Origin of the sequence: Curtobacterium ammoniigenes NBRC 101786 (genome assembly GCF_001571045.1) — a bacterium.
Classification (GTDB): domain Bacteria; phylum Actinomycetota; class Actinomycetes; order Actinomycetales; family Microbacteriaceae; genus Curtobacterium; species Curtobacterium ammoniigenes.
This window is the reverse complement of the sequence record NZ_BCSV01000005.1, coordinates 1-55286: the sequence shown is the minus strand read 5'-3', so window position 1 is coordinate 55286 and position 55286 is coordinate 1. Positions and strand designations below refer to the sequence as shown.

Here is a 55286-nt window from a genome sequence, read left to right as displayed (position 1 = left end):
CGAGGACGCGGTCATGGATCGACTTGCGGAGCGAGTGGATCGTGAAGTCCTTCACGTCGAATCGATCGTCGCGTTTGTAGATGGCCAGGCCGAGCCGATTCGCTTTGGTGGAGGCGGCGAGCGAGAGCGCACCGACGGTCTCGGCGAGGTCATCGCTATCGCACTCCTGGACGCAGAGCACGTCGGCGTCGGATTCCTCGGCGAGCGCGGCGAGTTCGCTGTTTGCCGTGTGCTCGCGCAGGTTGTAGCTGACGACGCGAATCCCAGGGCGATCCGAATCGTCGGTCTGCCGCTGCGCTTCCATTCCTCGTCCCCTCAGTTTCGGGCGTCTCGGCACCGCTTGTTCGCCACGCTACCCCCGAGCGCCGCAGGGTCAGCCGAGTAGCGTCCGCAGCATGACGTACAGCCAACCAGACCCCGCCGAGGAAGCCGCAACACCCGAGGCGCCCGAGCAGCCGGACACCGATGCCGATCTCGAGGAGGCCGGCTCGTCGGAGGCGGCCCTCGAAGTCCACCCTGAGGACGTCCCGACCGGCGACGACAAACCCGGCGCCTGACGATCGAGCGCGTTCGCGGAGTCGTTCGTCAGGCTGACTGGCGACGGCGCGGCCGAACGCGCTCTCCGGCTCCGCGGCTCATGAGGATTCCCTCGAGGCACGCGGCAGCGAGGAGCGCGGCGATGACCCAGAGCGCCGCGGCGTAGGCCGCCGGCGACGCCTGGCTGCCACCGGACAGCGTGGCCGCAGCACGGAGCACCACCGCCGCGACCGCGATGCCGAACCCGGACGCGACCTGCTGGAGCGTCGAGGACAGCGTGTTCGCCGGCGTCATCGACTCCTGCGGCACGTCCGCGAACGCGAGCGTGTTGTACGCGGTGAAGCCCGTGGATCGCGCCGCGCCGCTGATCACGAGCAGCGTCGCGAGCATCCAGAACGGCGTCGTGGGCGCGACCGCGACCATGGCCACGGTCGTGACGACCGCGACCGCCGTCGAGGCGATGACCACGGACCGGTATCCGAACATCCGCAGCAGTGGGGTGGTCGCAGGCTTGATGCCGAGGTTTCCGACGAACACCCAGAGCACCGCGGTTCCGGCGCGCAGCGCGCTCCAGCCCCAGGCGTCCTGAAAGAGGAGCGGCAGGACGAACGGGATCGCCGACACGGCGCCGCGGAACAGGCTTCCGCCCGCGTGCGAGACGCGGAACGTCTCCAGACGGAAGGCCTCGAGCCCGAGGATGGGGTGCTCGGCGCGCCGGAAGTGGCGGACAGCGAGCCAGCAGGCGACCGCGCCTCCGATCCCGAAGATGAGCGTGGCGGCGATCGGGATCTGGGCGAGCGCCAAGAGCGATGCGGCAACCACGAGCCCTCCGAGACCGGCGCATGCCAGAGCCGACCCGCGCCAATCGAAGGGAACGCGCTGAGCCGCGCGCTCCTGCGGCACGAGCACGAGCGCAGTCGCAATCGCAAGCACGCCCACGGGGACGTTCACCAGGAAGATCCAGTGCCATGACAGTGCGTCGACGAGGACACCGGCAAGGAACGGGGCCACGATCGGAGCCGCGAGTGCGGGCCATGTCAGGATCGCGATCGCGCGAACCAGGTCATCTTTTCCGGTGGTGCGCAGCACCACGAGGCGGCCGACGGGCACCATGAGCGCCCCCGCCGCCCCCTGCAGAATCCGCCACCCGACGAGTTCGGGCAGCGATCCGGACGCCGCACAGAGCGCCGACGCGACAGTGAAGGCGAGGATCGCGACGACGAACACGGTCTTCGTGCCGACGCGGTCGGTCAACCATCCGCTGATCGGGACGAGCACGGCGAGCGTGACCAGATAGGCGGTCACGGTGATGCCCACCGTCGCGGACGGCACGTGAAAGCTCCGCGCGATCGCCGGGGCGGCGGTGGAGACGATCGTGCCGTCGAGCAGTTCCATGAAGAACGTGCCAGCCACGAGCGCCGCGAGCGCGGTCGCTGCGTGCTGTCGAGGCTGATCCATTGCAGTCCGTAGCTTACGGTTATCGGCAAGCTGTGACCCGGCCCTCAGCGGCGGCAGGATATCGTCACCTCGTGATGCTCGCCCCTATCGACCGCCTCGCTGGAGCGCGGTGACCGACACGAACGGTATTCGGACCAGACCGGACCGAGGCGTCGCAGCTGACCTGGGCACGCTCGCCGGTCTCGGTCGCACGCTCGGCATCCGCCGTCTGGCCGAACTCGTGCAGAGCATGCCCGGATGGGCCGCCGTGCTGAGCATCTGGGGAGCCGGCCGGGCCGTGTCGACCCTGTGGCTCGCGGCGGTGTGGCCGCTCATCGGTCGTGACCAACCGGCCGGAGCGATTCGCGGCAACGACCACGGGTTCCTGAGCTTTCTCACGAGCTGGGACGGCCAGTACTACGAGCAGATCTCCGTGCACGGATATCCCACGGTGCTGCCGATCGACGGAGCCGGCCACGTGCTGCCGAACGCATGGGCGTTCCTCCCGGCGTTCCCGTTCGTCGTTCGCATGCTGACGGCGTCGACGGGTCTGCCGTTCCAGTTCGGCGCCCCACTGGTCGCGACGGTCGCCGGTCTGCTCGCGGCGGCGCTGCTCTACCTCGTGGTGCGGGAGCGGGGCGGCCGCTCGGCGGCGCTCTGGGCCACGCTGTTCTTCTGCATCGGGCCCATCTCATTTCTCCTCGAGGTCGGCTACGCGGAGAGCATGTTCCTCGCGCTCGTATTCGGGTCGCTCCTCGCGATCCAACGACGCCAGTACGGGGTGCTCGCGATACTCGGGATCGTCGCAGCGTTCACCAGACCGGGCGGTCTCGCGATCCCGCTCACGCTCGCTGTCGTGACCCTCGTCCGGCTCCGCGATGCTCGGCGCCTCCGTGCGTCCGGAGGCCGTGTCCTCGCGCTGATCCCACCCCGCGAATGGGTCGCGATCGTGACGTCCGGCGCAGCGATGACCCTCGCCGGATTCTCCTGGCCGCTGATCGCGGCCCGCGTGACGGGGGTGTCGAGCGCATATCTCCAGACGGAGATGTCGTGGTGGGTCGGGTTCGTCGGGCGCGTGCCATTCATCCCGATGGCGCCCTGGTTCTACAACGCCGGCCGATGGCTCGGCATCGGCGGCATCCTCCTGGTGCTCATGCTCATCGCGGCGTACGTGGTCTGGCTCAGCCGACGCTCCACCCGTGAGCTCGGCGTCGTCCCGGTCACCTTCTCGGCCGCCTACGCGCTGTACATCTTCGCGGTGTCGCTGCCGATGGCGTCCACGCCGCGACTGCTCATGCCACTCGCGCCGTTGTTCGGGTCCCGAGAACTCGTGAGCCGGCCCTGGGCGCGTTGGACCATGGTCATCGGCGCGCTCGTCGGTCAGCCCGTCTGCATCGCGGTGCTCTGGCTTCTCGGCCCGCCGTAGCCCGACGCTCGAACCCACCGATGGTGTCGGCGCGACCGCCGATGGTGTCAGAGTTCGACGGTGCCGTTCGACCCGAGATCAGGCTGCGAGTGGGTCAGCGCAGCCTTGACCGTCTGGACGAGGCTCCCGACCGGACCGGCGTTCTGCGTCCAGTACTCGACCGACCGGCCGGTGACCGTCAGGAGACGAATCGACGGATCCGTCCGGCCGCCGGGGAACCAGGCTTCCGCAAACGGCGACCAGAGCTCGTCGATGACCGACTCGTCACGGGTGACGGCTGCGTGCCCGGCGATCGAGAGGTAGCCACCCTGCGACTCGATCGCGACGTTCACATTCGGGTTGGCGGCGATGTCCTGGACCTTCTCGCTGTCCGCCTGCACGAGGAATCGCAGCGTGCCCGTGAACGTCTTGTCCTGCACGGCGAGCGGTCGCGCGTGCAACTCCCCCTTCTCACTGACCGTGGTCAGGAGCGCGGTGTGAGCCCCGTGCACAATGTCGGAGATGGCGGCTCGTTCGTCGTTCTGCGTGTCGGTCATGGTGCTCCCTCCGTCGTTGCCGCTCCGTTGCGGCTCCGCTTCGACCCCTCCGACCGCTCCACGATGGGATCGTCGATGCGGCCGCGTCGAGGTCCGATTGTGCACGCGGATGCTGGACGCGGACCGGGTCAGCCGGTCACCGCGGATCGGATGATCGTCTCGACCGTGACGACCTGCGGCGTGGGCGGAAGGGATGCGAAGCCGAACCGGACCGGCGGGTCGAGCGGTGCGAGCCTCCCGAGGTCGTCGCCGAGCCATGTGCCGCGGACATCGAGCACCGCGTGCGAGCGGGTCACCCCGTAGTACTCGCGCCGACCCCCGCCGGCGGTCCCCGCGGTGCCCGCGCCGGGAACGATCCGCCGTGCAACCGGATCGATCGCGGCGAGCCATGCCGGACTGGTCGCCACGCGCCGCGGGACGACGCGCAGCAGGCGCCCGAGCGGTGTGATCGGGCCGATGCGGAACGACGCGACGAGGGGGCCCGCGTCGAGCTCGAGCGTCGACGCGGTCCGGCGGGCGTGGACGTCGACGACGCGGACGGTATCGAACCGGTATGTGCCGGACACGTATGCCGCGACCACCTCGTCCGGGGCGAGCAGGAGGCTCGTGTCGTCGGGCTTCTCGATGAACACATCGGTGAACGCGCCGAACGGCGATGACTCCCAGAGGCCGACGACGATGCGCACGCCGCTCGTGGTCCCGGCACCGAGGATGCGCCCACGGAACCGCTGCTCTTCGCGCATGCTTCCGACCGTACCCGCTGGCGCTGCGGGTCCTTCGAACGGGGCCCGCAGCCCGGCGATCCGGCTGGCGCCGGCCTATGCGACCGGAGCGGCCTCCTGCGCGGCGAGCATCTCCTGCACGAGGGACTTGACCCGCGTTCCGAAGAGCTCGATCGAGCGCATCATGTGGTCGTGCGGGAGGCGCCCGGTCGCGTACCGCATGTCGAAGCGACTCACCCCGAGCACGCGCATGTTGCGCGCGATCTTCGCCGCGACCGTTTCCGGCGACCCCACGTACAACGAGCCACCGGCCGACAGCCCGGCCCGATACTGCGCTTCGGTGAAGGGCGGCCAGCCGCGCTCCCGGCCGAGCTGGTCCGTGACGGTGCGGTGATAGGGGAAGAACGTCTCCGCCGCTTCCTCGTCCGTGGCCGCGATGAACCCGGGCGAATGCATCGCGATCGGCTGCTGCGGGAGTTCGAACTGCTCGAGCGCCTGCCGATAGAGGCGGGAGAACGGGGCGAACTGCGCGGGCTGACCTCCGATGATGGCCAGGAAGAGCGGGAGACCGTACGAGGCGGCGCGGATGACGGACTGCGGCGAGCCTCCGACGCCGATCCAGGTGGGGATCGCGCCGTGCTCGGTCGTCGGGAAGACCCGTTGGTCGGTCAGCGGGGCACGCTTCGTGCCCGACCACGTGACGGGGCCGCCCTGTCGGAGCCGCGCGAACAGATCGAGCTTCTCTTCGAACAGCACCTCGTAGTCGCTGAGGTCGTAGCCGAACAACGGGAACGACTCGGTGAACGACCCGCGGCCGAGGACGACCTCGGCGCGGCCGTTCGAGAGCGCGTCGACCGTGGCGAACCGCTCGTAGACGCGGACCGGATCGTCCGAGGAGAGCACGGTGACCGCGCTGCCGAGGTGGATGCGGTCGGTGCGTGCCGCGATTGCCGCGAGGACGACCTCCGGAGCGCTGACTGCGAAATCTGCGCGGTGGTGCTCACCGACGCCGAAGAAGTCGAGACCGACCTCGTCGGCGAGGACCGCCTGGTCGACGATGTTCCGGATGCTCTGCGCCTGCGAGAGCGGCGTTCCTGCCGCATCGTCGGTGACGTCGCCGAAGGTGTCGAGCCCGAGTTCCACGTCGCCGATCCGTTCCGGGGCTGCAGGAGGAACGTCCGCGGGACGGGTGGCGCCGATGTTGCCGAATGCACTGCTCATGATCGCTCCATTATTCATACGTTTGCATGGAAATGGAACTCGGATCCCCCGTCGGGTATTCCCAGTCAGGTCAGCAGCGGCGGCTCAGGATCGGGTCCGTCCATTCGCGTACAGTCCGAGCCATGGCGACGATTCCGGACCAGCATGGCAGGCGCATCATCATCACCGGCTCGAACAGCGGGACCGGACGGGAGGCCGCGCGACGTCTCGCTGCCGCAGGAGCCGACGTCACGATGGCGGTCCGCTCGGTCGAGAAGGGCGAGGATGCTCGGTCCGCGATCCTCGCCGAGTCGCCGAGCGCGACGATCGCCGTTCGACAGCTCGACCTCGCCGACCTCGCAAGCGTTCGAGCGTTCGCGGACGCACTGCTGACGGACGGAACGCCCGTCGACGTGCTGGTCAACAACGCGGGAGTGATGTTCCCGCCGAAACGGATCCTGACGGCCGACGGGTTCGAGCTGCAGTTCGGGACGAACTTCCTCGGGCCGTTCGCGCTGACCAACCTGCTCATGCCGCTGCTCCTTCGCGGCGACAGCCCACGCGTGGCAACGATGTCGAGTCTCGCGGCCTCGTTCGGGTCGATCCGATTCCACGATCTGCAATGGGCCCAGAGCTGGTCATCGGCACGCGCCTACGCGCAGTCGAAGCTCGCCGACCTCCTCATGGGCCAGCATCTTGCCCGACTCGCGACAGAGCGCGGACTGCCCCTGATGAGCACGATCGCGCACCCCGGGTACACGCGAACGAACCTGCAGCAGGCGGGTCGGAGCCTCGGCCGGGAGAAGCCGGTCTCCGGGAGCGGAATCGACCGCCCGCGTCCCTGGAACCAGGCCGTGGAACAGGGCACCGAACCGCTCCTGTTCGCCGCCGTCGGCCGCGGCGCGCAGAACGGCGTCTACTACGGGCCGAACGGCTTCCTCGGCCTGACCGGCCCGACGACCGTCGCCTCGGTGCCCCGCGCCGCGCGCGGGACCGACCTCGCCGCCTCGCTCTGGAGCGTCGCGGAGCGCCTCACCGGCACGAGCTTTCACACCGACTGAGCCGGCAGTGCGCGCGGATCGCTGATCGACGGACGGTCGCTCAGCGGTTCGCGACCGTGAAGATGAACGTCAGCAGCGACACCCCGCCGACGACGATCGCGATGATGCTGAGGACGAACGCTACGGTCGTGAGCGTCCAGCCCGGTGCGCCTGGGCGAAGCATGCGGCGGAGCCCGAGCGAGCGTCGGAGCGCGATCACGCCGAAAACGAATCCGAGGGTGCCGACGACGTGCGCGCCGAGCAGCACGATGGGGAGCACGATTCCCGCGATGGCGAAGCCGAGCGCTGCTCCGGGCGAGCCGGCACCCCAGCCGCCGCGACCACCCCAGCCCGACCATCCGTACGGTCGCCGCCCGTTCGGTGACCCGTAGGGGCCCGGCGCGCCGTACTGATTGGGCAGGCCGTACGGATCGGGCTGGCCTTGCTGGCCGTAGGGGCCGGGCTGCCCGTACGGATCGGGCTGGCCTTGCTGGCCGAAGGGGCCGGGCTGTCCGTAGGAGCCGGGGCCGGGCTGGCCGTACTGGCCGGGCTGGCCGTACTGTCCCGGTTGCCCATATCCGGCGGGCTGGCCGGACTGCCCCGGGTACCCGTAGGGTGCCGCCGGCCCGCGCGACTGCTGCGCCTGCAGCCACCCGTCGTAGGTGGCGCCGAGCATGCGGTCGTCACCGACGACGGCCTCCGCCTGCGCGTCGTCCACGTGCGGATAGCCGAGCTCCGCGCGCCCCTGCGGCGAGCGGAAGCGGTCGCGGAACTCGTCCTTCGAGATGGTCACGCGCTAAGCATGCCCGAGGATGACATCGGCGTCGATCCTGCCCGGCTCCGCGAGTCGTGCGTGCTGAAGCACGACACGACCCGGTCGCACCGCCGCAGCGACGATCGAGAGCGTGGCGAACCGCCCCTCCGGCCCGTCGTTGTCCCGGAGCAGCGATGTCGCTGCGTGCGGCCCGTCCGCCGTCGACGCAACCAGGGTTCGGAACCACGGCGTCCACGGGTCTGGCTCGTCGTCGATGCGCGCGATCTCCTCGAGCGGACCGGAGACAGGCGGGGTGGTGGGTGGCGCCTCCCGGAATGCCGGGAGCCAGGCCGCGATCCGCGCGACCGCGGGATCGTCGGGCGCGCCGTGCGTCAGCATGTGCACACCAGGACCGAGCGCGGTGCGCCGGACCCGCTCGCCATCCCACGCGGTGACCGTGACGGCACCGTCGGGTGCGACACGCATGAGGTTGAACGCCCGCGTCGTGGGCTGCTCCCCTGCCGGGTTCGGCTCGACGCCGTCGATCACCGCATCGAGCGGAAGGACGCCGCGGGTCGTCCACCCCCCGGCGGCGGTCGGGTCGACCGGCTCCCATCGGTTGAGCACGACGGCGAGCCCGGCGGCATCGGAGGCGGCAAGCCACGCACCGCCGGCGGACCGGTCGCGCACGCCTCGCACCGTCGGGTCGCGGTCGGGCCACCAGGCGCCTGGCGGATCCCATGGCCGTGACGGCGACTCGTCGCGCATCGCGAGCATCGTCACCGGCCAGTCGGCTCCCGGATCGGTGCGGATGACGACAGTGCACATGCGTCGATCCTCCCACCCCCGTCGAACCGGAGGCGCGGGTAGCGTCCTCCATGCGCGCACCTGTTGCGCAGGTCAGACGAAGCGGAGGCGAGTCGGGATGGAACTGGGCGAACACGAGAGCGGAGCGATGCCGCTCCGGCGAACGATCGTCGTCGGCATCACGGGCGGCATCGCGGCATATAAAGCGGTGAGCGTCGTCCGCGGCCTCGTCAAACTCGGCCACAGCGTCCACGTGGTTCCAACCGCTGGGGCGCTCCGATTCGTCGGTCGTCCGACACTCGAGGCGATCAGCCGGAATCCAGTCACCTCCGACGTCTTCGACGACGTCGCCGAGGTCCGCCACGTGGCGCTCGGGCGGCACGCCGATCTCATCGTGATCGCGCCCGCGACCGCGGACGCGCTCGCCCGCATGGCGGCGGGACTGGCGCCGGACCTTCTCGGGACGACGTTGCTCGCGTCGACAGCGCCGGTCCTTGTCGCGCCGGCCATGCACCCGCAAATGTGGGAGCACCCGGCAACGCGCGCCAACGTCGCGACGCTCCTCGACCGTGGGGTCCGCTTCGTCGGGCCGGCCACCGGAGCGCTCACCGGTGACGACGTCGGAACCGGCCGGATGGCCGAACCGGACGACATTGTGACAGCCGCAACGCGCCTCCTGTCCGACCTGGGCACGGCTGCGGCCGACGCGCCCGCGGTGCGTCACGGGTTAGGCGATCTCGCCGGAACAACCGTGCTCGTCAGCGCGGGCGGCACCCGCGAGCCGCTTGACCCGGTGCGCTTCCTCGGGAACCGGTCGAGCGGACGCCAGGGCATCGCGATCGCTGCCGAAGCGGCCCGGCGCGGTGCCGCGACGACCGTCGTCGCCGCCAACATCGACCGCGACGTCCTCGCCCACCTGCCCGAGAACGCCACCGTCATTCGTGTCGGCAGCGCGCAGGAGCTCTCGGACGCGGTGCTGCAGCGTGCGGATGCGTCCGACGTCGTCGTCATGACGGCCGCGGTCGCCGACTTCCGGCCAGCAGCGCCACGCGACACCAAACTGAAGAAAGACGACACTCCGGATCGATTCGCGCTGGAGCTCGTCCGCAATCCAGACGTGCTCGCGACCCTTGTTGCGCGTCGGCGCACGGGCCAGCTCATCGTCGGTTTCGCGGCCGAGACCGAACCGGACCGAGCGGCCCGCATCGAGCTCGGCCGAGCCAAGCTGCTCCGGAAGCCCGCGGACATGCTGGTCGTGAATCACGTCGGGTGGGCGGCGGGGTTCGAGCGCGACGACAACGCCATCGAGGTGCTCGTTCCGGGGGGCCGGGTGGTCCGCGAGGCGAGCGGGTCGAAGGCTGACATCGCGCACGTGCTCCTCGACCTCGTCGCGACCGCGCTGACGTGAGCACGCCATGAGGACGCATGGTGACCAGCACGATCCGTGGGATCTCGACCGGTTCGTGCGCGCGCAGACGGACGTCTACGACACCGCGATCGAGGAACTCCGGAGCGGCCGGAAGCAGTCGCACTGGATGTGGTTCGTGTTTCCGCAGTTGCGCGGGCTCGGTCGGTCATCCACTGCGGAGTATTACGGCATCTCGGGCATCGCGGAGGCGACGGCCTACGCCCGGCATCCGGTGCTCGGCCCACGACTCGTCGAGGCGAGCACCGTGGTCACCGCCGCGCCTGCGCGCGATGTGGACATGCTCTTCGGCGCCGTCGACGCGATGAAGCTCCGCTCGTCGATGACGCTGTTTCTCAGTACCGACGCTGATCCGACGCCATTCCAGTCCGTGATCGACCGGTGGTTCGGTGGCGTCTTGGATTCGCATACGCAGCATCGACTCGACATGTGACCATCCGGCCGTGCCTTCGTTCGTATATCAGGTACGGTTACAACGAGAAGTCCCGCCGCTTCTCGGTAGGGCATGCGTGCGTCCCGACCCGCCGCGGTCCTCACCGTCCATTCCAGGAACGAGGCCTCATCATGCCGGTCCCCCGGAGCGAACCAACCGAGCACCAACTCCTTCGCGACACCGTTCGCGAGAAAATTCACGACGCCATCATGGATGGCACGCTCGAACCCGGTGAACGACTCAACGACGACGAATTGATCGCCTGGCTCGGTGTTTCCAGAACACCGATCCGCGAAGCGCTCAGTCAGCTCGCGCGCGCCGGACTCATCGAGATGGCACCGAATCGATATACCCGCGTCACCACGCCCAATCCGGCGGAGGTCATCGAGTCGCTCCAGACACTCGGCGTCCTCTTCGGAGGCGTCGTGCGACTCGCAGTCCCCCGCCTCGAGGGTCCAGCGAAGAAGGGTGTCCTCAGCGCCATCGACGCCCTCGTCCGCGACATGGAGGCCCACGATGTCGTCAGCGTCAATCGGGACTCCCTCGCGCTCTTCACACGGTATGTGGAGGAGTGCGGGAATCCGAGCCTCGTGCGGGTATGCAAGGACACGATGGACGGTCTCGTATACCGCCTTCGCCTGCCGCAGCTCGACACGCTGGTCGACTGGGATCGGATGATCGAGGACTTCCGAAGCCTTCGCACCGCAACGGAGGCTGGGGACGCGATCGAAGCGGAGCTCGCGACCGAGGCGATTCACCAGCTGCCGCATCGCTGAGGACCGGATCGCTCGACACAACGCAACACAACACATCACTGAGGAGACCGTTCGCCGCATGGCGGGCGGTCTCCTCACCGTTTCCGGGGTGGGCAGCGGGTGACGAGACAGCGTATAGTTAGCACCGCTTACTTACTTTCACCTCGAGATCACTGTTGGAGTGACGTTGACGACTGCGCGACCGGCGCTCTTCACGAAAGACCACCCGCACTACAAGTGGGTGGCGCTCAGTAACACCACCCTGGGCATGCTCATGGCGACGATCAACTCGTCGATCGTCATCATCTCCCTCCCCGCGATCTTCACCGGCATCAAGCTCAACCCCCTCCAGCCGGGCAACGTGAGCTACCTGCTCTGGATGCTGATGGGCTACATGCTCGTCACTGCGGTACTCGTGGTGGGATTCGGGCGCCTCGGCGACATGTACGGACGCGTTCGGATCTACAACGCCGGATTCGTCGTCTTCACCATCGGATCGATCGCACTGGCATTTGACCCGTGGACGGGCGGAACCGGTGCGATGTGGCTCATCATCTGGCGCGTCGTCCAGGGCATCGGCGGAGCGATGCTCTTCGCGAACTCGACCGCGATCATCACGGACGCCTTCCCCGCCAACCGGCGCGGCATGGCGCTCGGAATCAACCAGGTCGCCGCGATTGCCGGCTCCTTCATCGGGCTGATCGTCGGCGGCCTGCTCTCGGTCATCGATTGGCGCGCGGTGTTCTTCGTCTCGGTGCCCGTGGGCATCGCCGGGACGATCTGGGCGTTCAAGTCGCTGCACGAGGTCGGTACCCGCAACCCCGGCAAGCTCGACATCCCGGGCAACGTCACCTTCGCCGCAGGCCTGACCGCGATCCTCGCCGGGATCACCTACGGCATCCAGCCCTACGGCTCGAGCTCGACCGGGTGGCTGAACCCGTGGGTGCTCGGCGCGATCGGTGGCGGCGTTCTCCTGCTCGTCGCGTTCGTCGCGATCGAAGTGCGGTCGTCCGCACCCATGTTCAACCTCGGGCTCTTCCGGATCCGCGCATTCGCCATGGCGAACCTCGCGGGCCTCCTGGCATCGGTGGGCCGGGGTGGGCTCCAATTCATGCTCATCATCTGGCTGCAGGGCATCTGGCTTCCGCTGCACGGATACTCCTACGCGGATACGCCCCTGTGGGCCGGGATCTACATGCTTCCCATCACAATCGGATTCCTCATCGCGGGTCCGCTGTCCGGGACGCTCTCGGACCGCTTCGGAGCGCGCCTGTTCGCAACGACGGGCCTCGTCGTCGTCGCCGCGACCTTCGTCGCCCTGCTGCTCATCCCGGTGAACTTCCCGTACTGGGTCTTCGCGCTTATCACCGGCATGTCCGGGATCGGCTCCGGCATGTTCGGCGCCCCGAACCGGAGCGCGATCATGAACAGCGTCCCGAAGAATCAGCGCGGTTCCGCATCCGGCATGGCCGGGACCGTGCAGAACGCCGGCACGTCACTGTCGATCGGGATCTTCTTCTCACTGATGATCGTCGGGCTGTCGTCGACGCTGCCGCAGACGCTCACAAACGGGCTGACCAAATACGGCGTGCCGGCGGCGCCCGCGCATCAGATCGGGCAGACACCGCCCGTCAGCTCGCTGTTCGCAGCATTCCTCGGGTACAACCCGATTCAAAGCCTGTTGGGTTCCACAGGCGTCCTCCATCAGCAGGGGGTCGACGCTGCCACGCTGACTGGAAAAGAGTTCTTCCCGAACCTGATCTCGCAGCCGTTCCACAACGGTCTCGTGGTCGTGTTCGCCGCCGCGGCGATCATGTCCATCATCGCCGCGATCGCCTCGCTGATCCGGGGCCGGCAGTACGTGCACCAGGACGCGGACACCGGTACCATCTCCACGACCCCGGAGCCGGTAACCGACGGAGTACGAGCATGACCCCACCCGCGCACACCCCCGCGAGCCCCGACCGCGGCGAGGTCGCGTCGCGGCTGGCCGTGGTCGTCGGCCGCCTGTCCCGGCGCAGCCGCGTGAGCCCGGGAGCGCTCTCGTACGGCATGGTGTCGGCGTTGTCGAGCATCGTGCGACTCGGGCCGATGCGTCCCGGCGATCTCGCCAGAGCCGAGGTGGTCACCAAACCGACCATGACGAGAGTGCTCGGCGAACTGGAGCAGAAGGCGCTCATCCGACGCGAGCAGGACCCGACCGACGGACGGGCGTTCGTGGTCACGGCGACCCCCGCGGGCGAAGCGGCGGTCCTCGAGGCTCGACGCGAGCGCGCAGGCATCTTCGCGGAGCTCATGCACGAACTCGACGACGACGAGATCGCGTCGATCGGCGGCGCGCTGACCGCGCTCGAGCGCGTCGCCCGCGTCGGTCAGGAGACACTCACCTCCACGAGCTGAGCGCGTGCATTCGGCCCCATGCGCGCACGCGCAGCGAGGGCCGATTCACCGTTCTTTGCGGTGGTACGGAGGCCTCGGCCAGGATCGCCAGCGAGAGTTCCCGACCGGCGGGAACATACGACCGCCAGATCCACCCGCCATCGGAATCCCGCAGCGACGCGCACTCCGGTGACCCGTGCCTCCGGCCCGCTGGTCACCCGAGATTGATCGAGCATCGCCAGCGGCGAACGCCGCGGCCGCACGCCGCCCTGGGCTGAATCGACCGCGACCCGCTCCGATCATGCGTGCCATGCCCCGGCGCCGATGGCTGACGAACCAAGAAGTGCATGATCCGTCACCACCCGAAACACCTGCTCGAATCCTCGCTCCGCTCGCGTCCTCGCCGTCTCGTGACCGCAGTCGCTGCCGCAGCGCTCATCGGCGGCGCCATCGCAGCCACCACGCAGATCGGCGTCGCACGGGCGAGTCGCGACGCGACCGCGAGTCCCGTCGGCGGAAGCGCGTTCAGCGCGGCCGCGCTGCACCGAGCCCAGGCCCGCGCGACCCTCGCAACAGCACGCCACGTCGTCGCACACGTGAACGCTGGAACCGACACCACCGCCCTGGAGGCGCAGATCACCGGGCTGCGGTCGTACCGTTCCATGTCCGTCGCCACGCTCGATCGACACATCGAGCGCACGGCGGAGAGCACGGACGCGGTCGCCGAGCAGAGCGTCTCCATCGATCGACAGCGCGCGGCCGCCGCCGCAGCCGCCGCCCAGGCCGAAGCGGCCGCGCGGGCGAAGGCGGCCGCCGCCGCAGCGGCACAGGCTGCGGCCCAAGCCGCAGCGCAGCGAGCCGCTGCCCAGGCAGCCGCTGCCGCAGCCGCCGCGCAGACCCCCTCCGGGGCGCGAGCGCTCGGCAGCTCCATGGCGGCGTCCCGCTACGGATGGTCCGGCTCGCAGTTCGCGTGCCTCAACAACCTCTGGACCAAGGAGTCCGGCTGGAACTACCGCGCCGAGAACCCGTCGGGCGCGTACGGGATCCCGCAGGCGCTCCCTGGCACCCAGATGGCCACGATCGCGAGTGATTGGCAGACGAACCCGGCCACACAAATCGCGTGGGGCCTGCAGTACATCGCGTCGGCCTACGGCACGCCGTGCGCCGCGTGGGCACACTCGCAGGCGCTCAACTACTACTGAGCGGCTCGTCCAGCGGCGTTGCTCGGTCACCGGTCGCGCCGGTTCGCCTGGGTCGTGCGACCCCGGGCTGACCGGTGACGACGGACCACGCCGGAACGTCGTGGGTCACGACCGTGTTCGCACCGACGACCGAGTCCGAGCCGATCACGAGATCGCCGAGGATCGAGGCGTTAGCCCCGAGGACGACGCGATCGCCGATCGTCGGGTGTCGCCGACCGTGCACGAGGCTCTTCCCGCCGAGCGTCACGCCGTGGTACATGAGGACGTCATCCCCGATCACGGCCGTCTCCCCGACAACGACGCCCATCCCGTGGTCGATGAAGAACCGTCGCCCGATCCGCGCACCGGGATGAATCTCGATGCCGGTCGCGGTCCTCGTCAGCTGTGCGAGCACGCGTGCAGCGAATCGCGCCCCCGGCCGCCCGCTGATCCAAAGCTGGTGCGTCCAGCGGTACATCCAGATGGCGTGCAGGCCGGAGTAGACGAGGGCGTTCTCAAGATCGCTGCGCGCTGCCGGGTCGCGCTGTCGCGCTGCGGCGAGATCGTCGCGCATCGCGCGCAGCGCTCTGATCACGCAGTGAGCCCGTCGTAGAGCACCGTGGAGAGGTAGCGCTCGCCCGTATCGCAGACGATGGCCACGATGCGCTTGCCGGCGTTCTCCGGTCGTGCGGCGATCTCAAGAGCCGCGTGCACGATCGCCCCCGACGAGATGCCCGCGAAGATGCCTTCCGTGCTTGCCAGGTCCCGCGCCACACGCAGCGCGTCGTCGAGGGACACATCGACGACCTCGTCGATGACCGAGCGGTCGAGCACCTCCGGCACGAAGTTGGCGCCGAGTCCCTGAATCTTATGCGGGCCGGCCTTGCCCTCGGTGAGCAGCGGGGAGTCCTTCGGCTCGACGGCGACGATCTGCACGCCGGGGATCTCCTGCTTCAGGACCTGGCCGACGCCCGTGATCGTTCCGCCGGTTCCCACGCCCGCGACGAAGATGTCGACGTGACCGTCGGTGTCACGGATGATCTCGGGCGCCGTCGTCGCACGGTGAATCGCCGCGTTCGCGGGCGTCTCGAACTGGTGGGCGAGAATGGCACCAGGCGTCTCGGCGACGATCTGCTCGGCGCGAGCCACCGCAGACGACATCCCCTCGGGTCCCGGCGTCAGCACGATCTCTGCCCCGTAGGCGCGCATGACCGCGCGGCGCTCGACGCTCGCGGTCTCGGGCATCGCGATGATGACCCGGTACCCGCGCGCAGCACCGACCATGGCCAGCGCAATGCCGGTGTTCCCCGAGGACCCTTCGACGATGGTGCCGCCGGGCTGGAGGGCTCCGGACTGCTCGGCAGCATCCACGATGGCGACCCCGAGGCGGTCCTTCACGCTCGCGCCCGGGTTGTAGAACTCGAGCTTCACGAGCACCTCGGCACCATCCGCTTCCGGGAATCGGTTCAACCGCACGAGCGGCGTGTTGCCGAAGGCCTGCGTGATGTTGTCGTAGATGGTTCCGGTCATGCTCGATCCCGTTCTTCCCGAGGGTGCGTGAGGCGAGTCCGCGTGGGCGGCGTGACGCCGATACTAGCCATCCACAGCCTCCCGAGCGCTTTGTGACGGGGCACGGCAAACCGATCCACAGCGGGCGCCGAATGGCACCTATGACCCGAATGATCCGAACCGCCCGCCAGCGCGCCGGGTCGCGCATGCTCAGCGTGGCCGGCGTCCGCGGCGACCAGGTCGTGGCGAACGACGCGCTCGTCGGGCCGATCGACTCGTCGGACGAGTGGATCCGACGCCGGACCGGCATCGTCACGCGGCGCTATGCCCGTCGTGAGGTGCTCGTCGAGGACCTCGCAGAGCAGGCAGGTCGAAGCGCGCTCGCTGCAGCCGCGATCGATCCTGCTCGTATCGACGCCGTCATCGTCGCGAGCATCTCCTGGATGCAGACCACGCCGGCGATGGCGCCGCTCGTGGCCCATCGACTCGGCTGCGGCCCCGGGACCGCAGCATTCGACATCAATGCCGCATGCGCCGGGTACTGCCACGGGATCGGACAGGCCGATGCCCTGGTGCGCGCAGGAACCGCGGAGCACGTGCTCGTCATCGGTGCCGAGAAGATCTCGGACTTCATCGAGCCGACGGACCGGACGATGTCGTTCATCATGGGTGACGGCGCCGGCGCCGCCGTCGTCGGGCCGGCGGACGAACCCGCGATCGGGCCGACCATCTGGGGGTCCGATGGCCGGTTGCATGGCGCCATCGGCTTGACGCATTCGTGGCTCGATTTCAAGACCGCAGCCGACGACGAGCATGTCCCATGGCCGACAGCGCGGCAAGACGGGCCAAGCGTGTATCGGTGGACGCAGACGGCGCTCCCGCAGCTGGCCGAGGCCGCGATCGCCGAAGCGGGGCTGACGCCGAGCGACATCGACGTGTTCATTCCGCACCAGGCGAACCTCCGAATCGTCGAGGGGCTCCACCAGCGGCTGGGGTTCCGCGACGATGTCGTCGTCGCCCGGGACATCGTCGACTCGGGGAACACTTCGTCCGCGTCGGTGCCGCTCGCGACCGAGCGGCTCCTGCGCGAAGGACTCGCGAAGCCCGGACAGCTGGCGCTGCAGTTCGGCTTCGGCGCGGGCCTTGCCTACGCGGCGCAGGTCGTGCGCCTTCCGGATGCTGTCGGCGACGCCGGCCCGGGAGCGCCCGGGACGCCCTCAGGCCGCTGAGAACACCGCCGAGGCGTTGTGACCGCCGAACCCGAACGAGTTGAGTATCGCCGCCTCGGCCTGCACTGACCGCGTTCCGGCCGCCACATCGACCGCGATCTCCGGATCGAGCTGATCGAGATTGATCGTCGGAGGCACCAGCTGCTCCTGCAGCGCACGCACGGTTGCCAGCGCTCCGAGGGCGCCCGAGGCGCCGAGGAGGTGCCCGGTCATCGATTTGGTGGCGGTGACGACGGGGTGCACGCCAATCGCATCGGCGATCGCAATGGACTCGTTCCGGTCGCCGAGCGGTGTCGAGGTGGCGTGCGCGTGCACGATTCCGATTTGCGACGCGTCGATCCCGCCCGTCCGAAGTGCAAGGCGCATCGTCCGAGCCTGATTGTCGGTGTCGGCCTGGACGATGTCGGCCGCGTCGGAGGTCACGGCCGTTCCGTCGAGCCAGGCACGGACCCGAGCGCCCCGCCTGGAGGCGTGTTCTGACGACTCAAGCACGAGCATCGCGGCGCCCTCACCGAGCACGAAGCCGTCGCGCTGAGCATCGAAGGGCCGACTTGCGCGCGCCGGATCGCCATCGAACCGGGAAAGCGCGCGGGTCTGCGCGAGTGCCGCGAGCACGAGCGGCTCCACGCACGCCTCCGTTCCACCGGTGAGGACGACGTCGGCCGCACCGGACGCGATGATCATGCGCGCCCAGTGCAACGCCTCCGTGCTGGAAGCACAGGCCGACACCGGTGCGGAGGCTCCGGCACGAGCACCGATCTGCATCGACAGCCACGCGGCCGCACCGTTGGCCATCATCATGGTCACGGTGTGGGGCAGCACCCGCCGCGCACCGGACCGCTCGAGCGCGTGCTGCTGGTCGATGGTGGTGTGCAGACCGCCGATCGCGCTGCCGACGACGACCGCGACGCGGTCGCGCTCCTCGCCGATCGCCGGTCCGGCGAATCCCGCATCCGCCCACGCTTCGCGGCCGGCGACCATGGCGAGCTGTTCTGCCCTGTCCATGCGCTTGCGCTCCGGCACCGTCAGGGATGTGGAGACGTCCGTATCCACGAGGGCCGCGATGTGCACCGGGAGCTCGTCGCCCCATTCGTCGATGCGGCGCACGCCGGACCGCCCATCGACGAACGCGTCCCAGGTGGCTGGTGCGGTCGCACCGACGGGAGAGATCGCACCGAGACCAGTGACGGCGACACGACGAGGATCCATAGGACCATCCTCCCCCGACCGCGCGCGCACAGCCGTCGCGCTACTGTCGATGCTGTGCAGGCCGTCGTCATTCCAGGGCTCGACGGGCCGCGTGTCGCGACGATCCGCGACGTTCCCGCACCGAGCCTCCCCCACCACCGGTCAGGCGGCGTCCGGCTCGTGATCCGCGTGCACGCGGTCGGGCTCAGTGTCATCGACATCCTGCAATCGCGCGGGGAGTACCAGTACGGCACCGAGCCGCCGTACGTCCTCGGTTCAGAGGTGGCCGGCGTCGTCGTCGAAGCGGATGCCGGATCCGGGTTCTCCGTCGGCGATCGCGTCGGAAGCATCGTGTTCTGGGGCGGTCTGGCCGAGTACGCCGCGGTCGCGCCCGACTACACGCTTCGACTGCCCGACCGCATGTCGTTCGTCGAGGGCGCCGCGCTCTACCTCAACGCCTCGACCGCGTGGTTCGCGTACTGGCGAGCCGGCTGGCGGCCCGAGTCCGGCCCGGGCGCGGACAGCGCGCCCGGCCGGGTCGGGGGCACAGTGCTCGTGCACGGCGCCGCCGGCGGCGTCGGAACCGCGGCGCTCGGTCTTGCGCACGAGTTCGGCGTCCGGGCGATCGGACTCGTCTCGACCGAGACGAAGGCTGCAGCGGCGTTGCAGGCCGGCGCCAGCCACGCGGTGGTCGCGGATGCGAACTGGAGGGACCGGGTCCGCGAGCTGACCGGCGGTCACGGTGTCGATGCAGTCCTCGACACAGTTGGCGGCGACCGCATGACCGACTCGCTCCGCGCGTTGCGCACGGGTGGAATCCTCGTCGTCATCGGATTCGTGGGCGGCGCGATCCCGAGCATCCGCGTCAATCGGCTGCTGCTTCGCAACCTGTCCGTGACCGGGATATCGATGGACACCTATGACCACGAGTTCCCGGGGACGCTCCGGATGGTTCGCGACGCGGTGGAGGCGCTGGCAGCGTCCGGCAGGATCCGCCCGCTCATCGATCGGGTCTTCCCGTTCACCGAGGCGGCCGCCGCGCTCCGCCGGATCGAGACCCGCTCGGCCGTCGGCAAAGTCGTCGTCACCGGACCGGGGTTCGAGGAACTCGCCGCGGCCAGTGCGCGAACCATCGGCGCGGCTCCGAGCACGGAGCCGGGCCTCGATGCCGCTTCCGGGAGCTCCCGTGCCGACGCCTGATCGTGGTGCGCCAGCCGATCCGTTCGCTCCGGACCTCATGGCCGGGGAGCGCGTGCTCATCACCGGCGGCGGCAGCGGGCTCGGCCGGGCGATCGCTGCCACGGTCATCGAACACGGTGGCACAGCCGTCCTCTGGGGGCGCCGAGGCGGGGTCCTGGACGCGACGGCGGCTGCCCTCGCGTCTGCCCGGCCTGGCTCGGTCGCCGTTCAGACGGTCGATGTCAGAGATGCCGACGCCGTCGACACCGCCGTCGACGAGCTCTGGCAGCAGGGTCCGCTGACCGGGGTGGTGAACGGCGCCGCGGCGAACTTCATCGCGCCGACCGAATCACTGAGCGCCCGCGCGTTCGCTGCCGTGACGAGCACCGTGATCAGCGGCTCCTTCCACGTCACGCACTCGGTCGGCCGCCGCTGGATCGCGGACGGCCGCGGCGGCTCGGTGCTGTCGCTCCTGACGACCTGGGTCGAGACGGGCTCCGCGTACGTCGTCCCCTCCGCGATGTCGAAGGCCGCCGTGAACGCGATGACGATGTCCCTCGCGGTCGAGTGGGCGCACTACGGAATCCGCCTCAACGCCATCGCACCCGGTCCTGTGCCGACCGACTTCGCGTGGGACGTGCTCGATCCTGGATCGGCCGACGTCATCGGGGCGACGGACGTGCGGGGCGTACCCGCAGGTCGATACGGCCGTCCGGACGAGGTCGCGAACCTCGCGCTGTTCCTCCTCTCCCGGGCGTGCGACTACCTGACGGGTGAGACGATCGCGATGGACGGCGGCCAGCGACTCGCGGGTCCGGCGACGTTCTCGGACCTCACGCGCCTGACACCGGACGATTGGGCTGCCATTCGCTCCCGGGCGAAAGCCGCGGCAGCAGCCTCCAAAGCGGACCGCAGCTAGCGCCGCGCGACTGGACGTGTGCAGACGTTCAGGAGCAGACTCAACGTGGAGGATCGGATGCAGCACGAGCGGACCCGCGGACGGGAACGAGCGCCACGCGTCGCGATGGCGCTCGACGAAGCGCAACGGATCGCGGAGCACGCGGCGAGCGGGCTTCTGGACACGACGGACGCCGACGTCGCACGGGTGGTTGCACAAGCAAATCGCGTGGTGATGCGCGCGCAGATGTGGGGCGCGTCCGAGGGTGCGACCACCAGGCGCTGGCGGAGGATGACGGTCATCGGCGGCCTGGTGTTCATCGCGGTCTGGGTCGCGGGGCTGCTCGTTCCGCTCGCGCTGTCCGTGCGCTGAGGCCGGACGACACCGCCGCGCTCCCCCGCCGATCGAGCTACTCGACGCCCGCCAGTCGGCGCCGCCCGATGACGTAGCTCACGGCCACAGCACCCGAGACGGCGAGCATCGCCGGGATGAAGATCTGCGTGCCCTGATTCGTGAACTCCGCGACCAGTGCGAGCGCTGTGAACGGCGCGCGCATCGTCGTCGCGAGGAACGCCGCTGCACCGATGAACGCGAACGCGGCCAGGCCCGAGCCGGGCCAGAACAGCAGCCACAGCCCACCGAGAAACGCGCCGGACGCCGAGCCGATCGCGATCGATGGCGTGAGCGTGCCGCCGACGGCACCCGCTCCGATCGTTGCGGTCGTCGTCACCGTCTTCGCGAGCGCGAGGACGAGCATCAGCACGATCGGCGCCAGCCCGAGCACGGACGGGTCGCCAAGCCGCTCGTTCATCGCGACGAGACCCATCGCGCGGCCGTTGCCCATGACCGAGGGGAACGCGACCGCGATGAGTCCGACGATCGCGAACACGATGGGCACCGACAGGAGCACGCCGGAGCGACGCGGCGCGATGTTCTGCATGCGGCCGGTGAGGCGCGAGAACCCGACCCCCGCGATGCCGAGCACCGGTCCGACGACGATCGACCAGGCGACCAGCGACGCCGACATCGTCATGTGCGGCACCGCGTAGAGAGTGTCGACCGGGACGACGAGCCGCGCGACGAACGCAGCGATGGCGTTCGTCGCGAACGCGGGAAGCGCAGCGGCGAATGTCAGCTCGCCGAGGAGCACCTCGAGCGTGAAGAGCGCGCCGCCAAGCGGCACGTCGTAGACCGCGGCGAGACCCGAGGCCGCTCCGCACGCGATCAGGATGCGCGCCTCACGCTTGGACAGGCCGGCACGCTCGGTCACGACCTGCGCCAGCCAGGCGGCGACCTCGCGCGGCGCGACCTCCTTGCCGATCGACGCCCCGAGACCGACCGAGAGGATCTGCACGCCGGCGTTCGCGACGGTCACGAGTCCATGCATTCGCGTCCCGGCGACCGCCTTCTGCACGGACACGATCGGCTTGCCGAACCGTCGGAGCGCCCACCATGCCGGCCCCGCGATCACACCTGCCGCGGCGAGGCCGAGGAACCTGCCGATCGCCGAGGAGTTGTCCGCGGCTTCCGCGCTGGTGTGCCATGGGAACCCGAAGGCGACCACCTGGATCACATGGAGCGCGACGTAGACGCCGATGCCGGCGACCCCGCCGGAGATGCCGACCAGCGCCGTGACGACGACGAGCTTGGCGACCCAACGCGGGGTGGTTCGGCTCGCGTCCGGCATGTCCTCAGCCTATCGAGCGGGGAGGACCTCCTCGTGCGGCAGACCGTGCGCCGCCGCGACGGCAGGATGCACGACGCGGCCCGCGTGCACGTTCAGCCCTGCCCGGAGCGCAGGGTCCGCTGCGAGCGCCCGCTCCCAGCCGTTCCCCGCGATCGCGAGCACGTACGGCAGGGTCGCGTTGGTCAGCGAGATCGTGGACGTCCGCGGCACGGCGCCCGGCATGTTGGCGACGCAGTAGTAGACCGCGTCATGCACCGCGAAGGTCGGGGCGTCGTGGGTCGTCGGCCGCGAGCCCTCGAAGCACCCACCCTGGTCGATCGCGATGTCCACGAGCACCGCACCCGGGCGCATGTCCGCGACCATCGCGTCGGTGACGAGCTTGGGTGCTGCGGCACCGGGAATGAGCACCGACCCGATGACGAGATCGGCCGTGCGGAGCGACTCCGCGATGGCGTAGGAGCTGGACCGCAGGGTGGTGACCCGGCCCGCGAACCGTGCGTCGAGCCTCCGAAGCCGGGGCAGGTCGATGTCGAGGATCGTGACCTCGGCACCGAGGCCGAGCGCGATCTCGGCCGCGTGCTCTCCCGCGACGCCGCCGCCGATCACCACGACCCGGCCCTTCGGGGTGCCCGGAACGCCTCCGAGCAGCAGGCCGCGACCGCCCATGGTGCGCATGAGGTGGTGCGCACCGACCTGTGGGGCGAGTCGGCCGGCGATCTCGGACATCGGCGACAGGAGCGGCAGCGATCGATCGGCGAGTTGCACCGTCTCGTAGGCGATCGCGGTGGTTCCGGAGGCGATCAGCGCGTCCGTGAGCGGCCGATCCGCGGCAAGGTGCAGATAGGTGAACAGGATCTGGTCGCCGCGGAGCCGGTGGTACTCGGCCGGCGTCGGCTCCTTCACTTTGAGGACGAGGTCTGCGCGCTCCCACACCTCGTCGGCGTCATCGACGAGCATTGCGCCGGCCGACTCGAACTCAGCGTCGGGAAACGCGGACCCCGCTCCCGCTCCGCGCTGCACGAGCACCTCGTGGCCGTGCAGGGTGAGTTCGGCGACGCCGCCGGGCGTGGCCGCGACCCGGAACTCGTTGTTCTTGACCTCGGTCGGGACGCCGATCAGCATGGTGGACTCCTTCGTGGACCGTCGGCACTCGCTCTGATGGGACGAGGGCGCCGCTCTGACTCGGCAATTCATCCACACTGCGGGAGGCGGCCGGTGGGGGCCGAACAATCAGCAACACAGGGGGCGGAATTCGCGCAGATGTTCAGCCGAAGACGCGTCCGGGGTTGAGAATTCGGAGCGGGTCGAACAGTTCCTTGATCCCGCGCTGTAACGCGAGCAGGTCATCGCCGATCTCGTCGCGCAGCCACCGGGCCTTGAGCGTCCCGACGCCGTGCTCGCCGGTGAGCGTGCCGCCGAGCTCGAGGGCCGCACGGAACATCTCGTCGGCGGCCAGCCACACCTCCTCCGGGACCTCACTGCCCTCGAACACGAAATTCGGGTGCAGGTTGCCATCACCAGCGTGAGCGACGGTCGGGATCACGATGCCGTGCCGTGCGCCGATCGCTTCGATCGCGTGGAACATGTCCGCGAGCCTGCTCCGCGGCACGCACACGTCCTCGATGAGGACGCTTCCGAACTGCTCCATCGCCGGATGGAACGCCCGGCGAATCGCAACGAGCCGCTCACCCGCGTCGGCGTCAGGAGCCAGCCGCACCTCGCCGCCCGCGAGGCCGAGCGCGCGCGCCGCGGCTGCCGCAGCCTCCTCCGCACCCGGGCCGTCGAACTGCGCGAGCAGGAATGCATCCCCCGACCAGGAGGCGCCCATCGCATCCGCCATCACGCTCGCCCCGAGCAGTGCACCGATTCGCTCGAGCGATGCCGCATCGAGGAGCTCGAGGAGCGCAGGGCGCTCGACGGTCGATGTGACTGCCGACGCTCCGGCGGCGGCCGCGGTCACATCGGGAAAGGCTGCGGCAACAGTGTGCACGGATCCGCGGGGAACGGGTACGAGTCGCACCGTCGCTCCGACGATCACGCCGAGCGTGCCCTCCGACCCGACGAGCAACGCTGTCAGATCGAGGCCGGCGACGCCCTTGACCGTGGTGCGGCCGGTGGAGATGCGTCTGCCGTCCGCGAGCACGACGTCCAGCGCGAGGACAGCCTCCCGGGTCACGCCGTACTTGACGCACCGGAGGCCGCCGGCGTTCGTCGCGATGTTCCCGCCGACCGTGGCGATCGCGGCACTCGCCGGGTCCGGCGCGAAGCGAAGTCCGAACGGTGCGGCGGCGGCGCTGAGGTCGGCGTTGAGCACCCCGGGCTCGACCACGGCGAGCTCGTTGTCGGGGTCGAGCCGGACGATGCGCCGCATGCCCGAGAGATCGAGGACCACGCTGCCGTCGATGGCCGTGGCGCCGCCGGCGAGCCCCGTCCCGGCGCCGCGCGGCACGACCGGAACCCGGTAGAGGCTGCAAGCACGCATCACGATCTGCACCTGCTCGGGCGTCAGCGCCCCGACCACGCACACGGGCACGCCCGGTGCGGGCAGGCCTGACTTGTCCACCCGAGCGGCCTGCAGTGCGTCGTCGTCGTCGCGCACGATGTCCCGATCGGTGCCCAGCTCGGCGCGGAGGTGATCGACGAAGGCACTCATGCTCCCCAGCCTGCCGTACGCGCGGCACGGACACCAGGCTCGATCGCCGCGGGGCCCGACCTACTACTCGAGCAGTCCCTGACCAGCGCTCTCGTCGATGATCAGGTCGGTGACGAGGTCTGCCGCGAGCGCACCCTGCAGACTCGCAACCTTCGAGCGACCGGCGACGACGCAGACGCGCCGCGGCGCTCGCTTGATGGTGTCGAGATCCGGGCCGCCCGCGCGGGCGTTCACGCCGATATCGCGCCACGAGCCGTCGGCGCGGAAGAAGACCGTGGCCACATCGCCGACCACATGCTCGCGCGCGAGCTCGTCGCGGTCCTCCGGGTCGAGGTATCCGCCCGAGTACACGTGACTCGGGACGGGCGCCTGCGGTGCACCGACCCCGAATACGACGAGATCCATGCGCTCGTGCAGATCGAGCACGCGACGGATGCTCCGCTCCCGGAACAGCGCCTCCTTCGTCGCGGGGTCGTCGAAGAAGGCCGGCACCGGGAACTGCTGGACGACGGCGCCGTAGGCCTCGCCGAACCGTCGGAGGATCTCCGATGCGTAGACGATGCCCGTGGTCCGCGTGTTCGCCGCGCCGTTCATCTGCACGATGGTGCTGCCGTACGTGGTCTTCGGAACGAGGAAGCGGCTCACCGCGCTCATCGTCGATCCCCAGGAGATGCCGATGATCATGTTCGACTCGATGTACTGGGTGAGGATCCGAGCGGCTGACAGGGCCACCCGTTCCAACCGCTCCACATCGCTCGTGTGGTCCGGCACGGGCACGACGTGCGCGTGGACGCCGAACCGCTGCCGGAGCCGTCGGCTGAGGGCCGCCGCCTGGTCGAGCGGCGATCGGATCTGAATGTCGACGAGGCCGGTCTCGCGGGCATATTTCAGGAGGCGCGACACCGACGACCGAGACATGCCGAGTTCGTCGGCGATCGCCTCCATCGTGAGGTCTTGCATGTAATAGAGGTGCGCTGCTCGCAACGCTTGCTGCGAACGAATGCCCTGTCCCGCGTCGCTCATGCCGCTCCTTCCATGACCGCGCTGCTGCGGCGCACCCGCGATTCGCGCTGCACTATCGTGCACGGTCCTCGGCGGCGCGAACCACTGGTCATCCTCGTGCGTCCGCGCCGTCCCGTCGCATCTTTGCACATTTGTGCACGCGAGTTGCTCGCACTGCGCGCGACGGCGCACGATCGATGTATTCCGCATTCGCCCCACGAGAAAGCGACAAGACGATCATGTCGACGAAGACACCGCAACGAGCCACTGTCACCGCGATCACCGCACGGCCGAACGCGCAGGTCCTCATCGTCGGCGGCGGCATCAACGGAATCGCAACGTTTCGTGACCTCGCACTGCAGGGTGTCGACGTGGTGCTCGTCGAGCGCAACGACTACGCCTCCGGCGCATCCGCGGCCTCGAGCCACATGATCCACGGCGGGATCCGCTACCTCGAGAACGGTGAGTTCCGACTGGTTCGCGAGTCGGTCCAGGAGCGCAACGGGCTGATCAAGATCGCGCCGCACTACGTCAAGCCGCTGCAGACGACGATGCCGGTGTTCTCGACGTTCTCGGGCATCATGAACGCTCCGCTCCGCATGCTCACGCACAAGCAGCGCTCCACGAAGGAGCGCGGTGCGCTGCTCATCAAGATCGGCATGACGATCTACGACTCGTTCTCGCGGGACGGCGGATCCGTGCCGAAGCACCGGTTCCTCACGAAGAAGGCCGCGCTCGAGGACATGCCGGCCCTCAACCACGATCTGCAGTACACGGGCACCTACTTCGACGCATCGGTGCACGAGCCGGAGCGGCTGGCACTCGACGTCCTCAAGGACGGCATCACCGCCGGCGGCGGCGCGGGAGCCCAGTCCACGGCTCGAGCGGCGAACTACGTCGAAGCGATCGGCACGAAGAACGGCGGTGTCCTGCTCCGAGATCGCGAGACCGGCGAGGAATTCGTGGTCAGCGCAGAGGTCGTCATCAACGCATCCGGCCCCTGGACCGACCTGACGAACGCGGCCTTCGGCGGCGAAACCCAGTACATGGGCGGCACGAAGGGCTCACACATCGTCGTCGACAATCCGGAGCTGCTCGCCGCCACCAAGGGGCGCGAGCTGTTCTTCGAGAACAGCGACGGCAGGATCGTGCTCATCTATCCGTTGAAGGGCCGGGTCCTCATCGGAACGACCGACATCGACGCGGACCCCGCGAAGCCGACGGTGTGCACCGAAGAAGAGGTCGACTACTTCTTCGAACTCGTTCGTCACGTATTCCCGCAGATCGCGTTGCACCGCGAGCAGATCGTCTATCGGTACTCGGGCATCCGTCCGCTGCCGCGCCACGAGGACACGGCACCCGGATTCGTGTCGCGCGACTACCGCATCGTCGAGACGCCGATCGCCGGACTTCCCGCGACCGCGGTCCTGAGCCTCGTCGGCGGCAAGTGGACCACGTTCCGCGCCCTGTCCGCGCACCTCTCGACCGAAGCTACGAAGCGCCTCGGCACGCGTCGATCGGTCGACACCGCGGGCATGCCGATCGGCGGTGGCAAGGGCTTCCCCACCGACGAGACGGCGCGGGCCACATGGATCGGCGCGCATCGCGATGGCATCGACCCCGCGATCGTCGATCGCCTGCTCACCCGCTACGGCACCCGCGCGACCGTCGTGATCGATGTGCTCGTCGAGTCCGGCGTCGAGCCGCTCGAGGCCGACGCGGAACTGACGCGTGCAGAGGTCGGGTTCTTCGTCACGCACGAGCAGGCGGTGCATCTCAGCGATGTGGTGCTCCGACGCACCAATCTCGCCTTCGTCGGCGGCGTGACGATCGAACTCCTCACCGAGCTCGCCGACGCAATGGCCGGCCCCGCCGGGTGGGATCACGCGCGCCGCGACGCCGAGGTCCAGGACACCCTGAACGTCCTGCGCGAGGCGCACGGCGTGATCGTGCCGCTCACCGCCTCCGCGGTCTGATCCATCGTCCGACCGGCGGGCGCCATCGTCTCAGATGCGCTCGCCGGTCGGGTCCGGCGCACCGCGATCGATGAACGCCGCTCCTCCGGCGGGCGCACTCGCCCATCGAAGGAGCTCCCACCCGCCGCCGGGCGTTCCGTCGAGCTCGACGATGCCGGTGTTCTCCAGCGGCTGGACAGCGACCGCCGCACTCGCATTCCGTGCGATCGCTCCCGCCCAGACGCGAATCGCCGCGCCGTGACTGACGACGACCACCGTCGAGGCCCCACCCGCGGTGACCGAGGCGACCGCCTCGTCGAAGCGAGCGAAGAAGGCGTGCCCGTCCGTGCCTCCCGGCATGCGCGCCGCGCGGTCGCCGCGTATCCACGCCGCGGCGGTCGCCAGATACTGATCGACCGCAGCCCGGTCGTTGCGCCCTTCGAGCTCCCCGGCCTCGATCTCACCGAGCCCGGGATGCTCGACGGGCATCAGTTTCGCGGCTGCCGCCAACGGGCCGGCCGTCTCCGCGGTTCGACGAAGGCTCGAGACCGCCATTCGGTCGATACGGATCGGGGCCAGTGCGGCAGGGAGCGCGGCAGCCTGTTCACGACCGAGCGGCGTGAGCCCGGGTCCCGGTGTCGCCGTATCGAGGACGCCGTCCACGTTCGCGGGGGTCTGGCCGTGCCGGATCAGGAGCAGTCGCATGGCTCCACGATACGAACGGACCTCTCTGCCCCGAGGGCAACGTCGCTACCGTGGACGATATGAGCATCGAACCGGACCGCAAGGACTGGACCTGGGTGATCGACGGCCGCTGCGCGCAGTGCGGCTATGACGGCAGGGAGGTCGGCTTCCGCGCTGTCCCGGGACTGATCCTTGCGAATGCGAGCGCCTGGCCGACCGAAATGGAACGGCCGGACGTGCGAGCGCGGCCCGATGACCGGACGTGGTCGCCCCTCGAGTACGCCGCGCACGTTCGCGACGTGTACCGCATCTTCGGCGACCGGCTCGCGCTCATGCTGCACGAGGACGGGCCGTCGTTCCCGAACTGGGATCAGGACGCCACCGCGATCGAAGCCCGGTACGGCGAACAGGACCCGGGCGAGGTCGTGCGGGACCTCGGGGAGGCCGCGCACACGCTGGCGGCGGCGTTCGATGACGTGCCCGACAATGCGCTCGGCCGAGTGGGCTTCCGATCGGATGGCGCGGCGTTCACCGTCGAGACCCTTGCACGGTACATGCTGCACGATCCGATCCATCACCTGTGGGATGTCCGCGCCACGCGCTGAGTCGGTCAGGACACACACGGACAAGCGTTGTACCGTCATCGCACTTCAGCGACTCAGCAAGGAACACCATGAAACGCTCTGTGTGGATTCCGGCGGCCATCGCCCCGGTCGTCATTGCCGGCGCGGTCGCCGCACCGGCGCTCGCCTCGACCGGTTCCACGACGTCGACCGCAGGCTCGCCGACCGCCGCGCAGGTGCTCGCGAGCGTCGCTCGGTCCAGTTCCTCGGCCTTCTCCGGCCGCGTGCACCAATCGACGGACCTCGGGCTCCCGTCGCTTCCCAGCGGCGTCGCGACGCCGGCGGGCTCTGCGAGCGCCGGAGCGGCCTCCGTGCTCGGGCTCCTGACCGCGGCGCACGACGCGCGGGTCTACGTCGACGGCCCGAGCAAGGCGCGCGTGCAGATCCTCGGTCAACTCGCGGAACAAGACGTCATCGTGAACGGCGCAAGCGTCTGGACCTGGGATTCGAAGACCCAGGACGCAACCCATTACACACTGCCGACCAAGCGGAACGGCGCGACCCCGGCCGCGCCGTCGACGGAGACGCCGACGACGATCGCGCAGCGCGCCATCAGTGCGATCACGCCGACAACCGACGTGAGCGCGCCGACGCGGTCCACGGTCGCTGGCCGCGCAGCATGGCAGATCACGCTCCGGCCGAAGTCCTCGTCGACCCTGGTGGCCGATGTCGTCCTCTCGATCGACCAGAAGACGGGTGTGCCGCTCGCGGCTCGCATCGACGCAAAGGGGCAGAAGGCCGCGGCGTTCTCCGTCGCCTACACCAGCATCGACTTCTCGACCCCGGCGGCGAACCTGTTCTCGTTCACACCCCCCTCGGGCGCGCACGTGTCCACCCACGCTGTGCCGGCGCACCCGCACGGGACCACGAAGAAGCACCCCGACTCGATGACGCCGGGCACCATCCAGGGGTCAACGGCTCCGACCCCGTCGACGCAGACGCCGAAGCACGCGGGCACCGGTCCGAAGCCGACGGTGACCGGGACCGGCTGGAACACGATCGTTCAGCTGCCCGCCGATGCGGCGAAGGGCCTGTCGAACACTGGGAAGGGTGGCTCGGCTCGCCTCCTCGATGAGCTCACGACGCCGGTGTCGGACGGCCGCGCGGTGCAGACCTCGCTTGTTACGGTGCTGATCACCACCGACGGCCGGGTCTTCGCCGGGGCGGTACCGTTGTCGGCGCTGCAGGCAGCTGCCGGGTGAGCACTGACGCCGCCATTCGAACGGTCGACCTTCGGAAGACCTTCCGGCGGCAGCACGCCGTCGACGGCATCGACCTGTTCGTCCCCCGGGGGTCGGTGTTCGGGTTCCTCGGGCCGAACGGCTCGGGGAAGACCACCACGATCCGGATGCTGTTGGGCCTGTCGAAGCCCACGTCGGGGACGATCGAGGTGCTCGAGTCGCCGATGCCCGCCTCGCTCGCGGACGTGCTCCCGAGGGTGGGTGCGCTCGTCGAAGGACCGGCGTTCACCCCGTTCCTCTCCGGGCGCGCGAATCTGCGACGGTTCGACGCCGCGGACGTGCGCTCGGTGGCGAAGACCCGCGACGAGCGCGTCCAGGTCGCACTCGAACGCGTCGGACTCCTGCATGCCGCCGACAAGAAGGCGCACGCGTACTCCCTCGGGATGAAGCAGCGCCTCGGGCTCGCCAACGCGCTGCTCGCCCCGCGAGAACTGCTCATCCTCGATGAGCCGACGAACGGCCTCGACCCGCAAGGCACCCGAGAAGTGCGCAACCTCATCCGCTCGCTCGCAGACGACGGCACCACGGTGTTCGTCTCCAGCCATCTGCTCGCCGAGATCGAGCAGGTATGCACGCACGCCGCAGTGATGCGGCAGGGGTCGATCGTCGCGCAGGGCTCGCTCGACGACCTGCGCTCGGCACGCGGCGCGCGCGTGACCGTCGCGACGCCGGACCCGGATCGCGCGGTGGCGGTGCTGCAGCGGCTGGGCGTCACGGACACGCACGTCGAGGCCGCCGGCGCATCCGGCGCGCTTCCGCCGGACCTCCCGATCGAGCGCGTCACGGCGGCGCTCGTCGAGGCAGATGTACGCGTTCGCGGGCTGAGCGCATCCGGCAGCAGCCTCGAGGACCTGTTCGTCGAGCTGACCGGGGAGGGCTTCGATGTCGCAGGCTAGTCCGGCCCGTCGCCCGTTCGCGTTCGTCGGTGCGGAACTCGCACTCGTGTTCCGCCGGTGGCGCACCTGGGCGATGCTCGGCGCCCTGGCGCTCGTGCCGATCCTCATCGCGATCGCCGTGCGCGTGAGCACCCACCATCGCACCGGAGGCCCGGCGTTCCTGTCCGACATCACGAACAACGGGCTGTTCGTCGCGTTCACCGCGCTCACCGTGTCGATTCCGCTGTTCCTGCCGCTCACGATCGGCGTCGCAGCGGGTGACACGGTCGCTGGCGAGGCCAACGCTGGAACCATCCGCTATCTGCTCGTCGCGCCCGTCGGGCGGCTGCGCTTCATCGCGGTGAAGTACCTCGGGACGATCGCGTTCATCGTCGCGGCCACGATGACCCTCACCGTCGTCGGAGTCATCATCGGGGCGATCCTCTTCCCGATCGGCCCCGTCACGCTGCTCTCGGGCACGCAGATCGGCGGGGCGGCCTACGCGGGCCGGATGCTCCTCCTGGTCGCGTATGTGTCCGTGTCCATGCTCGGCCTGGCAGCGATCGGCCTGTTCGCATCGACGCTCACGTCGGTGCCGATCGGTGCGATGGCTGCCACCGTGGTGCTGGCGGGAGCATCGCAGATCGCCGACCAACTGCCGCAGCTGGACTGGCTGCATCCGTTCCTGTTCTCGGACAGCTGGCTCGGGTTCGGCGACCTGCTCCGCGATCCGATCTCCTTCGCGTCATTCGCGTCGAATGCGTGGCTCCAGCTCGGCTACCTCGTCGTGTTCGGCGGTCTCGCCATCTGGCGATTCACGACGAAGGACATCTTGAGCTGAGCAGCTCGGTCGACGGCCCAAGCGGCAGGGCTTGGCTGGCGAGAGCGCCCGGCTCAGGGACGGGCTTCGTGCACGGTCCGCATCTTCTCGGATCGGTACCAGCCGAGGTTCCGACCCGTCTCCACTGGCTGCATCCCGATCACGACCTTGCCTCGTGAATGCATGGCAGCGAGATCCTCGTACGCGTCGACGATGTAGTCGAAGGGATAGTAGCCGGAGATGAGAATTCGGAGCGCGTGATCCTCCAGCGCCGCCGACAGGTCGTTCAGCAGCGCCGTGACCTCACGGTCATCGCCCGGGGCGCGGAGGAATCGAAGCTCGACATCGCGGCGGTGCTCGCTGGACACGAATCGGTCAGCAGGAACGCCAAGGCGCGTCGCCAGCTCCGGGTTGTCACCACCGTAATTGTCGATGAAGGCGGTGATGGGGCGACCCGCGGCGGCCTCGGTGATCCGTGCCTCCAGACCTTCGCCGTAGGTCACGGGCGTCACGCCGATCTGCCACAGATAGTCGTGGTTGCGCGGGCTGCAGGTTCCGATCACGCGGGCGCCGGCCGCCTGAGCGAGCTGGCACTGGATGTGCCCGACACCGCCGGCCGCCGCGGACACGACGACCGTGTCGTCGGGGCCCAGCCGCAGTTCGCGCACGATCGACATCGCGGTGCAGCCCGCGAGGTACAGGGCCCCGGCGACCTCGAATGCCAGCGACGCGGGCTTCTTCACGACCGCCGTGCGCGGCACACACACCCAGGTCGCGTGTGAGCCGCTCCCGGGAACATGTCCCATCACCTCCGCACCGATCGGAAGATCGCGAACATTCGCGCCGCGCGCACGGACGACCCCGGCCACGTCGACGCCTTGCCGGGCCGGGAAGTGGACCTCGGTGAACTCGCGGAGCTTCCCCTCGCGGAGGAAGCGCTCGATGTGATTCAGGCCGGCCGCAACGACCTCGATCACCACGTCGTCCGGGCCCGGCTCTGGTCGATCCTGCGGCACGAGGTGGACGACGTCGAAGTCACCGTACTGGTCGTACTCGACCGCGCTGCCCTGACGCATAGTGTTCCTCCGTTGCGGTTCGCGGTTGTCCAACCGACTGCGCCAGCATGCCTGCCGCGGGGGCCACTGTCCGGATCACGCAACCGACTCGCAGGTTTGGGCAGGTCTGGCAGGTCCGGGTATCTCACGCCACCGGTGCCGCGGCTCACCGCCCGAAGCGACCGGCGATCTCCTGGACTTGCGCAGCGGAGTGGTGGACAGCCTCCTGGCCGTCACTCGGACGGACGGTCCGGACGGGGGTCGACCAGAGCGCTCCGTCGGCGTCGACATCGACGATGAGCGCTCCGGAGGCGACGAGGGCACGCTCCTCCTCGTAGGACCCGGTGATGTCCGTGTCATTCGCGACGCCCGGTGCGACAAGCACCGGAATGCGGGCGCCGGACGGCGTCGCCACCTGTCCAGTGAAGGCGTGGTGGTAGTGCCCGGCGAGGACGGCGACGACGTCGGTCCCATCGAGCGCGGCGACGAGCGCGTCCGGATTCTGCAGCTGCAACGCGGCATGCAGACGGCTCGGTGCGACGAGGGGCGGATGGTGGAGCACCAGCACGGAACCGAGTTCGCTCGGCTCACGAAGGGTGGACCGCAGGCGGTCAAGCGCCTCGTCGCTCAGTTCGCCCCATCCGGCAGCGGGGACGCTCGTGTCCAGGGTGACGATGCGTCGCCCGGCGACCGACGACACCGCCCCGATCGGCACCGACGCATCGCGATGCACGAGATCATGCACGATCGGCCCACCGCCATCCCCGAGCAGGTGGCCGGTGCCGAGGACCTCGCGGAAGCCGACCCGCTGGTCGTGGTTGCCCGGGACGAGCACGAGCCCCGCCTTCCGCGCCGCCGCCCACGGCACGAGACGATCCCGGAGGGCGGTGTACGACGCGGGGCTGCCGTCTTCGGAGCAGTCGCCGGACACGACGACGAGACCGACGCCCGGGATCTGCTCGAGCTGGTCGAGGATGGCATCGAGCGCGGCCGTCGTATCGACGGTCCCCTGATGCAGCGTGCCGTCGCCGGTGAGGTGTGTGTCGGACAGATGCACGATGCGCAACGCGCGCGATGCGGGAGGCTGCATGCCGGTCACGATAGCGTCGCACCGTGAGTATCGACCTGCGCAGCGACACCGTCACCATGCCCTCCGACGGCATGCGCCATGCGATGGCGAACGCCCGCGTCGGCGATGACGTCTACGACGAGGATCCGGAGGTCCGTGACCTTCAGGACGAGGTCGCCGACCTGCTCGGCATGGAGGCCGCGCTGTTCACGCCGTCGGGCACGATGGCGAATCAACTCGGACTCCGCGCACTGGTACGTCCGGGTGCCGAACTGCTCGCCGACCAGGACGCGCATGTCGTCCGCGCGGAACTCGGAGCGGCAGCCGTGCTCTCCGGGATCACGACCCGCACCTGGCAGAGCGTCGAGGGACGGGTCCGAGCCGAGACCGTACAGGCGCTCGCCGCACCGAACGCGGGAAGCTACATGGTCTCCACAGCGGCGATCGCGATCGAGGACACGCACAACTTCGGCGGAGGCTCGGTGCAGGACCACGCCGAGGTCCTGGCAGTGCAGCGGTTCGCCCGCGAGCACGGGCTCGGGCTGCACCTCGACGGCGCGCGCCTCTGGAACGCGCATGTCGCCTCCGGCCGGCCGCTCGCAGCGCTTGCCGACGGGTTCGACACCGTCTCGGTGTGCCTGTCGAAGGGGCTCGGCGCGCCGGTCGGATCGGTACTCGCAGCCTCCCGAGACCGGATCGACGAGGCGAAGGTCTGGCGAAAGCGGTTCGGCGGGGGCATGCGCCAGGTCGGCATCCTCGCGGCCGCGGGCCGGTACGCGCTCCGTCACAACGTCACTCGGCTCGTGGAGGATCATGATCACGCACGGCTCCTCGCGGCCAGTGTCGGGGTGGACCCGCGCGCCGTCGACACGAACATCGTGATCGCGACCGTTCCCAACGCTGCCGGCTTCGTCACCGCCGCCGCAACGGCAGGCGTTCGCCTCAGCACGCTCGGACCGGACCGCATTCGTCTCGTCACCCACCTGGGCGTGAGCACCGCAGATGCGCGGACCGCGGCGGGGATCCTCGAGCGCCTGCTCGTCGGGTGGTCGCGGGAGGCGACCACGAGTCCAGCGGGCGGTATCTCGTGACCGTGCTCGGAGCCTCCGGAATCGACGCGCCGTCCGTGCGCCCGCTCCTCGCGGTGCAAACCGAGCCGGACGGCCCGACGGCACCATCGTTGATCGGTGATCCACCCCGGCGACGCACGTACTCGAATGGCGGGGGCTCCGGCTACGCCGCCATCTTCACCGACGACTATCACGGCACCGGCCTCGAGTCCGGCGGAGCCATCGACGCTGCGACCAGTTTCCGCTATTCCGTAGTCGGGGACGACGAGCTCACTCTGCGCACGATGGATGCCGGGCCGGGGCGCCGAAGCGGCACGATCGGGCCGCGCGACGAGCACGTCCTGTTCTGGCTGACCCGCGGTTCGTCGGTCATGCACTTCGCCGATGCGACCCGCCTCGTCACGCCGGGGAGGCCCTGTGTCGCCTCCGCCGCGGAGGCCTACCGATTCGAGTCCGACGGCACCTGCTACAACGGCCTGCACCTTGCCGATGGGCTGGTGCGGCGAACCGCGACGCAGCTGCGGATCCCGCTCCCGAGCGGACCGGTGCTCTTCGATCAGCAGGACGATCTGACAGCGACCCGCGCCCTGCTGCGCACCACGATCATGCGGCTCGGACCAGCGCTGAGCGATGACCGCGTGCGGGGGCCGCTGCGCGCGGCGCTCAACCAGGAGATCGCCATGGTGGTGTTCCGATGCTTCCCCCTTCGGCACCTGCGGGGCCTGGCCCCGACGACGCCGGTATGGCGCGCGGTCGAGCTGCTGCGCGGGCGCCTCGAGGAGCCGACGACGCTCGAGGACGTGGCCGCGGCGGCCGGAATCGGCGCGCGCGGGGTGCAGCAGGCGTTCGCGCGGTCGTTCGGGGTCGCGCCGCTGGAGTTCCTCCGGATGCGTCGACTCGATGCGGCACGACTCGCCCTCTTGTTCGCCACACCCGCGACTCGGGTGTCTGAAATCTCGGAGCGCCTCCGGTTCCAGAACGCCGGACGATTTGCGGCCTCCTACCGCGCGCGTTTCGGTGAGAGCCCCTCAAGGACGCTCGACGCGCAGCGCAGCGCTCCGGCCGCGAAACGAACAATCTGAGCCAGGAGGGCACTGGGCCGACCTCCGAACGATGCCTCCTGTGCCCCGAATCGATCGTGGCTGAGTGTTTGCCGTGTCCTGCGCCGATCTCGTGATGATCGTCGGTGCTGCTCCGTCTTCCTCGTGAACAGCGCATCCGCTGGGCAACCGGCGGAGCAACGAGAGGAGCAATCATGGCTGAGACCGCATCGACCACCACGGTCACCACCCCGAGCACCGGCGCAGGCAGCGACACCGGCGCCACCATCATCGACGACGCCGTCGTCGCGAAGGTCGCGGGCATCGCGGCACGCGAGGTCTCGGGCGTCCACTCGCTCGGCACCGGCGCCGCGCGCGCACTCGGCGCAATCCGCGACGCAATCGGTCAGCGCGACTACGGGCAGGGCGTCAAGGTCGAGGTCGGCGAGAAGCAGGTCGCCGCAGACGTCGTGATCGTCGCCGACTACCCCGTGGCGCTCCAGCAGGTTGCGAACGAGGTTCGCGCCGCCGTGAGCCGCGCCGTCGAGCAGATCGTCGGCATGGAGACCGCCGAGGTCAACGTCACGGTGCAGGACGTGTTCATCCCCGGCGACGACGACGCCGAAGGGACCCGGGTCGCATGAACCTCTCCACGACAATGCTCGGAGCGATCATCGGCGCCCTGCTCGCCGTCGTGGCGCTGCAGTACGGCTTCTGGGGATTCATCCTCGTGCTCGTCTTTGCCGCCATCGGCGCGCTGGTCGCGGCGATCGCCGTGGGCCGGATCGACCGTCATGCACTCGCCGACGTGCTGACCGGACGCCGGAGCTCCCGATGAGCGCGATCCCCGGCCAGATCATCCTCACCGAGCGCGCACTCGCCTCATGCGCGCGCGCGGTCGCGGCAGAGCGACTCGGTGCTTCGCCCGCCCGTGTGCGCGTGACGCTCGAAGACGCGCATGGCGAACTCGCCATCGGCGTCGTCGGGCCGATCGCGTCGGGCGCAGACCTCATCACCCGCGCCGGCGCGGTCGCCGCAGGCATTCGCGAACACCTCGGCACACTGACCGGCCGCGCCGTCGGTTCGGCACGCCTCGAACTGACCGGCGTGGTCTCCGCACCCCGCACCCGAGTCAAGTAGGAGCACCAATGAGTCAGCACGTCATCGAACGGCGCGTTCGTCGGCGAAGCCTGCACCGCTCCCGCTCGGTGGCCGTGTCGATCGCACTCATCGTGCTCGTCGTGGTCGCCGCGTGGATCGGCACGGAGGCTGTCCTCGCCGCGATCGGCGCCCACCCGTTGGTCGCGACACCGCAGACGCTCGCCACCACGCTGATGCGTCCTACGCCAGCCGCTGGCGCCACCATGGCGGCTGTGGCCGCGGCGCTCGCAGTCCTCGGCATCGTCTCTATCGCACTCGCGGTCCTTCCCGGGCACCGCCACCGGACTCCCGTCGATCACGACCGCGGTGCAGTCATCGTGGATACGCGCATCGTCGCTGCAACGGCCGCGAACGCCGCAAGCCACGCAGCGGCAGTGCCGGCCGACCATGCCGTCGCATCGGTGCGTCGCTTCCGGACGACTGTGGAGATCACCCCGATCAGCGGCGTCGGCGTGGACCGAGACCACGTCCGGGCCGCGGTGGAGGCTCGGGTCGCGGTGCTGGATCCGCGCTTCAGCGGGCGCGTGCGCGTCCGGATCCGCGAGAAGGGAACGCTGGCATGACGCAAAGCAACCGCACCATGAATCGGCTGATCCTGATCCTGCTCGGTCTCATCGCCATTGCGGCCGGGCTCCTGCTCGGGAGCGGGTCCGTCCCGGCGGCGCGAGCCGCTCTCAAGCGGACCGTCTCGTTGCCCACCCACCTGACGATCGCAGCAGCGACGGACTGGACGATCGCGGTCGGCGCGGGGGTCATCGTGATTCTCAGCCTGATCTGGATCGTGACGCGTGGGCGCGGCGGAACCTCCATCGCCGCCCGACGAGCATTCGGCCGCGACGCCGTCACCATCAACATCGCACTGATTCGGGCCGTGATCGACGACGCACTCCGCGGCGCGCCCGACATCGTCAGCACCGGCGTCGACGCGTACCGGGTCCGGCGTCAGCGGGTGCTTCGGATGCGGGTTGCCGTTCGACGCGGCGGAAACGCCGTCGCGGCCCTGGAGATGGTCGACGAGGCGCTGTCGGAGCTGGACCGCACCCTTGGTCAACAGGTGCCGGTCCTCGTGCATCTGACACGGAGCACAACGTCCGCGCTCGCGAGGCCGATCCGAGTGCGCTGACCCCGCCGCGACGCATCCCGCCCGCGGCAATCCCGGAGCCGATCGGCTCCATCACTCACCAGAGAAAGGACACCATCATGGGTCTCGACGACAAGATCAAGAACGCTGCGCAGGACCTGAGCGGCAAGGCGAAGGAGGCAGTCGGCCACGCCACTGGCAACGACGAGCAGGTCGCCGAAGGCAAGAAGGACCAGGCCGCTGCGCACCTGAAGCAGACCGGCGAAGACATCAAGGACGCGTTCAGGAACTGAGCGGTCTGAACCCAAAGCGGGTGGGCACCACGTCGGTGTCGACCCGCTTTGCGTCGTGCAGTCGTCGACCGAGCGCCGCAGGGTGCGAGGATTGCTCCATGGCTGTGAGCGTTCGAGAGGTCGCTGCGCTCGCCGGCGTGTCACTCGGCACCGTCTCGAACGTGCTGAATCGCCCGGAGAAGGTCGCGCCGGACACCGTGGCGCGAGTCCAAGACGCGATCGACCGACTCGGTTTCATCCGGAACGACTCCGCACGGCAGCTTCGCGCTGGCCGCAGTTCAACCATCGGACTCATCGTCCTGGATGCGAGCAACCCGTTCTTCACCGATCTCGCGCGTGGAGCGGAAGATGCGGCCGCCGAGGAGGGGCTCGCTGTCCTCGTCGGCAACAGTGACGAGTCCACGCGCCGCGAGCGCACCTACGTCGACCTGTTCGAGGAGCGGCGAGTTGCGGGCCTCCTCATCTCACCGGCCGGTGACGACCTGTCTCGGCTCGAACGCCTGCAGCGCAACGGGACGGCGGTCGTCCTCGTCGACCGGTTGGCCGACGCACGAACGTTCTCGTCCGTATCCGTGGACGACGTCGCGGGGGGCCGTATTGCGGCGACCCACCTGATCGAGCGGGGCCACCGCCACCTCGCCTTCGTTGGAGGCCCGTTCACGATTCGGCAGGTGGCTGACCGGTTCGCGGGGGCATCGGAGGCCGCGTCCCGGTCCGGTGCGTTGATCGAGGTGATCGAGACCGGGAGCCTGACGGTCGCCGAGGGGCGGCGCGTCGGGGAGGCGATCGAACGCCGTCCGGCAGCCGACCGACCGGACGCTGTCTTCGCGGCGAACGATCTGCTCGCGGTGGGGCTCGAGCAGGCGTTCATCATGCGCGGAGCCGTGCGCGTCCCCGAGGACATCGCACTCATCGGCTACGACGACATCGCGTTCGCGGAGGCCACGGTGGTGCCGCTGACGTCGGTTCGGCAGCCAAGCCACGAGATCGGGTCTCGCGCGATCGCGTTGCTCACCCGACAGATCGGGCAGGTCAGTGCGGGCGAAACCGTTGCATTCGAGCAGGTGCGATTCGATCCCGAGCTCGTGGTTCGAGCCTCGACCTGACATCGCGTTCGATGCTCGACCCGACGTCGCTCCGGAACCTCGTCAGGCCGTCGGGAGGAACAGACAGAACGGGTGCCCATCCGGATCGATCAGCACCCGAACGTCATCGTTCGGCTGCCAGGTCGCCTGCCGGGCTCCGAGCGCTTCAGCACGCGCAACGGCGGATGGCAGGTCCTCGACGACGAAGTCGAGATGCAGCATCATCCCGGGCGCATCGTCCTCCGTCGGCCAGACCGGTCGACGGTAATTCGGCTCCAACTGCATCGACAATCCAGGACCGACATCCGGGCGAACCCGAGCCCACGTGGTGTCATCCTCGAAGACCGTCCAGCCGAGAAGCGCGCCGTAGAAGCGGGCGAGCACGATGGGATCAGGCGAGTCGAGGACCGTCGCAACAAGCCGCGGCACGGCGTCCGCATCGGTGTTCATGCGCCGGAGCGTACTCACAGTGGCCTTCCCAATCGACCAACCGCCGGTTAGCGTGCTGCTGTGGCTCAGGTCGTCGTGTGGGGTCGTCGCTCGTTGATCAACGCTCGTCGGCGCGCACTATCGGATGCCATCCACGGAGCAGTGATGGCCGCTCTGGCGTACCCGCCCGACAAGCGCTTCCACCGATTCGTCGCGCTCTCGGACGATGACTTCGTCTATCCCGCGGATCGCGGCGAGGACTACACGATCGTGGAGATCTCGATGTTCGCCGGCCGCAGCGACGCGGCGAAGCGGGCCCTGATTCGAGAACTGTTCACGCGCCTCCAGACCGAGGTCGGTCTCGACCCGCAGAGCGTCGAGATCACGATCACAGAAACGCCACGGGTCAACTGGGGAATCCGCGGGCTGAACGGCGCAGACCTGGAGCTCGGCTACTCGGTCGACGTCTGACGCTGGCCGTGCGGCTCCGTGCTCGAACCGCGCGGCCCGGAGGTCACCGAGCCGACAATGCGTCGGCGACCTCCGGGATCCCGTTCGGCGGCGTGACCGGGTGCGTCAGACGTCGCGTCGCCGCGCGATGGCGATCGCCGCTGCGCCGACCACGAGAACTTCGCCGGCAAGAACCGCGAATCCCGTCCATCCGTTGAGGTGGACGCCGGGACCTGAACTCGTCGCCCCGCTGTAGGCATACAACTGATGCCCGGCTTCGGTCGGGAGGAACTGCGTCACGTCCGCCACCCATTGCGCGTGCGTGAGCGAAGCGAGGACCGTCATGATGACCGGCAGCACGAGGATGATGCCAAGCGTGATCGCGATCCCGCCTGCGCTCGAGCGAACGAGCAAGCCGATCCCGAACGCCAACAGCGAGAGCAGGGCGACGTAGACGGATACGCCGACGATCGGCAGGAAGACCGCGGAGTCTGCTAGGTGGGCGTGCACGTTGTTCCCGGCGAGCAGACCGGCGGAGGCGGCGACGCCGATCCAGGTCGCGATGATGCTCACCACGAACGTCACCGCGGCAAGCACTGCAGCCTTCGCGAGGAGCGCGCCGATTCGGCGCGGATCGGCGACGAACGTCGACCGGATCTGTCCGGTGCCGTACTCACCGGTGATGATGAGCACCCCGAGCACGCCGACGACAAGGGCCGTCAGCGAGACGCTCGCCGTGTTCGCGATGACGAAGGTCATGTTCGCGTCACGGAGCGGCATCGCGGCACCACCCCGGTTGGTCACCGAGCCGACGAGAACGGCCAGTCCCAGAGTCAGCGCGATGAGGATGAGGTAGCACCACACGGTCGAGCGGATGCTTCGGAGCTTGATCCACTCGCTGCGGACGAGCGCGGCGAAGGACAACCTGCTCGACGGTGGGAGCGAGGAAGGTCCCTGCGAGCGACGCGTCGAAGCGCTGGTCTCGGCGGTCATCGGACGTTCTCCGATCGGTATTCGACGTCGTCGCGGGTCAGCGCCATATACGCCTCTTCGAGCGTCGCGCCGACGGGCGTGAGTTCATGGAGGGCGACGCCTGCCCGGCAGGCCGCGTCGCCGATGGTTGCGGCATCGGCGCCCACCACCAGGAAGGAGCCGTCCGAGCGCTGCTCCACCGTGGGTCCGGTTCCGACGGCCTCGAAGAGCGCTCCGGGATCGGGTGTCCGCACAACCGTCCGTGCGGTCGAGAGCCCGGTGCTGCCGCTCACCCCGGCGCCCGCGACGAACTCGGAGATCGGCGCATCTGCGAGCACGCGACCGCGGCCGAGCACGACCACGCGATCCGCGGTCTGCGCCATCTCGCTCATGAGATGGCTCGACAGAAACACGGTGCGCCCATCGGAGGCCATCCAACGCGCGAGATTGCGCACCCAGATCACACCGTCGGGGTCAAGACCGTTGACCGGCTCGTCCAGGATCAGCGTGCGCGGATCGCCGAGGAGCGCTGCCGCGATGCCGAGCCGCTGACCCATACCGAGCGAGAATCCGCCGACCCGCTTGCGTGCGACCGACTCGAGGCCGGTCATCTCGATGACCTCATGCACCCGCTGCTTCGGGATGCGGTGCGTTGCGGCGAGCGAGAGCAGATGGTTGTACGCACTGCGCCCCGGATGCACGGCACGCGCCTCAAGCAGGGCGCCGACCTGGCGAATCGGGTCGCGCAGCGTTCGGTAGTCATGCCCGTTGACGGTTGCTCGGCCAGCGGTCGGACGGTCGAGCCCCATGATCATGCGCATCGTCGTCGACTTGCCCGCGCCGTTCGGCCCGAGGAACCCAGTGACACTGCCGGGGCGGACGACGAACGAGATGTCATCGACCGCGAGCTTCGCGCCGTACCGTTTTGTCAGATGCTCGACTTCGATCATGGTCGTCAGGCTACGGTCGTCGCCCAGGTCACCGCGTCCTCCCGAAGGATGACTTGCAGATGCATGTGCTCAGCCTCCCGCGGTACCGAGCTCGGTACCGGGCGCGGCACTCGCGCACACCGAATTCGCCGCGAGAACACCGATCTGAAGATGAACGACGGTTCCGGAACCCCATCGCGCGAGCTCGAACGTCATGCCCTCCTTGGCCGTCGGCGTCGCGAAATCGTTCACCGAATCATTGGTGAGGTCGGCAGCCGGCGTTTCGAGCTGCGGGAAGACGACAGCGAGCCCATCGCTCGGGTGGGTGCGGAGCCAGTTCGCTGCGGCGACCATGTCCATGCCGCTGATGGTCCAGTAGGCATCGGCAGTGGCCATGGGTGCGCACCACCATCCCTGCGTCTCGTTGTCGATCGACGTTCCCGATGGTGGTTCGCTGACCCGCTGCGCACCGGGAGGCAGCACAGCACCGGCGAGCCACGCGCCGGCCTTCGCCTGGGCTGCCGCATCGGCGCTGACGCCCGGCGCCGGCACTGGAACCGTCGGCGCGTCCGGCATCGTCGATGGGGACGCGCTCGCCGCGGCCTGGCGGGGCAGCGGTGCCGCGCCAGCAGTGCCCGAACTCGCCGCTCCGCAGCCGGCGAGCGACATCGTCACCCCGCAAATCGCAAGTCCTGCCCCGACTGTTCCAAAACGCTTCACCGCGCCCCCCTCTGGTGCGACGCCCTCCGGCGACGCACCTCGACAGTATCGAAGGACGCTCACGATGTGAAGGTCAGGACGCGCGTCCCCGCGTGGGCATCCGGCCGGGACACGCACGGCTGCACCGTCGTCGGACCGGCGCGAGCCGTGCCGCATGCTCACCCGGCGGCGGCGACTCGGGCCTCCTGGTCGACGAGGTGCGCCCGTGCGGACCCCCACGCGGCGAGCGCGGCGCGCACGTCGGACCGACGCTCGGCCTCGAGCGCGATCGCGTAGGCATCGTCGAGGACCTCATCGACGGACACGCGCCGCAGCGTCTCCGCCGAACGGACGGCGCCCTCCACCATGGCGAGGCTGAAGACGTTGGCGTGCACGTCGCCCGACGGCACGGATCCCGTCCGCAGGGCGTGCACCCACTCGTCGAGCGCCCCCGCGATCTCGGAGCGTCCCCCTTCGCTCGGGGCCGCGCCCGTCGGGCGGGAGGCTCCCCCTGCGTCGTCGACGTATTCGACCGTCGGGCGCCCCTCGCCATCCCACGTGGCGCTTCCAAGCGCACCGCTGATTCGCCATGATCCGTTCCACGACGTCTCCAGGCCGGGGCTGCACCAGCTGCCGGTGAACGTGTATCGCGCCCCGTCCGCGAACTCGAACACCGCGGTGGCAGCCGCGTCGCCGCGATACCAGCTCCACGACGGATTGAACGTTCGGCAGTCGACCGCCACCGGATCGGCGTGCAGCAGGTAGCGGGCGACGTCGAAGGCGTGGATTGCCATGTCGACGAGGAGCGGATGGTCCATCTCGTCCCGGAACCCGCCGAAGTGCGGAGCCTTGAAGAACTCGGTCGTCACGGCGCCGATCTCGCCGAGCGTGCCGACGAATTCGCGCAGCTCGGCGAGCGCCGGATAGTACCTGCGGGACTGGCTGGTCATGAGCAGCTGTCCGGAGACCTCCTCCGCGGCGATGAGCGACAGGGCATCGGCAACCGTCGGCGCGATCGGCTTCTCGCACAGCACCGGAAGTCCGAGGAAGAGCGCTTCGGTGTTCACCGCGTGGTGCGCGGGCGGCACCGTGACGTCGATCACAGCCTGAGCCGTCGACGCGTTGACCACCTCCGCGAGCGACGCGCCGACGGAGACAGTCAGCCTGCGCTCGGCAACGGTTCGTTGCGCGAGCTCCAGGTCGAGATCGACAATGCCCACGAGGGTGATCTCCGGCGTCTGGGCGATGACGTCGAGCCAGTGTCGGCCCATGTTCCCGGCGCCGACGAGGACGACGCGGATCGGCCCCTCAGCGTCGATCGTCGCGAAGCTCATTCGTCGTCCGCCCGATTGTTCATGGCGCCCTGGTAGCTCCGCCCGGTGAAGAAGTCGCCGGTCTCGTAGCGGAGCAGAGTCGGCACGGCGCGTTCGGAGCGGTCCGACGCAGCCCATTGCACACCGTTCGCGATCACTCGGCGGACGTCCTTGTGGTGGTAGACGGGAAAGTCTTGATCGCCCGGGCTGAAGTAGAAGATCTTGCCGTTGCCGCGGCGATAGGTGATCCCGCTCCGGAACACTTCACCGCCCGTGAAGGAACTGATGAACACGATCTCGTCAGGCTTCGGGATGTCGAATTGCTCGCCGTACATCTCCTGCTGCGGAATCTCGATGGGGTGGGGAACGCCTTGCGCGATCGGGTGGGTCGGGTCGACGGTCCAGACGAGCTCGCGGTCGTTCTCGCTGCGCCAGCGCAGCGTGCACGTTGTCCCCATGAGCTTCTGGAAGATTTTCGACCAATGACCGGAGTGCAGAACGACGAGCCCCATCCCGGAGAGCACATGGCGGTGCACCCGCTCGACGACCGCGTCCGACACCTCACCATGCGCCGCGTGCCCCCACCACGTGAGGACATCGGTTTCGGCGAGGCGCTCCTCGGTCAGGCCGTGCTCCGGGTCGTCGAGGAGCGCTGTGCTCACCGTCGCCGCCGTGCCGAGGTGGTCTTCGATGGCGGTCTTGATCGCCGTGTGCATGCCGTCCGGATAGATCTCGGCGACGTGCGGCTCGACCTGCTCGTGCCGGTTCTCGCCCCAGACGACGACGCGCAACGGATGCTCGGGGGTGTGGTTCACGGGGTTCTCCTTCTTCGTGGACGTGAGATTCGATGTACTCGGCGTCACTTGATCGCGCCGCCGAGCGCGCCGGCGGCGATGTATTTCTGGGCGAGGATCAGCAGCACCCCGGCCGGCACGGAGGCCATCACCGCGGTCGCCATGACCGGTCCCCATTGCGACACATTGGCGCCGATGTAGTTGTAGATGCCGAGCGTGATCGGACGCACCGCGGGCGTCGTGGTGAGTGTCAGCGCGAACAGGAAGTCACCCCACGCGCCGAGGAACGTGAACAGCGCCGCCGTGATGATCGCGTTCTTGCTGATGGGGACGACGATCGACAGGAACGCTCGAAGGTTGTTCGCTCCGTCGACGAGCGCCGCTTCCACGAGGCTCTGCGGGATCGACGCCATGAACGCACGCATCAGGATGATCGCGAACGGGATCTGCGCCGCGCTGTCGGCGAGGATCAGGCCGAGGTCCGAGTTCAGAAGGTTCCAGTCGTTGAACAGCGTGTAGAGCGCGTTCGCGATGACGATCGTGGGAATCATCTGTGTGATCAGCAGCACGAAGACGAATGCCGTCATGCCCCGCATCTTGAACCGCGCGAGCCCGTATGCGGCGGGCGTCGCGATGAGGATCGTGAGCACGACGGTGCTCAGCGCGACGATGAGACTGGTCACGAGATTGGCGCCCTGCTGCTGGATCGCGACCTGGTACCCGGCGAGCGTCGGATGGAGCGGGAACCATGCCGTGTTGGCGGCTCCCGAGTTCGACTGGAGGCTCGTGTTGATCATCCAGTAGACGGGGAACACCATGATCGCGAGGAACACGATGCCGAGGACGGTCATCGGCCACCGCACCGGTCGGCGACGCGGCGGCTGCGCCCGCGTTCGCGTCCTCGGGACGGCGATCACTGCGTCTGCGGTCATTCGTCGACTCCCTTTCGATTCATGTACAGGTAGACGAGCGCAAAGAGCAGCGACACGACGATGAGCACGTTGCTGATCGCAGCCCCCTTGCCGAACGCGAATTGCACGAACGAGTTCTGGTAGGCCCAGGTGGCGAGCGTCTGCGTCGAGTTCGCCGGGCCGCCGCCGGTCAAGCCGAGGATGATGTCTACGACTTTCAGCGTGAGGACGACCCCGAGAACGATCACGACCGTGACGACCGAGCGGATGCTCGGCCACGTGATGTGCCAGAACGCACGCCAGCCCACGGCGCCGTCCAGCGAGGCTGCTTCGTACAGCTCTTCCGGCACCGCCTGGAGTCCGGTGTAGAGGATCGTCGCGTTGAAGGGGATCCCGAGCCAGATGTTCACACCGATGACCGCGATGAGCGCGAGGCTCGGGCTGACGAGCCACGGAACGGGGTGAACGCCGAAGATCGCGAGAAACTGATTGAGCGCGCCGCTCCCCTGGTCGAGGATCCATTTCCAGACGGCGGCCGAGGCGATGAGCGGCAGCAGCCATGGGAGCAGCAGCAAGGACCGGAGGAATCCGCTGAGCGGGAAATGCCGTTTGAAGAACAGCGCGAGACCGAGGCCGATCGCGAATTGCATGACGATCGATCCGACCGTGAACAGCGCGGTGTTCACGACTGTTGTCACGAAGATCGGGTTGGCGAAGACGCTCGTGTAATTCGAGAATCCGACCCACGGTGCGATGCCGGTGTAGAAGGTGCTCGTCGTGTAGTTCTGCAGCGACATCACGATGTTCTGCACGATCGGATAGCCGAAGAATACGAGGACGAACACCACGGCGGGGGCGACGAAGAGCCAGCGGGTGATCGCCCTGCTGACTCGGCGACGGCGGCGGGGGCTGCCGGTTGCGCGAGCTGCGACGCTTGCGTCGACTGAAGCCATTGCACGCTCCTTTGCGTGAGTTGGAGGGTGGGGACCGAGTACCGGCCCCCACGATCCGCGACTACTTGTTCTGCGCCTGGGCCTGTTGCAAGGCGGCCTGCGGGCTCGCCTTCCCGGTCAGCGCGAGTTGCACGGCGGTGTAGATGGCGGTCGCAGCGGTTGGCCACTTCGGGCCGAGCTCGCCGGTGCGAGCGCGTGCCGTCTTCACGGTCTGCACGAACGACTGCACCTGCGGGTGCGTTTTCGCAAAGGTGGCGGCCGACGACTCATCCGCCGGCACGTTGCCGGAGAACTTCGCGATCTTCAACTGAGTCGCTGGCGTGTTCAGGCACTGCACGAGCTTGGCTGCGAGGGCCATCTTGGTCTTGTCGCCAGTGTTCGGGACGTTGAACGTCTCCCCTCCGAGGGGCGACACCACCTTCTGGGAGGCCGTTCGCGTCGGAATCGGGACGCTCGCGAAGTTGAGACCCTTGGTGCCGTTCAGAACCGGGAGCTGCCAGGGTCCGTTGATCATCATCGCCGCCTTCCCCGCGACGAACTGGTTGTTGACGTCCTGCTGATTCCAGTTGACCGAGCTCTTCGACATTGAGCCGTCGTTCTGCAGATCGACATCGAACTGCAGCGCTTGCGCAGCCTGCGGCGTATCGATGTTCTTCTCGTTGCCGCCGTTCGTCCAGAAGAACGGCAGGAACTGCCACGTTCCCTCGTACGTGTTGATGTTGCTCATCGCGAAGCCGTAGACGCTCTTGCTCGGATCGGTCAGCTTCTTCGCGTCGGCGCGCAGCTCGTCCCAGGTCTTCGGCGGCGTGACACCTGCCGCCTTCAGCATGTCCACGTTGTAGTACAGCGCGATCGAGTTGATCACCGGCGCGAGCCCGTAGACCTGCCCCTGGTAGGTGCCTGCCTTGACCACGCCGGGCACGTCGCCCGACGGAGCTGACACACCGAAGTTTTTCAGCGGTGCGAGCGCGCCGCTTGCGGCAATTTGCTGCACATCGGGGTTGTCGAGCATGAGGACGTCCGGGAGCGTCTTGGACGAAGCCTGCTGGAGGACCTTCTGGATGAGCGACGCACCGGCGATATGGACAGCGTTGATCTTCGCGCCGATCTGACTGCCGCACTGTTTGTAGGTGGAGGTGTATCCGTCGGTCGCCGGGTTCGACGTGTAGTAGTCCTCGACGGTCAGGGTCGGCGTGCCACCGCTGCTGGGTGTGCCTGACGAACAGGCGGCCAGTGACAGCGAGATCGCTGCACCGGTGACGAGCATCGCGACGATGCGTGACTTCTTCACGAAAGAGCTCCTTTGCTCGATGGAATGCCGCTCCGATTTGAGGCGCGGTCAAGCGCTTGACCGATTGCCCAAAAAAGAAGACCTCGAGGTCTTCGTCGATCACTCGGAAGTGCTTGGCCAGCATTCTGGGCACCCCGCGGAAGGAAAGTCAAGCGCTTTACTCAAACTGGCCGAAGGCGCGTGCGATACTGAGCGCGACCGGCTGCCGACCGCAGCCCGAGACGAGGAGTCGCACGCCGTGGTCACGATGCAGCAGGTCGCCGACCGCGCCCGCGTGTCCATCTCCACGGTCTCGTTCGTCGTGAACGATACGAAGCCAGTGACGCCGGCCACCCGCGAACGGGTTCTCCAAGCGATCGCCGACCTCGGCTATCGGCGGAACAGCATGGCTCGGGCGCTCGCAAGCCGGAAGACGCACATCCTCGCGCTGATCTACCCGATGCTCGACCACCGCTACCCACACCGGTTCGTCGAGTCGGCGGCCACCACCGCCGCAGAGCACGGGTACAACCTCGTGCTCTGGCCGCTCCACAGCAACAACGTGACGTCCGAGATCACGTCGCTCATCCAGGCGGCGCTCGTCGACGGCGTGCTCCTGATGGAGGTGCAGCTCGAGGACGAGCGCGTCGCACATCTCCGCACGATGGAGGCACCGTTCACCCTCATCGGCAGAACCCGCGAACTCGACGGCATCGACTACGTGGACATCGACTTCGAACGCACTGTCGAGACGGCGATCGATGACCTGGCTGCACTCGGCCACCGTGATCTGACACTCGTGGTCGAGGACGTGAGCGGGACGCCGCTTGCCGGATACGCGCCTCCGTTCCGTGCCGAGCAAGCGTTCGGGGAGATCGTCAGCGCTCGTCGGCTCCATGGACGCGTGTTTCGAATCGGCCACAGGGCACGCGAGGTCACGGGCTTCGCGGACCGGCTGCTGCGCGAGGCGCCAGCGACGACGGCAGTCCTGGGCATGCATGACGACGTGAACCTCGCGCTCGTGAACACGCTCCCCCACCGCGGCATCGATGTGCCCGGCGACATGTCCATCGTGTCGCTGGCGACGGCCCGATCGCTGTCCGAGCTGACGGAACCCGCGCTCACCGTCTACGAAGCGCCCGGCGCGGAGGTCGGCAGGGCCGCCGCGGAGGCGCTGATCGCGCGCCTCGAAGGACGCGATGCGCCGCGCGCACAGGTGCTCATTCCCTGCCCGCTGCACCCCGGGGGGACCGTCGCAGCCGTCCGACCGCGCGCGCGCTCGTCGTCAGGGAGCTAGCTTCTCGGCGACCAGTAGGAGCGGTTCAGTGGCCCTTGCAGAGCAGCGGTCGAACGCGCTACGCTCGTGAAACGATTCAACACTGCACGTGCGGTGACACGAGGAAGTGACACGATGACAGGCCCTGTCGACATCGGCGGCATCAGCGACCAGCTCGCCGCGCAGCAGATCGAGCTCCCCAGTTGGGCGTTCGGCAACTCCGGCACGCGTTTCAAGGTCTTTGCGACGCCCGGCACACCACGCGACCCGTACGAGAAGATCGCGGACGCCGCCCAGGTCCACAAGCACACCGGACTCGCGCCGACGGTTGCGCTCCACATCCCGTGGGACCACGTCGACGATTTCGGCGACCTCCGCCGCCACGCTGAAGCGCACGGCGTCCGCCTCGGCACCATCAACTCGAACACGTTCCAGGACGACGACTACAAGTTCGGCGCCCTGACGCATGTCGACCCGGCCGTACGGCAGAAGGCGATCGATCACCACCTCCAGTGCATCGACGTCATGCACCAGACGGGGAGCCGTGATCTCAAGATCTGGCTCGCGGAGGGATCGAACTATCCCGGCCAGGAGGACATGCGCTCCCGACAGGACCGTCTGCACGACAGCCTCAGCACGATCTACGACCGGCTCGGCCCCGATCAGCGCCTCGTGCTCGAGTACAAGTTCTTCGAGCCGTCGTTCTACCACACCGACGTTCCCGACTGGGGGACGAGCTACGTGCAGGTCGCGGCGCTCGGCGACCGCGCGGTGGTGTGCCTCGACACCGGTCATCACGCCCCGGGCACGAACATCGAGTTCATCGTGATGCAGCTCCTTCGCCTCGGCAAGCTCGGGAGCTTCGACTTCAACTCCCGCTTCTACGCCGACGACGACCTCATCGTGGGTGCCGCGGACCCGTTCCAGCTCTTCCGGATCCTGGTAGAAGTGATCCGCGGCGGCGGCTACGCGAACCCGGACGTGGCGTTCATGCTCGATCAGTGCCACAACATCGAGGACAAGATCCCCGGTCAGATCCGCTCCGTGCTCAACGTGCAGGAGATGACGGCGCGGGCGCTGCTCCTCGACCGGGTCGCCCTGACGGCGGCGCAAGAAGCACACGACGTCCTCGCCGCGAATGCGATCTTCATGGACGCATTCCAGACCGACGTTCGGCCGGCGCTCGCCGCGTGGCGCGAAGCCCGCGGTCTGCCCGGGGATCCGATGCGCGCCTACCTCGACTCCGGCTACCAGCGGCAGATCGCCGACGAACGGGTCGGCGGCGTGCAGGCCGGCTGGGGCGCCTGACCGGCGCATTCGACACCGAATCAATCGCACGATGACCGATACCAGCCTGGAGGCACGGGTGAACCCCGCATCGCATCCCACGTCCGCCGACGAGACCGTGGCGGCACTCCTCGCGCGGTCGAACGCACTCGGCGCGGACCCGCGGATCACGAACTACGCCGGCGGCAACACCTCCGCCAAGGGAGCGGGCATCGACCCGGTGACGGGCGAGTCGGTTGAGCTGCTGTGGGTCAAGGGGTCGGGTGGCGACCTCGGCACCCTCACGGAAGCGGGACTCGCGGTCCTCCGCGTCGACCGTCTTCGTGCGCTTCGCGGCGTCTACCCGGGAGTGGAGCGCGAGGACGAGATGGTCGCCGCGTTCGACTACTGCCTGCACGGCAAGGGCGGAGCCGCGCCGTCCATCGACACCGCGATGCACGGCCTCGTCGATGCCGCGCACGTCGATCATCTGCACCCCGACGCGGGGATCGCGATCGCGACCGCCGCCGACGGCCCCGCGCTGACGGAGCGCATCTTCGGGCACAAGGTCGTGTGGGTGCCGTGGCGCCGACCGGGCTTCCAGCTCGGACTCGACATCGCGGCGATCAAGGACCAGCATCCAGACGCGATCGGCACGATCCTCGGAGGCCACGGCATCACCGCGTGGGGTGACACATCCGACGAGGCGGAGGCGAACTCCCGCTGGATCATCGAGACTGCCGAGGCCTTCATCCGAGATCACGGGAAGGCGCAGCCGTTCGGTGCCGTCCGACCCGGATACGAAGCGCTGCCGGACACGGAGCGGCGCGCCAGAGCGGCCGCGCTCGCGCCGACGATCCGGCGCATCGCCAGCCACGATCGACCTCAGGTCGGCCACTTCACCGACAGCGCGGTCGTGCTCGATTTCCTCGCGAGCGAGAACGCACCCCGGCTCGCCGCGCTCGGGACGAGCTGCCCCGATCACTTCCTCCGCACGAAGGTCAAGCCGCTCATCCTCGACCTGCCCGCCACGGCGAGTGTCGAGGAGTCGATCACGCGCCTCCACGACCTGCACGAGCGGTATCGCGCGGACTACCAGGCGTACTACGACCGGCACGCCGACGCGACGAGCCCGGCGATCCGCGGAGCCGACCCGCTGATCGTCCTCGTGCCCGGCGTCGGCATGTTCTCCTACGGCAAGGACGCGCAGACCGCCCGCGTGGCCGGTGAGTTCTATGTCAACGCCATCAATGTGATGCGCGGGGCCGAGTCGTTGAGCACCTACGCGCCGATCGACGAGTCCGAGAAGTTCCGCATCGAGTACTGGGCGTTGGAAGAGGCGAAGCTGCAGCGGATGCCGAAACCTGCGAAGCTCGCGACCCGCATCGCGCTCGTGACGGGTGCCGCGTCAGGGATCGGCAAGGCGATCGCGAAACGTCTCGCGGCGGAGGGCGCCGCGGTCGTCATCGCCGACCTCGACCTCAGCAAGGCTCAGCAGACCGCAGCGGAGATCGGTGGACCGGACCGCGCGATCGGCGTGGCCGCGAACGTCACGAGCGCGGCCGACATCGACGCGGCGATCACAGAGACGCTCCTCCACTTCGGCGGACTCGACCTCGTCGTGAACAACGCGGGACTATCGCTGTCGAAAAGCCTGCTCGACACGACGGAAGCCGACTGGGACCTCCAGCACGACGTCATGGCGAAAGGCTCATTCCTCGTCTCGAAGGCGGCGGCGAAGGTCCTCATCGACCAGGGCCTGGGCGGCGACATCATCTACATCTCAAGCAAGAACTCCGTGTTCGCCGGCCCGAACAACATCGCCTACTCCGCGACGAAAGCCGACCAGGCGCATCAGGTGCGCCTCCTTGCCGCGGAACTCGGCGAGTACGGGGTGCGCGTCAACGGCATCAACCCGGACGGCGTCGTCCGCGGCTCCGGGATCTTCGCCTCCGGCTGGGGAGCGAATCGCGCGAAGACGTACGGGATCGACGAGCAGGACCTCGGCGCGTTCTACGCGCAACGCACGATCCTGAAGCGTGAAGTCGTTCCGGAGAACGTCGCCAACGCCGTCGCCGCGATCTGCACGGACGACTTCTCGCACACCACCGGGCTGCACGTCCCTGTCGACGCGGGCGTGGCCGCCGCGTTCCTCCGGTAGGGAGGCCGTGGTGGCGTCGAGCGGGCAGGGCGCACGTTCTGCAGGGAGCGGCTCCGTCGCGGCGGTGGATCTCGGTGCGACGAGCGGCCGGGTGATGGTGGGGCACGTCGACCGGGAGCGCGTGCAGCTGGAGCAGATCGCCCGGTTCCCGAACGAGCCGATCGAACTCTGGGAGGACCATCGGAGCGCGCTGCACTGGAACCTGCCGAGCCTGTTCGCCGAGGCGCTCGACGGTCTCCGCGTCGCCGTCGAGCGGGCCGACCGTGAGGCGGAGTTGCTCGCCAGCATCGGCGTCGACAGCTGGGCCGTCGACTACGCGCTCCTGCAGGGCGGACGCATGGTGGGCCTCCCGTATCACTACCGGGATGCGCGCCACACCCAGGGTGTCGCGACCGTGCAGCGGGCGATGGATCCCGCGGAGCTCTATCAGCGCACCGGGCTGCAGCATCTCCCGTTCAACACGGTGTTCCAGATGGCCGCCGACCCGCTGGTCCACGCGGCAGACCGGGCGCTCCTCATCCCAGACCTCGTCGGGTACTGGCTGACCGGACAGGCCGCCGCCGAGACGACGAACGCGTCGACGACCGGGTTGCGCAACGCCCGGACCGGCATGTGGGATCCGGCGATTCGCGCGGCCGCACACGTTCCGACCGGCCTGCTCCCGGTGCTGCGGTCTCCGGGCGATGCCCTCGGCGAGCTGCTCCCATCCGTCCACGCCCAGCTCGGGGCGCCAGCCTCCCTCGGAGTGACGCTCGTCGGGTCGCACGACACCGCGTCGGCGGTGGTGGCGGTGCCGGCGACGGACCCGGACTTCGCGTACATCTCATCCGGCACCTGGTCCCTCGTCGGGGTCGAGCTCGAGCGGCCGATCCTCACTGCGGCGGCGAGCGCGTCGAACTGCACGAACGAGGGCGGCGTCGACGGACGGGTCCGGTTCCTCAAGAACGTGTCCGGGCTGTGGCTGCTGTCGCAGAGCATCCGAACCTGGGAGCGGGCCGGCCACACGATCGATCTGGAGGCGCTCCTCACCGCCGCCGCCGACGTCACCGATCCTGTCCCCCTGTTCGACACCATGGACGAGCGCTTCACGCCGCCGGGCGACATCCCCGAGCGGATCGACGCATGGTGCCGCGAGCACGACATCGCACCGCCCACGTCCCCCGCCGAGCATGTGCGCAGCATCCTCGAATCGCTCGCGGCCGCCTACGCCGACACGGTGGAGGCCCTGGAGCGCGTGACCGGGCGCGCGATCCGCGTGGTTCACGTCGTCGGCGGGGGCGCCCAGAACGCGCTGCTCTGCCAGCTCACCGCGGACCGGACCGAACGTCCCGTGCTCGCGGGACCGGTCGAGGCGACGGCGCTCGGCAACGTGCTCGTCCAGGCGCGCGCCGCGGGGCTCGGCGGTCTCGCCGGCGCCTCACTGGACGCGCTGCGCAGCCGGGTCGCGCGGTCCGTGCGGCTCGTCCGATACTTGCCACGGGCCTCCCGACTGGCGCAGCGCACACCCGCCACTCGACCCGACAGCGTAAGGAACTCTGTATGACGACGACGTCCTCTTCGACCGGCTCTGGAGCGAGCGCGGCTGACCCGCGCGGTGCCGGCAGCGCTGGCAGCGCCGGAGCGCACCTTGTCGACCCGGCGACCGGAGCGCCGATGCCCGGGCCTGCCGCCGCGACGGATGCGCGGATCGGCGTGGAGCGGCAGCTGCCGAAGGTTCGGGATCTCGCGCCACTGCTGCAGTTCAAGAAGCCGACGCTGAACGCGCGGAAACGACGGCTCGACAACGCGTTGACGATCTGGGACCTCCGCGCGATCGCGGCGCGACGCACACCG

General features: G+C 68.9%; 58 protein-coding genes and 1 pseudogene (1 of these 59 running past the window's edge). 33 read left to right on the top strand and 26 right to left on the bottom strand.

Annotated elements, in window-relative coordinates:
• Nucleotides 1-304, bottom strand: the beginning of a protein-coding gene (locus tag CAM01S_RS11350) for an endonuclease/exonuclease/phosphatase family protein (protein WP_174520431.1). The gene continues 446 nt to the left of window position 1, outside the view; only the first 304 of its 750 coding nucleotides appear in the window; its start codon is at nt 302-304; its stop codon lies off the left edge, out of view.
• A 91-nt stretch (nt 305-395) separates the two neighbouring features.
• Here CAM01S_RS11350 and CAM01S_RS14700 point away from each other — a divergent pair, with 91 nt between their 5' ends.
• Nucleotides 396-557 carry a hypothetical protein gene (locus CAM01S_RS14700; RefSeq protein ID WP_157071542.1) on the top strand — a complete coding sequence of 54 codons (162 nt, stop codon included), beginning with the start codon at nt 396-398 and terminating at the stop codon, nt 555-557.
• Nucleotides 558-585: 28 nt separating this feature from the next.
• Here the strand turns inward: CAM01S_RS14700 and CAM01S_RS11345 are convergent, their stop codons facing one another.
• Entirely contained in the window at nt 586-1995 is a 1410-nt protein-coding gene (locus CAM01S_RS11345) for an MFS transporter (protein WP_066521463.1), read from the bottom strand.
• Nucleotides 1996-2104: 109 nt separating this feature from the next.
• Between CAM01S_RS11345 and CAM01S_RS11340 the strand changes: the two genes are divergently transcribed.
• Nucleotides 2105-3400, top strand: a complete 1296-nt coding sequence (locus CAM01S_RS11340) for a mannosyltransferase family protein (protein WP_066521460.1) — start codon at nt 2105-2107, stop codon at nt 3398-3400.
• A 47-nt stretch (nt 3401-3447) separates the two neighbouring features.
• Here the strand turns inward: CAM01S_RS11340 and CAM01S_RS11335 are convergent, their stop codons facing one another.
• The 3 genes from CAM01S_RS11335 to CAM01S_RS11325 all read right to left on the bottom strand — a co-directional run bounded on the left by CAM01S_RS11335 (nt 3448) and on the right by CAM01S_RS11325 (nt 5879).
• Nucleotides 3448-3936 carry a pyridoxamine 5'-phosphate oxidase family protein gene (locus CAM01S_RS11335; protein WP_066521457.1) on the bottom strand — a complete coding sequence of 163 codons (489 nt, stop codon included), beginning with the start codon at nt 3934-3936 and terminating at the stop codon, nt 3448-3450.
• A 128-nt stretch (nt 3937-4064) separates the two neighbouring features.
• A complete protein-coding gene (locus tag CAM01S_RS11330; RefSeq protein WP_066521454.1) occupies nt 4065-4679 on the bottom strand; it encodes a hypothetical protein in 615 nt (204 codons plus the stop codon).
• 75 nt (nt 4680-4754) lie between these two features.
• Complete coding sequence (locus CAM01S_RS11325) at nt 4755-5879, bottom strand: LLM class flavin-dependent oxidoreductase (RefSeq protein WP_083527985.1); 1125 nt, start codon at nt 5877-5879, stop codon at nt 4755-4757.
• Between the two features lie 122 nt (nt 5880-6001).
• On the opposite strand from CAM01S_RS11325, the gene CAM01S_RS11320 reads away from it, so the two are divergent.
• On the top strand, nt 6002-6919 hold the full coding sequence (locus tag CAM01S_RS11320) for an SDR family oxidoreductase (protein ID WP_066521451.1): 918 nt from the start codon (nt 6002-6004) through the stop codon (nt 6917-6919).
• Between the two features lie 40 nt (nt 6920-6959).
• Here CAM01S_RS11320 and CAM01S_RS14965 read toward each other — a convergent pair whose 3' ends face one another.
• Nucleotides 6960-7691, bottom strand: a complete 732-nt coding sequence (locus tag CAM01S_RS14965; RefSeq protein ID WP_066521448.1) for a collagen-like domain-containing protein — start codon at nt 7689-7691, stop codon at nt 6960-6962.
• A gap of 3 nt (nt 7692-7694) precedes the next feature.
• Entirely contained in the window at nt 7695-8480 is a 786-nt protein-coding gene (locus tag CAM01S_RS11310) for an NRDE family protein (RefSeq protein ID WP_066521446.1), read from the bottom strand.
• A 97-nt stretch (nt 8481-8577) separates the two neighbouring features.
• Between CAM01S_RS11310 and coaBC the strand changes: the two genes are divergently transcribed.
• The 6 genes from coaBC (at nt 8578) to CAM01S_RS11280 (ending at nt 14654) form a co-directional block, all read left to right on the top strand.
• Nucleotides 8578-9867, top strand: a complete 1290-nt coding sequence (gene coaBC, locus CAM01S_RS11305) for a bifunctional phosphopantothenoylcysteine decarboxylase/phosphopantothenate--cysteine ligase CoaBC (protein ID WP_245631627.1) — start codon at nt 8578-8580, stop codon at nt 9865-9867.
• A 7-nt stretch (nt 9868-9874) separates the two neighbouring features.
• Nucleotides 9875-10318, top strand: coding sequence for a DUF1810 domain-containing protein (locus tag CAM01S_RS11300; RefSeq protein WP_066521444.1), 444 nt, complete (start codon nt 9875-9877; stop codon nt 10316-10318).
• 131 nt (nt 10319-10449) lie between these two features.
• On the top strand, nt 10450-11094 hold the full coding sequence (locus tag CAM01S_RS11295) for a GntR family transcriptional regulator (protein WP_066521443.1): 645 nt from the start codon (nt 10450-10452) through the stop codon (nt 11092-11094).
• A 160-nt stretch (nt 11095-11254) separates the two neighbouring features.
• Nucleotides 11255-13006 (top strand): MFS transporter, encoded by a 1752-nt coding sequence (locus tag CAM01S_RS11290; RefSeq protein ID WP_245631626.1) that lies wholly within the window; start codon nt 11255-11257, stop codon nt 13004-13006.
• Nucleotides 13003-13473 carry a MarR family winged helix-turn-helix transcriptional regulator gene (locus tag CAM01S_RS11285; protein WP_066521440.1) on the top strand — a complete coding sequence of 157 codons (471 nt, stop codon included), beginning with the start codon at nt 13003-13005 and terminating at the stop codon, nt 13471-13473. Before CAM01S_RS11290 ends, CAM01S_RS11285 begins: the two co-directional genes overlap by 4 nt.
• Nucleotides 13474-13799: 326 nt before the next feature.
• Nucleotides 13800-14654 (top strand): aggregation-promoting factor C-terminal-like domain-containing protein, encoded by an 855-nt coding sequence (locus CAM01S_RS11280; protein ID WP_066521437.1) that lies wholly within the window; start codon nt 13800-13802, stop codon nt 14652-14654.
• Here CAM01S_RS11280 and cysE read toward each other — a convergent pair.
• Nucleotides 14641-15207: a serine O-acetyltransferase gene (gene cysE / locus CAM01S_RS11275; protein ID WP_066522194.1), complete on the bottom strand. Its 567-nt coding sequence runs from the start codon at nt 15205-15207 to the stop codon at nt 14641-14643. The two genes, CAM01S_RS11280 and cysE, sit on opposite strands and share 14 nt — an antisense overlap.
• A 17-nt stretch (nt 15208-15224) precedes the next feature.
• Nucleotides 15225-16163, bottom strand: a complete 939-nt coding sequence (gene cysK, locus CAM01S_RS11270) for a cysteine synthase A (RefSeq protein ID WP_066521435.1) — start codon at nt 16161-16163, stop codon at nt 15225-15227.
• Nucleotides 16164-16303: 140 nt separating this feature from the next.
• Here cysK and CAM01S_RS11265 point away from each other — a divergent pair, with 140 nt between their 5' ends.
• Entirely contained in the window at nt 16304-17371 is a 1068-nt protein-coding gene (locus CAM01S_RS11265) for a beta-ketoacyl-ACP synthase 3 (RefSeq protein WP_066521432.1), read from the top strand.
• On the opposite strand, the gene CAM01S_RS11260 is transcribed toward CAM01S_RS11265, so the two are convergent.
• Nucleotides 17360-18580 (bottom strand): beta-ketoacyl-[acyl-carrier-protein] synthase family protein, encoded by a 1221-nt coding sequence (locus CAM01S_RS11260; protein WP_066521430.1) that lies wholly within the window; start codon nt 18578-18580, stop codon nt 17360-17362. The genes CAM01S_RS11265 and CAM01S_RS11260 overlap by 12 nt on opposite strands.
• A gap of 54 nt (nt 18581-18634) precedes the next feature.
• On the opposite strand from CAM01S_RS11260, the gene CAM01S_RS11255 reads away from it, so the two are divergent.
• Genes CAM01S_RS11255 through CAM01S_RS11245 form a run of 3 tightly spaced genes read left to right on the top strand, consistent with a single transcriptional unit; the run spans nt 18635 to nt 21008 of the window.
• Nucleotides 18635-19759: an NADPH:quinone oxidoreductase family protein gene (locus tag CAM01S_RS11255; RefSeq protein ID WP_083527984.1), complete on the top strand. Its 1125-nt coding sequence runs from the start codon at nt 18635-18637 to the stop codon at nt 19757-19759.
• Nucleotides 19746-20657: an SDR family oxidoreductase gene (locus CAM01S_RS11250; protein WP_217999736.1), complete on the top strand. Its 912-nt coding sequence runs from the start codon at nt 19746-19748 to the stop codon at nt 20655-20657. Before CAM01S_RS11255 ends, CAM01S_RS11250 begins: the two co-directional genes overlap by 14 nt.
• A gap of 57 nt (nt 20658-20714) precedes the next feature.
• Nucleotides 20715-21008, top strand: a complete 294-nt coding sequence (locus tag CAM01S_RS11245) for a hypothetical protein (protein ID WP_157071541.1) — start codon at nt 20715-20717, stop codon at nt 21006-21008.
• 37 nt (nt 21009-21045) lie between these two features.
• On the opposite strand, the gene CAM01S_RS11240 is transcribed toward CAM01S_RS11245, so the two are convergent.
• The 4 genes from CAM01S_RS11240 to CAM01S_RS11225 all read right to left on the bottom strand — a co-directional run bounded on the left by CAM01S_RS11240 (nt 21046) and on the right by CAM01S_RS11225 (nt 25999).
• Nucleotides 21046-22323: a chloride channel protein gene (locus CAM01S_RS11240; protein WP_066521418.1), complete on the bottom strand. Its 1278-nt coding sequence runs from the start codon at nt 22321-22323 to the stop codon at nt 21046-21048.
• 9 nt (nt 22324-22332) lie between these two features.
• Nucleotides 22333-23445: an alanine dehydrogenase gene (gene ald / locus CAM01S_RS11235; protein WP_066521416.1), complete on the bottom strand. Its 1113-nt coding sequence runs from the start codon at nt 23443-23445 to the stop codon at nt 22333-22335.
• A gap of 142 nt (nt 23446-23587) precedes the next feature.
• The gene (locus tag CAM01S_RS11230) at nt 23588-24976 is read right to left on the bottom strand and encodes an FAD-binding oxidoreductase (protein ID WP_066521413.1); all 1389 of its coding nucleotides are present in this window, start codon (nt 24974-24976) and stop codon (nt 23588-23590) included.
• 63 nt (nt 24977-25039) lie between these two features.
• Complete coding sequence (locus CAM01S_RS11225; protein WP_066521410.1) at nt 25040-25999, bottom strand: sugar-binding transcriptional regulator; 960 nt, start codon at nt 25997-25999, stop codon at nt 25040-25042.
• 218 nt (nt 26000-26217) lie between these two features.
• Here CAM01S_RS11225 and CAM01S_RS11220 point away from each other — a divergent pair, with 218 nt between their 5' ends.
• Entirely contained in the window at nt 26218-27954 is a 1737-nt protein-coding gene (locus CAM01S_RS11220; protein ID WP_066522186.1) for a glycerol-3-phosphate dehydrogenase/oxidase, read from the top strand.
• 30 nt (nt 27955-27984) lie between these two features.
• Here the strand turns inward: CAM01S_RS11220 and CAM01S_RS11215 are convergent, their stop codons facing one another.
• Entirely contained in the window at nt 27985-28638 is a 654-nt protein-coding gene (locus CAM01S_RS11215; protein WP_066521409.1) for a histidine phosphatase family protein, read from the bottom strand.
• Between the two features lie 59 nt (nt 28639-28697).
• On the opposite strand from CAM01S_RS11215, the gene CAM01S_RS11210 reads away from it, so the two are divergent.
• The 4 genes from CAM01S_RS11210 (at nt 28698) to CAM01S_RS11195 (ending at nt 32197) form a co-directional block, all read left to right on the top strand.
• Entirely contained in the window at nt 28698-29222 is a 525-nt protein-coding gene (locus tag CAM01S_RS11210) for a DinB family protein (protein WP_066522181.1), read from the top strand.
• A 68-nt stretch (nt 29223-29290) separates the two neighbouring features.
• Nucleotides 29291-30442, top strand: coding sequence for a LolA family protein (locus tag CAM01S_RS11205; protein ID WP_066521404.1), 1152 nt, complete (start codon nt 29291-29293; stop codon nt 30440-30442).
• Entirely contained in the window at nt 30439-31377 is a 939-nt protein-coding gene (locus tag CAM01S_RS11200; RefSeq protein WP_066521401.1) for an ABC transporter ATP-binding protein, read from the top strand. Before CAM01S_RS11205 ends, CAM01S_RS11200 begins: the two co-directional genes overlap by 4 nt.
• Entirely contained in the window at nt 31364-32197 is an 834-nt protein-coding gene (locus CAM01S_RS11195) for an ABC transporter permease (protein WP_066521397.1), read from the top strand. Before CAM01S_RS11200 ends, CAM01S_RS11195 begins: the two co-directional genes overlap by 14 nt.
• 53 nt (nt 32198-32250) lie before the next feature.
• On the opposite strand, the gene CAM01S_RS11190 is transcribed toward CAM01S_RS11195, so the two are convergent.
• Nucleotides 32251-33252 carry an NADP-dependent oxidoreductase gene (locus CAM01S_RS11190; RefSeq protein ID WP_066521390.1) on the bottom strand — a complete coding sequence of 334 codons (1002 nt, stop codon included), beginning with the start codon at nt 33250-33252 and terminating at the stop codon, nt 32251-32253.
• A gap of 145 nt (nt 33253-33397) precedes the next feature.
• Nucleotides 33398-34321 carry a metallophosphoesterase gene (locus tag CAM01S_RS11185; RefSeq protein ID WP_066521383.1) on the bottom strand — a complete coding sequence of 308 codons (924 nt, stop codon included), beginning with the start codon at nt 34319-34321 and terminating at the stop codon, nt 33398-33400.
• A 23-nt stretch (nt 34322-34344) separates the two neighbouring features.
• On the opposite strand from CAM01S_RS11185, the gene CAM01S_RS11180 reads away from it, so the two are divergent.
• From CAM01S_RS11180 to CAM01S_RS11140, 9 genes are all read left to right on the top strand, one after another.
• Complete coding sequence (locus CAM01S_RS11180; RefSeq protein WP_066521381.1) at nt 34345-35391, top strand: threonine aldolase family protein; 1047 nt, start codon at nt 34345-34347, stop codon at nt 35389-35391.
• Entirely contained in the window at nt 35388-36452 is a 1065-nt protein-coding gene (locus CAM01S_RS11175) for an AraC family transcriptional regulator (protein ID WP_157071540.1), read from the top strand. Before CAM01S_RS11180 ends, CAM01S_RS11175 begins: the two co-directional genes overlap by 4 nt.
• Before the next feature lie 173 nt (nt 36453-36625).
• The gene (locus CAM01S_RS11170; protein WP_066521372.1) at nt 36626-37054 is read left to right on the top strand and encodes an Asp23/Gls24 family envelope stress response protein; all 429 of its coding nucleotides are present in this window, start codon (nt 36626-36628) and stop codon (nt 37052-37054) included.
• Nucleotides 37051-37248, top strand: coding sequence for a DUF2273 domain-containing protein (locus CAM01S_RS11165; RefSeq protein ID WP_066521370.1), 198 nt, complete (start codon nt 37051-37053; stop codon nt 37246-37248). The genes CAM01S_RS11170 and CAM01S_RS11165 overlap by 4 nt, the downstream gene beginning before the upstream one ends.
• A complete protein-coding gene (locus CAM01S_RS11160) occupies nt 37245-37550 on the top strand; it encodes a hypothetical protein (protein WP_066521366.1) in 306 nt (101 codons plus the stop codon). The genes CAM01S_RS11165 and CAM01S_RS11160 overlap by 4 nt, the downstream gene beginning before the upstream one ends.
• 8 nt (nt 37551-37558) lie before the next feature.
• Nucleotides 37559-38134 (top strand): DUF6286 domain-containing protein, encoded by a 576-nt coding sequence (locus CAM01S_RS11155; protein ID WP_066521362.1) that lies wholly within the window; start codon nt 37559-37561, stop codon nt 38132-38134.
• On the top strand, nt 38131-38694 hold the full coding sequence (locus tag CAM01S_RS11150) for a hypothetical protein (RefSeq protein WP_066521358.1): 564 nt from the start codon (nt 38131-38133) through the stop codon (nt 38692-38694). The genes CAM01S_RS11155 and CAM01S_RS11150 overlap by 4 nt, the downstream gene beginning before the upstream one ends.
• A 77-nt stretch (nt 38695-38771) precedes the next feature.
• On the top strand, nt 38772-38945 hold the full coding sequence (locus tag CAM01S_RS11145) for a CsbD family protein (RefSeq protein WP_066521356.1): 174 nt from the start codon (nt 38772-38774) through the stop codon (nt 38943-38945).
• Nucleotides 38946-39043: 98 nt separating this feature from the next.
• Nucleotides 39044-40051 carry a LacI family DNA-binding transcriptional regulator gene (locus CAM01S_RS11140; protein WP_066521352.1) on the top strand — a complete coding sequence of 336 codons (1008 nt, stop codon included), beginning with the start codon at nt 39044-39046 and terminating at the stop codon, nt 40049-40051.
• 42 nt (nt 40052-40093) lie between these two features.
• Here CAM01S_RS11140 and CAM01S_RS11135 read toward each other — a convergent pair whose 3' ends face one another.
• On the bottom strand, nt 40094-40480 hold the full coding sequence (locus CAM01S_RS11135; protein ID WP_066521346.1) for a VOC family protein: 387 nt from the start codon (nt 40478-40480) through the stop codon (nt 40094-40096).
• Nucleotides 40481-40540: 60 nt separating this feature from the next.
• Between CAM01S_RS11135 and CAM01S_RS11130 the strand changes: the two genes are divergently transcribed.
• Nucleotides 40541-40930 carry a tautomerase family protein gene (locus CAM01S_RS11130; RefSeq protein ID WP_066521342.1) on the top strand — a complete coding sequence of 130 codons (390 nt, stop codon included), beginning with the start codon at nt 40541-40543 and terminating at the stop codon, nt 40928-40930.
• Nucleotides 40931-41035: 105 nt separating this feature from the next.
• Here the strand turns inward: CAM01S_RS11130 and CAM01S_RS11125 are convergent, their stop codons facing one another.
• The 8 genes from CAM01S_RS11125 to CAM01S_RS11090 all read right to left on the bottom strand — a co-directional run bounded on the left by CAM01S_RS11125 (nt 41036) and on the right by CAM01S_RS11090 (nt 48771).
• Entirely contained in the window at nt 41036-41902 is an 867-nt protein-coding gene (locus CAM01S_RS11125; protein ID WP_066521335.1) for an ABC transporter permease, read from the bottom strand.
• Nucleotides 41899-42831 carry an ABC transporter ATP-binding protein gene (locus tag CAM01S_RS11120; RefSeq protein ID WP_066521332.1) on the bottom strand — a complete coding sequence of 311 codons (933 nt, stop codon included), beginning with the start codon at nt 42829-42831 and terminating at the stop codon, nt 41899-41901. Before CAM01S_RS11120 ends, CAM01S_RS11125 begins: the two co-directional genes overlap by 4 nt.
• A 69-nt stretch (nt 42832-42900) precedes the next feature.
• Complete coding sequence (locus CAM01S_RS11115) at nt 42901-43485, bottom strand: hypothetical protein (RefSeq protein WP_066521328.1); 585 nt, start codon at nt 43483-43485, stop codon at nt 42901-42903.
• 203 nt (nt 43486-43688) lie between these two features.
• Nucleotides 43689-44843: a Gfo/Idh/MocA family protein gene (locus CAM01S_RS11110; RefSeq protein WP_066521325.1), complete on the bottom strand. Its 1155-nt coding sequence runs from the start codon at nt 44841-44843 to the stop codon at nt 43689-43691.
• Nucleotides 44840-45637, bottom strand: coding sequence for a ThuA domain-containing protein (locus tag CAM01S_RS11105; RefSeq protein ID WP_066522175.1), 798 nt, complete (start codon nt 45635-45637; stop codon nt 44840-44842). The genes CAM01S_RS11110 and CAM01S_RS11105 overlap by 4 nt, the downstream gene beginning before the upstream one ends.
• A gap of 44 nt (nt 45638-45681) precedes the next feature.
• Nucleotides 45682-46467, bottom strand: a complete 786-nt coding sequence (locus CAM01S_RS11100; protein WP_245631639.1) for a carbohydrate ABC transporter permease — start codon at nt 46465-46467, stop codon at nt 45682-45684.
• Nucleotides 46468-46544: 77 nt separating this feature from the next.
• A complete protein-coding gene (locus CAM01S_RS11095) occupies nt 46545-47480 on the bottom strand; it encodes a carbohydrate ABC transporter permease (protein WP_066521319.1) in 936 nt (311 codons plus the stop codon).
• 61 nt (nt 47481-47541) lie between these two features.
• Nucleotides 47542-48771, bottom strand: coding sequence for a sugar ABC transporter substrate-binding protein (locus tag CAM01S_RS11090; protein WP_245631625.1), 1230 nt, complete (start codon nt 48769-48771; stop codon nt 47542-47544).
• Nucleotides 48772-48835: 64 nt separating this feature from the next.
• Here CAM01S_RS11090 and CAM01S_RS11085 point away from each other — a divergent pair, with 64 nt between their 5' ends.
• The 5 genes and pseudogenes from CAM01S_RS11085 to CAM01S_RS15135 form a co-directional block, all read left to right on the top strand.
• A complete protein-coding gene (locus CAM01S_RS11085) occupies nt 48836-50047 on the top strand; it encodes a LacI family DNA-binding transcriptional regulator (protein ID WP_169795868.1) in 1212 nt (403 codons plus the stop codon).
• Between the two features lie 114 nt (nt 50048-50161).
• Complete coding sequence (gene rhaI, locus CAM01S_RS11080) at nt 50162-51334, top strand: L-rhamnose isomerase (protein ID WP_066521311.1); 1173 nt, start codon at nt 50162-50164, stop codon at nt 51332-51334.
• A 31-nt stretch (nt 51335-51365) separates the two neighbouring features.
• Nucleotides 51366-53453 (top strand): bifunctional rhamnulose-1-phosphate aldolase/short-chain dehydrogenase, encoded by a 2088-nt coding sequence (locus tag CAM01S_RS11075; RefSeq protein ID WP_083527981.1) that lies wholly within the window; start codon nt 51366-51368, stop codon nt 53451-53453.
• Between the two features lie 7 nt (nt 53454-53460).
• Nucleotides 53461-54996 (top strand): rhamnulokinase, encoded by a 1536-nt coding sequence (locus CAM01S_RS11070; RefSeq protein ID WP_281176703.1) that lies wholly within the window; start codon nt 53461-53463, stop codon nt 54994-54996.
• A pseudogene (locus CAM01S_RS15135) lies at nt 54993-55286 on the top strand (hypothetical protein); the annotation flags it as partial. The gene CAM01S_RS11070 and the pseudogene CAM01S_RS15135, both read left to right, overlap by 4 nt.

Excerpts from the sequence above, each read along its gene's own strand:
- CAM01S_RS14700 (WP_157071542.1), top strand. The coding sequence starts at position 396 with ATGACGTACAGCCAACCAGACCCCGCCGAGGAAGCCGCAACACCCGAG.
- CAM01S_RS11345 (WP_066521463.1), bottom strand. The coding sequence starts at position 1,995 with ATGGATCAGCCTCGACAGCACGCAGCGACCGCGCTCGCGGCGCTCGTG.
- CAM01S_RS11335 (WP_066521457.1), bottom strand. The coding sequence starts at position 3,936 with ATGACCGACACGCAGAACGACGAACGAGCCGCCATCTCCGACATTGTG.
- CAM01S_RS11330 (WP_066521454.1), bottom strand. The coding sequence starts at position 4,679 with ATGCGCGAAGAGCAGCGGTTCCGTGGGCGCATCCTCGGTGCCGGGACC.
- CAM01S_RS11325 (WP_083527985.1), bottom strand. The coding sequence starts at position 5,879 with ATGAGCAGTGCATTCGGCAACATCGGCGCCACCCGTCCCGCGGACGTT.
- CAM01S_RS11320 (WP_066521451.1), top strand. The coding sequence starts at position 6,002 with ATGGCGACGATTCCGGACCAGCATGGCAGGCGCATCATCATCACCGGC.
- CAM01S_RS11310 (WP_066521446.1), bottom strand. The coding sequence starts at position 8,480 with ATGTGCACTGTCGTCATCCGCACCGATCCGGGAGCCGACTGGCCGGTG.
- coaBC (WP_245631627.1), top strand. The coding sequence starts at position 8,578 with ATGGAACTGGGCGAACACGAGAGCGGAGCGATGCCGCTCCGGCGAACG.
- CAM01S_RS11300 (WP_066521444.1), top strand. The coding sequence starts at position 9,875 with ATGAGGACGCATGGTGACCAGCACGATCCGTGGGATCTCGACCGGTTC.
- CAM01S_RS11295 (WP_066521443.1), top strand. The coding sequence starts at position 10,450 with ATGCCGGTCCCCCGGAGCGAACCAACCGAGCACCAACTCCTTCGCGAC.
- CAM01S_RS11285 (WP_066521440.1), top strand. The coding sequence starts at position 13,003 with ATGACCCCACCCGCGCACACCCCCGCGAGCCCCGACCGCGGCGAGGTC.
- CAM01S_RS11280 (WP_066521437.1), top strand. The coding sequence starts at position 13,800 with ATGATCCGTCACCACCCGAAACACCTGCTCGAATCCTCGCTCCGCTCG.
- cysE (WP_066522194.1), bottom strand. The coding sequence starts at position 15,207 with ATGCGCGACGATCTCGCCGCAGCGCGACAGCGCGACCCGGCAGCGCGC.
- cysK (WP_066521435.1), bottom strand. The coding sequence starts at position 16,163 with ATGACCGGAACCATCTACGACAACATCACGCAGGCCTTCGGCAACACG.
- CAM01S_RS11265 (WP_066521432.1), top strand. The coding sequence starts at position 16,304 with ATGACCCGAATGATCCGAACCGCCCGCCAGCGCGCCGGGTCGCGCATG.
- CAM01S_RS11260 (WP_066521430.1), bottom strand. The coding sequence starts at position 18,580 with ATGGATCCTCGTCGTGTCGCCGTCACTGGTCTCGGTGCGATCTCTCCC.
- CAM01S_RS11245 (WP_157071541.1), top strand. The coding sequence starts at position 20,715 with ATGCAGCACGAGCGGACCCGCGGACGGGAACGAGCGCCACGCGTCGCG.
- CAM01S_RS11240 (WP_066521418.1), bottom strand. The coding sequence starts at position 22,323 with ATGCCGGACGCGAGCCGAACCACCCCGCGTTGGGTCGCCAAGCTCGTC.
- ald (WP_066521416.1), bottom strand. The coding sequence starts at position 23,445 with ATGCTGATCGGCGTCCCGACCGAGGTCAAGAACAACGAGTTCCGGGTC.
- CAM01S_RS11230 (WP_066521413.1), bottom strand. The coding sequence starts at position 24,976 with ATGAGTGCCTTCGTCGATCACCTCCGCGCCGAGCTGGGCACCGATCGG.
- CAM01S_RS11225 (WP_066521410.1), bottom strand. The coding sequence starts at position 25,999 with ATGAGCGACGCGGGACAGGGCATTCGTTCGCAGCAAGCGTTGCGAGCA.
- CAM01S_RS11220 (WP_066522186.1), top strand. The coding sequence starts at position 26,218 with ATGTCGACGAAGACACCGCAACGAGCCACTGTCACCGCGATCACCGCA.
- CAM01S_RS11215 (WP_066521409.1), bottom strand. The coding sequence starts at position 28,638 with ATGCGACTGCTCCTGATCCGGCACGGCCAGACCCCCGCGAACGTGGAC.
- CAM01S_RS11210 (WP_066522181.1), top strand. The coding sequence starts at position 28,698 with ATGAGCATCGAACCGGACCGCAAGGACTGGACCTGGGTGATCGACGGC.
- CAM01S_RS11205 (WP_066521404.1), top strand. The coding sequence starts at position 29,291 with ATGAAACGCTCTGTGTGGATTCCGGCGGCCATCGCCCCGGTCGTCATT.
- CAM01S_RS11195 (WP_066521397.1), top strand. The coding sequence starts at position 31,364 with ATGTCGCAGGCTAGTCCGGCCCGTCGCCCGTTCGCGTTCGTCGGTGCG.
- CAM01S_RS11190 (WP_066521390.1), bottom strand. The coding sequence starts at position 33,252 with ATGCGTCAGGGCAGCGCGGTCGAGTACGACCAGTACGGTGACTTCGAC.
- CAM01S_RS11185 (WP_066521383.1), bottom strand. The coding sequence starts at position 34,321 with ATGCAGCCTCCCGCATCGCGCGCGTTGCGCATCGTGCATCTGTCCGAC.
- CAM01S_RS11170 (WP_066521372.1), top strand. The coding sequence starts at position 36,626 with ATGGCTGAGACCGCATCGACCACCACGGTCACCACCCCGAGCACCGGC.
- CAM01S_RS11165 (WP_066521370.1), top strand. The coding sequence starts at position 37,051 with ATGAACCTCTCCACGACAATGCTCGGAGCGATCATCGGCGCCCTGCTC.
- CAM01S_RS11160 (WP_066521366.1), top strand. The coding sequence starts at position 37,245 with ATGAGCGCGATCCCCGGCCAGATCATCCTCACCGAGCGCGCACTCGCC.
- CAM01S_RS11155 (WP_066521362.1), top strand. The coding sequence starts at position 37,559 with ATGAGTCAGCACGTCATCGAACGGCGCGTTCGTCGGCGAAGCCTGCAC.
- CAM01S_RS11150 (WP_066521358.1), top strand. The coding sequence starts at position 38,131 with ATGACGCAAAGCAACCGCACCATGAATCGGCTGATCCTGATCCTGCTC.
- CAM01S_RS11145 (WP_066521356.1), top strand. The coding sequence starts at position 38,772 with ATGGGTCTCGACGACAAGATCAAGAACGCTGCGCAGGACCTGAGCGGC.
- CAM01S_RS11140 (WP_066521352.1), top strand. The coding sequence starts at position 39,044 with ATGGCTGTGAGCGTTCGAGAGGTCGCTGCGCTCGCCGGCGTGTCACTC.
- CAM01S_RS11135 (WP_066521346.1), bottom strand. The coding sequence starts at position 40,480 with ATGAACACCGATGCGGACGCCGTGCCGCGGCTTGTTGCGACGGTCCTC.
- CAM01S_RS11125 (WP_066521335.1), bottom strand. The coding sequence starts at position 41,902 with ATGACCGCCGAGACCAGCGCTTCGACGCGTCGCTCGCAGGGACCTTCC.
- CAM01S_RS11120 (WP_066521332.1), bottom strand. The coding sequence starts at position 42,831 with ATGATCGAAGTCGAGCATCTGACAAAACGGTACGGCGCGAAGCTCGCG.
- CAM01S_RS11110 (WP_066521325.1), bottom strand. The coding sequence starts at position 44,843 with ATGAGCTTCGCGACGATCGACGCTGAGGGGCCGATCCGCGTCGTCCTC.
- CAM01S_RS11100 (WP_245631639.1), bottom strand. The coding sequence starts at position 46,467 with ATGACCGTCCTCGGCATCGTGTTCCTCGCGATCATGGTGTTCCCCGTC.
- CAM01S_RS11095 (WP_066521319.1), bottom strand. The coding sequence starts at position 47,480 with ATGGCTTCAGTCGACGCAAGCGTCGCAGCTCGCGCAACCGGCAGCCCC.
- rhaI (WP_066521311.1), top strand. The coding sequence starts at position 50,162 with ATGACAGGCCCTGTCGACATCGGCGGCATCAGCGACCAGCTCGCCGCG.
- CAM01S_RS11075 (WP_083527981.1), top strand. The coding sequence starts at position 51,366 with ATGACCGATACCAGCCTGGAGGCACGGGTGAACCCCGCATCGCATCCC.